Source organism: Pseudescherichia sp. (assembly GCF_031979925.1).
Lineage (GTDB): Bacteria > Pseudomonadota > Gammaproteobacteria > Enterobacterales > Enterobacteriaceae > Pseudescherichia.
This window is the reverse complement of record NZ_DALZFB010000004.1, coordinates 114,405-171,276: the sequence shown is the minus strand read 5'-3', so window position 1 is coordinate 171,276 and position 56,872 is coordinate 114,405. Positions and strand designations below refer to the sequence as shown.

At 54.3% G+C, this 56,872-nt stretch carries 54 protein-coding genes (2 of these 54 only partly in view); 27 read left to right on the top strand and 27 right to left on the bottom strand.

Translation table 11 applies throughout. The annotated features are described in order from the left end of the window. A protein-coding gene (gene aldB, locus RTM13_RS09155; protein WP_312211745.1) for an aldehyde dehydrogenase AldB crosses the window boundary here: on the bottom strand, positions 1-661 show its beginning. Its footprint begins 878 nt before the window's first position; the window shows 661 of its 1,539 coding nt (coding positions 1-661); it begins with the start codon at positions 659-661; its stop codon lies off the left edge, out of view. Positions 662-825: 164 nt separating this feature from the next. Between aldB and RTM13_RS09150 the strand changes: the two genes are divergently transcribed. After that, positions 826-1,710, top strand: a complete 885-nt coding sequence (locus RTM13_RS09150) for an ROK family protein (protein ID WP_312211744.1) — start codon at positions 826-828, stop codon at positions 1,708-1,710. Between the two features lie 12 nt (positions 1,711-1,722). Here the strand turns inward: RTM13_RS09150 and selB are convergent, their stop codons facing one another. The 5 genes from selB to RTM13_RS09125 form a co-directional block, all read right to left on the bottom strand. Next, positions 1,723-3,576 (bottom strand): selenocysteine-specific translation elongation factor, encoded by a 1,854-nt coding sequence (selB, locus tag RTM13_RS09145; RefSeq protein ID WP_312211743.1) that lies wholly within the window; start codon positions 3,574-3,576, stop codon positions 1,723-1,725. After that, entirely contained in the window at positions 3,573-4,961 is a 1,389-nt protein-coding gene (selA, locus tag RTM13_RS09140; protein WP_312211742.1) for an L-seryl-tRNA(Sec) selenium transferase, read from the bottom strand. Before selA ends, selB begins: the two co-directional genes overlap by 4 nt. 95 nt (positions 4,962-5,056) lie before the next feature. After that, a complete protein-coding gene (locus tag RTM13_RS09135) occupies positions 5,057-5,665 on the bottom strand; it encodes a glutathione S-transferase (RefSeq protein ID WP_312211741.1) in 609 nt (202 codons plus the stop codon). Between the two features lie 89 nt (positions 5,666-5,754). Next, on the bottom strand, positions 5,755-6,891 hold the full coding sequence (locus RTM13_RS09130; RefSeq protein WP_312211740.1) for an HlyD family secretion protein: 1,137 nt from the start codon (positions 6,889-6,891) through the stop codon (positions 5,755-5,757). Between the two features lie 3 nt (positions 6,892-6,894). Further along, positions 6,895-7,224, bottom strand: a complete 330-nt coding sequence (locus RTM13_RS09125; protein WP_312211739.1) for a DUF3302 domain-containing protein — start codon at positions 7,222-7,224, stop codon at positions 6,895-6,897. Between the two features lie 539 nt (positions 7,225-7,763). On the opposite strand from RTM13_RS09125, the gene RTM13_RS09120 reads away from it, so the two are divergent. From RTM13_RS09120 to trmL, 9 genes are all read left to right on the top strand, one after another. Then, positions 7,764-9,689, top strand: a complete 1,926-nt coding sequence (locus RTM13_RS09120) for a PTS mannitol transporter subunit IICBA (RefSeq protein WP_312211738.1) — start codon at positions 7,764-7,766, stop codon at positions 9,687-9,689. Positions 9,690-9,783: 94 nt separating this feature from the next. After that, the gene (gene mtlD / locus RTM13_RS09115) at positions 9,784-10,932 is read left to right on the top strand and encodes a mannitol-1-phosphate 5-dehydrogenase (protein WP_312211737.1); all 1,149 of its coding nucleotides are present in this window, start codon (positions 9,784-9,786) and stop codon (positions 10,930-10,932) included. After that, positions 10,932-11,522, top strand: a complete 591-nt coding sequence (mtlR, locus tag RTM13_RS09110; RefSeq protein ID WP_144818533.1) for a mannitol operon repressor MtlR — start codon at positions 10,932-10,934, stop codon at positions 11,520-11,522. The genes mtlD and mtlR overlap by 1 nt, the downstream gene beginning before the upstream one ends. Positions 11,523-11,580: 58 nt before the next feature. Then, positions 11,581-11,943, top strand: coding sequence for a YibL family ribosome-associated protein (locus RTM13_RS09105; protein WP_312211736.1), 363 nt, complete (start codon positions 11,581-11,583; stop codon positions 11,941-11,943). A 256-nt stretch (positions 11,944-12,199) separates the two neighbouring features. Next, entirely contained in the window at positions 12,200-17,767 is a 5,568-nt protein-coding gene (locus RTM13_RS09100) for a DUF3320 domain-containing protein (protein WP_312211735.1), read from the top strand. A 274-nt stretch (positions 17,768-18,041) separates the two neighbouring features. After that, on the top strand, positions 18,042-19,697 hold the full coding sequence (gene lldP / locus RTM13_RS09095; protein ID WP_312211734.1) for an L-lactate permease: 1,656 nt from the start codon (positions 18,042-18,044) through the stop codon (positions 19,695-19,697). Then, complete coding sequence (gene lldR / locus RTM13_RS09090; RefSeq protein ID WP_312211733.1) at positions 19,694-20,467, top strand: transcriptional regulator LldR; 774 nt, start codon at positions 19,694-19,696, stop codon at positions 20,465-20,467. Before lldP ends, lldR begins: the two co-directional genes overlap by 4 nt. Beyond that, positions 20,464-21,648 (top strand): FMN-dependent L-lactate dehydrogenase LldD, encoded by a 1,185-nt coding sequence (gene lldD / locus RTM13_RS09085; protein ID WP_103820484.1) that lies wholly within the window; start codon positions 20,464-20,466, stop codon positions 21,646-21,648. The genes lldR and lldD overlap by 4 nt, the downstream gene beginning before the upstream one ends. A 47-nt stretch (positions 21,649-21,695) precedes the next feature. Then, the gene (gene trmL / locus RTM13_RS09080; protein WP_312211732.1) at positions 21,696-22,169 is read left to right on the top strand and encodes a tRNA (uridine(34)/cytosine(34)/5-carboxymethylaminomethyluridine(34)-2'-O)-methyltransferase TrmL; all 474 of its coding nucleotides are present in this window, start codon (positions 21,696-21,698) and stop codon (positions 22,167-22,169) included. A 45-nt stretch (positions 22,170-22,214) separates the two neighbouring features. On the opposite strand, the gene cysE is transcribed toward trmL, so the two are convergent. The 5 genes from cysE to RTM13_RS09055 all read right to left on the bottom strand — a co-directional run bounded on the left by cysE (position 22,215) and on the right by RTM13_RS09055 (position 25,320). Next, positions 22,215-23,033, bottom strand: a complete 819-nt coding sequence (gene cysE, locus RTM13_RS09075) for a serine O-acetyltransferase (RefSeq protein WP_312211731.1) — start codon at positions 23,031-23,033, stop codon at positions 22,215-22,217. Between the two features lie 70 nt (positions 23,034-23,103). Then, positions 23,104-24,123 (bottom strand): NAD(P)H-dependent glycerol-3-phosphate dehydrogenase, encoded by a 1,020-nt coding sequence (gpsA, locus tag RTM13_RS09070; protein WP_312211730.1) that lies wholly within the window; start codon positions 24,121-24,123, stop codon positions 23,104-23,106. Further along, on the bottom strand, positions 24,123-24,590 hold the full coding sequence (gene secB, locus RTM13_RS09065; RefSeq protein WP_103820487.1) for a protein-export chaperone SecB: 468 nt from the start codon (positions 24,588-24,590) through the stop codon (positions 24,123-24,125). Before secB ends, gpsA begins: the two co-directional genes overlap by 1 nt. A gap of 32 nt (positions 24,591-24,622) precedes the next feature. Continuing rightward, a complete protein-coding gene (gene grxC, locus RTM13_RS09060) occupies positions 24,623-24,874 on the bottom strand; it encodes a glutaredoxin 3 (protein ID WP_312211729.1) in 252 nt (83 codons plus the stop codon). A 14-nt stretch (positions 24,875-24,888) separates the two neighbouring features. Further along, a complete protein-coding gene (locus RTM13_RS09055; protein ID WP_042393305.1) occupies positions 24,889-25,320 on the bottom strand; it encodes a rhodanese-like domain-containing protein in 432 nt (143 codons plus the stop codon). Between the two features lie 249 nt (positions 25,321-25,569). Between RTM13_RS09055 and gpmM the strand changes: the two genes are divergently transcribed. The 3 genes from gpmM to RTM13_RS09040 are packed head-to-tail and all read left to right on the top strand — an operon-like array spanning position 25,570 to position 29,343. Further along, positions 25,570-27,117 (top strand): 2,3-bisphosphoglycerate-independent phosphoglycerate mutase, encoded by a 1,548-nt coding sequence (gpmM, locus tag RTM13_RS09050; RefSeq protein ID WP_312211728.1) that lies wholly within the window; start codon positions 25,570-25,572, stop codon positions 27,115-27,117. Positions 27,118-27,126: 9 nt separating this feature from the next. Continuing rightward, the gene (gene envC / locus RTM13_RS09045) at positions 27,127-28,395 is read left to right on the top strand and encodes a murein hydrolase activator EnvC (protein WP_312211727.1); all 1,269 of its coding nucleotides are present in this window, start codon (positions 27,127-27,129) and stop codon (positions 28,393-28,395) included. Positions 28,396-28,431: 36 nt separating this feature from the next. Continuing rightward, on the top strand, positions 28,432-29,343 hold the full coding sequence (locus RTM13_RS09040) for a divergent polysaccharide deacetylase family protein (RefSeq protein WP_312211931.1): 912 nt from the start codon (positions 28,432-28,434) through the stop codon (positions 29,341-29,343). Here RTM13_RS09040 and RTM13_RS09035 read toward each other — a convergent pair. Further along, complete coding sequence (locus tag RTM13_RS09035) at positions 29,340-30,371, bottom strand: glycosyltransferase (RefSeq protein WP_312211726.1); 1,032 nt, start codon at positions 30,369-30,371, stop codon at positions 29,340-29,342. The genes RTM13_RS09040 and RTM13_RS09035 overlap by 4 nt on opposite strands. A 231-nt stretch (positions 30,372-30,602) precedes the next feature. Here RTM13_RS09035 and RTM13_RS09030 point away from each other — a divergent pair, with 231 nt between their 5' ends. Next, positions 30,603-31,304 (top strand): lipopolysaccharide core heptose(II) kinase RfaY, encoded by a 702-nt coding sequence (locus RTM13_RS09030; RefSeq protein WP_312211725.1) that lies wholly within the window; start codon positions 30,603-30,605, stop codon positions 31,302-31,304. Between the two features lie 100 nt (positions 31,305-31,404). Here RTM13_RS09030 and tdh read toward each other — a convergent pair whose 3' ends face one another. Beyond that, positions 31,405-32,430, bottom strand: coding sequence for an L-threonine 3-dehydrogenase (gene tdh, locus RTM13_RS09025; RefSeq protein ID WP_312211724.1), 1,026 nt, complete (start codon positions 32,428-32,430; stop codon positions 31,405-31,407). Between the two features lie 9 nt (positions 32,431-32,439). Further along, positions 32,440-33,636, bottom strand: a complete 1,197-nt coding sequence (kbl, locus tag RTM13_RS09020; protein WP_312211723.1) for a glycine C-acetyltransferase — start codon at positions 33,634-33,636, stop codon at positions 32,440-32,442. Between the two features lie 215 nt (positions 33,637-33,851). On the opposite strand from kbl, the gene rfaD reads away from it, so the two are divergent. The 4 genes from rfaD to rfaL are packed head-to-tail and all read left to right on the top strand — an operon-like array spanning position 33,852 to position 38,048. Next, on the top strand, positions 33,852-34,784 hold the full coding sequence (gene rfaD, locus RTM13_RS09015) for an ADP-glyceromanno-heptose 6-epimerase (protein ID WP_312211722.1): 933 nt from the start codon (positions 33,852-33,854) through the stop codon (positions 34,782-34,784). Positions 34,785-34,792: 8 nt separating this feature from the next. Beyond that, positions 34,793-35,839, top strand: coding sequence for an ADP-heptose--LPS heptosyltransferase RfaF (gene rfaF / locus RTM13_RS09010; RefSeq protein WP_312211721.1), 1,047 nt, complete (start codon positions 34,793-34,795; stop codon positions 35,837-35,839). A gap of 3 nt (positions 35,840-35,842) precedes the next feature. Next, positions 35,843-36,802, top strand: a complete 960-nt coding sequence (gene rfaC / locus RTM13_RS09005; RefSeq protein WP_312211720.1) for a lipopolysaccharide heptosyltransferase RfaC — start codon at positions 35,843-35,845, stop codon at positions 36,800-36,802. Positions 36,803-36,833: 31 nt separating this feature from the next. Further along, positions 36,834-38,048 carry an O-antigen ligase RfaL gene (rfaL, locus tag RTM13_RS09000; protein ID WP_312211719.1) on the top strand — a complete coding sequence of 405 codons (1,215 nt, stop codon included), beginning with the start codon at positions 36,834-36,836 and terminating at the stop codon, positions 38,046-38,048. Between the two features lie 27 nt (positions 38,049-38,075). Here rfaL and RTM13_RS08995 read toward each other — a convergent pair whose 3' ends face one another. The 6 genes from RTM13_RS08995 to rfaQ form a co-directional block, all read right to left on the bottom strand. Beyond that, entirely contained in the window at positions 38,076-39,218 is a 1,143-nt protein-coding gene (locus RTM13_RS08995; RefSeq protein WP_312211718.1) for a lipopolysaccharide N-acetylglucosaminyltransferase, read from the bottom strand. Positions 39,219-39,223: 5 nt separating this feature from the next. Further along, positions 39,224-40,243, bottom strand: coding sequence for a glycosyltransferase (locus tag RTM13_RS08990; protein ID WP_312211717.1), 1,020 nt, complete (start codon positions 40,241-40,243; stop codon positions 39,224-39,226). A gap of 5 nt (positions 40,244-40,248) precedes the next feature. Beyond that, the gene (waaO, locus tag RTM13_RS08985; RefSeq protein ID WP_312211716.1) at positions 40,249-41,262 is read right to left on the bottom strand and encodes a lipopolysaccharide 3-alpha-galactosyltransferase; all 1,014 of its coding nucleotides are present in this window, start codon (positions 41,260-41,262) and stop codon (positions 40,249-40,251) included. A 64-nt stretch (positions 41,263-41,326) separates the two neighbouring features. Then, complete coding sequence (gene rfaP, locus RTM13_RS08980; protein WP_312211715.1) at positions 41,327-42,124, bottom strand: lipopolysaccharide core heptose(I) kinase RfaP; 798 nt, start codon at positions 42,122-42,124, stop codon at positions 41,327-41,329. Further along, positions 42,117-43,241 carry a glycosyltransferase family 4 protein gene (locus RTM13_RS08975; RefSeq protein WP_312211714.1) on the bottom strand — a complete coding sequence of 375 codons (1,125 nt, stop codon included), beginning with the start codon at positions 43,239-43,241 and terminating at the stop codon, positions 42,117-42,119. Before RTM13_RS08975 ends, rfaP begins: the two co-directional genes overlap by 8 nt. Further along, entirely contained in the window at positions 43,238-44,308 is a 1,071-nt protein-coding gene (rfaQ, locus tag RTM13_RS08970) for a lipopolysaccharide core heptosyltransferase RfaQ (protein ID WP_312211713.1), read from the bottom strand. The genes RTM13_RS08975 and rfaQ overlap by 4 nt, the downstream gene beginning before the upstream one ends. A gap of 320 nt (positions 44,309-44,628) precedes the next feature. On the opposite strand from rfaQ, the gene waaA reads away from it, so the two are divergent. Both waaA and coaD read left to right on the top strand, forming a co-directional pair. Continuing rightward, on the top strand, positions 44,629-45,906 hold the full coding sequence (gene waaA / locus RTM13_RS08965; protein ID WP_312211712.1) for a lipid IV(A) 3-deoxy-D-manno-octulosonic acid transferase: 1,278 nt from the start codon (positions 44,629-44,631) through the stop codon (positions 45,904-45,906). Positions 45,907-45,915: 9 nt separating this feature from the next. Beyond that, complete coding sequence (gene coaD / locus RTM13_RS08960; protein ID WP_312211711.1) at positions 45,916-46,395, top strand: pantetheine-phosphate adenylyltransferase; 480 nt, start codon at positions 45,916-45,918, stop codon at positions 46,393-46,395. Positions 46,396-46,444: 49 nt separating this feature from the next. Here the strand turns inward: coaD and mutM are convergent, their stop codons facing one another. The 4 genes from mutM to radC all read right to left on the bottom strand — a co-directional run bounded on the left by mutM (position 46,445) and on the right by radC (position 48,667). Next, entirely contained in the window at positions 46,445-47,254 is an 810-nt protein-coding gene (gene mutM, locus RTM13_RS08955; RefSeq protein ID WP_312211710.1) for a bifunctional DNA-formamidopyrimidine glycosylase/DNA-(apurinic or apyrimidinic site) lyase, read from the bottom strand. Between the two features lie 74 nt (positions 47,255-47,328). Next, entirely contained in the window at positions 47,329-47,496 is a 168-nt protein-coding gene (gene rpmG, locus RTM13_RS08950; RefSeq protein ID WP_003024094.1) for a 50S ribosomal protein L33, read from the bottom strand. 22 nt (positions 47,497-47,518) lie between these two features. Then, complete coding sequence (gene rpmB / locus RTM13_RS08945) at positions 47,519-47,755, bottom strand: 50S ribosomal protein L28 (protein WP_002436699.1); 237 nt, start codon at positions 47,753-47,755, stop codon at positions 47,519-47,521. 216 nt (positions 47,756-47,971) lie between these two features. Next, positions 47,972-48,667: a RadC family protein gene (radC, locus tag RTM13_RS08940; protein WP_312211709.1), complete on the bottom strand. Its 696-nt coding sequence runs from the start codon at positions 48,665-48,667 to the stop codon at positions 47,972-47,974. A 172-nt stretch (positions 48,668-48,839) separates the two neighbouring features. On the opposite strand from radC, the gene coaBC reads away from it, so the two are divergent. Genes coaBC through slmA form a run of 3 tightly spaced genes read left to right on the top strand, consistent with a single transcriptional unit; the run spans position 48,840 to position 51,123 of the window. Further along, a complete protein-coding gene (coaBC, locus tag RTM13_RS08935; RefSeq protein WP_312211930.1) occupies positions 48,840-50,051 on the top strand; it encodes a bifunctional phosphopantothenoylcysteine decarboxylase/phosphopantothenate--cysteine ligase CoaBC in 1,212 nt (403 codons plus the stop codon). Next, positions 50,029-50,487 (top strand): dUTP diphosphatase, encoded by a 459-nt coding sequence (dut, locus tag RTM13_RS08930; RefSeq protein ID WP_312211708.1) that lies wholly within the window; start codon positions 50,029-50,031, stop codon positions 50,485-50,487. The genes coaBC and dut overlap by 23 nt, the downstream gene beginning before the upstream one ends. A gap of 39 nt (positions 50,488-50,526) precedes the next feature. Next, complete coding sequence (slmA, locus tag RTM13_RS08925) at positions 50,527-51,123, top strand: nucleoid occlusion factor SlmA (protein ID WP_042393345.1); 597 nt, start codon at positions 50,527-50,529, stop codon at positions 51,121-51,123. Positions 51,124-51,167: 44 nt separating this feature from the next. Here slmA and pyrE read toward each other — a convergent pair whose 3' ends face one another. Both pyrE and rph read right to left on the bottom strand, forming a co-directional pair. Continuing rightward, positions 51,168-51,809: an orotate phosphoribosyltransferase gene (gene pyrE, locus RTM13_RS08920; protein WP_312211707.1), complete on the bottom strand. Its 642-nt coding sequence runs from the start codon at positions 51,807-51,809 to the stop codon at positions 51,168-51,170. A gap of 195 nt (positions 51,810-52,004) precedes the next feature. Beyond that, positions 52,005-52,721, bottom strand: coding sequence for a ribonuclease PH (rph, locus tag RTM13_RS08915; protein ID WP_312211706.1), 717 nt, complete (start codon positions 52,719-52,721; stop codon positions 52,005-52,007). 124 nt (positions 52,722-52,845) lie between these two features. Here rph and RTM13_RS08910 point away from each other — a divergent pair, with 124 nt between their 5' ends. The 4 genes from RTM13_RS08910 to RTM13_RS08895 all read left to right on the top strand — a co-directional run bounded on the left by RTM13_RS08910 (position 52,846) and on the right by RTM13_RS08895 (position 56,500). Continuing rightward, the gene (locus tag RTM13_RS08910; RefSeq protein ID WP_312211705.1) at positions 52,846-53,709 is read left to right on the top strand and encodes a YicC/YloC family endoribonuclease; all 864 of its coding nucleotides are present in this window, start codon (positions 52,846-52,848) and stop codon (positions 53,707-53,709) included. Positions 53,710-53,892: 183 nt separating this feature from the next. Continuing rightward, positions 53,893-54,654, top strand: coding sequence for an isocitrate lyase/phosphoenolpyruvate mutase family protein (locus RTM13_RS08905; protein ID WP_312211704.1), 762 nt, complete (start codon positions 53,893-53,895; stop codon positions 54,652-54,654). Next, positions 54,641-55,699, top strand: coding sequence for a methylated-DNA--[protein]-cysteine S-methyltransferase (locus tag RTM13_RS08900; protein ID WP_312211703.1), 1,059 nt, complete (start codon positions 54,641-54,643; stop codon positions 55,697-55,699). Before RTM13_RS08905 ends, RTM13_RS08900 begins: the two co-directional genes overlap by 14 nt. 75 nt (positions 55,700-55,774) lie before the next feature. Next, positions 55,775-56,500, top strand: a complete 726-nt coding sequence (locus RTM13_RS08895) for a 4'-phosphopantetheinyl transferase superfamily protein (RefSeq protein WP_312211702.1) — start codon at positions 55,775-55,777, stop codon at positions 56,498-56,500. Positions 56,501-56,509: 9 nt separating this feature from the next. On the opposite strand, the gene ligB is transcribed toward RTM13_RS08895, so the two are convergent. Further along, positions 56,510-56,872, bottom strand: partial view of an NAD-dependent DNA ligase LigB gene (gene ligB, locus RTM13_RS08890; RefSeq protein ID WP_312211701.1) — the end only. It continues 1,317 nt past the right edge of the window; 363 of the gene's 1,680 nt are visible here — the last part of the coding sequence; its start codon lies off the right edge, out of view; it ends in the stop codon at positions 56,510-56,512.

Here is a 56,872-nt window from a genome sequence, read left to right as displayed (position 1 = left end):
CGTTCACTACCCCCGGCGGCAGCAGATCGCCCACAATCTCCATCAGCAGCAGCACGGAGAGCGGCGTCAGGCGCGCGGGTTTTAAGACAATGCAGTTCCCGGCGGCGAGCGCGGGTGCCATCTTCCAGCTCGCCATCAGCAGCGGGAAGTTCCACGGAATAATCTGCCCAACCACGCCCAGCGGCTCGCGGAAGTGGTAGGCTACCGTCTCGCTGTCTACCTCGCTAATGCCGCCCTCCTGGGCGCGGATACAGGAGGCAAAATAGCGGAAATGGTCAATCGCGAGCGGCACGTCGGCTCCGCTGGTTTCGCGGATCGGCTTGCCGTTATCCCAGGTCTCAGCGGTCGCCAGCAGCTCCAGGTTCTGCTCCATGCGGTCGGCGATCTTCAGCAAAATGGCCGCCCGGTCCTGCACGGAGGTGTGCGCCCACTTATCTTTCGCCTTATGGGCAGCATCCAGCGCCAGATCGATATCGCGCCTGCTGGAGCTGGCAATTTCGCACAGCGGCTGGCCGGTGACCGGGGTCAGGTTCTGGTAATACTCGCCGTCGGCGGGTGGAACCCAGTCGCCGCCGATAAAGTTTTCATAGCGCGCTTTTAAGGTAAGAGGATAACCGTACTCGCCAGGCTGGACGCGGGTGCCGGGGGGATTATTTGTCATGGCCGTCTCCTTGCAGGGGTGTCCTTCAAGGGTAGACGCGGTGGATAAAAAAGAAGCAAGTAGATTGCCGCTTTTCGACGCTGTTCACGTATTACCTTACTTTACATTTTCCCGTCTGGCCTGAGCCATAATTAAGCGTAAGGAACCGGAAAAGGGAAATACCTATGCACTACTTTATTGGTTTTGATGTTGGGGGAACCCACATCAAGCATGGCCTGATCGACGAGCATGGCAAAGAGCTCTCTTCGGAGGAGTTCGACACGCCCGAAGATGAAGAGTCGTTTAAAAAAGCGTGGAAAGAGGTCGTTGAGACCTATCAGAAAGATCATGAGATTGCCGGCATCGGCGTCAGCTTTCCTGGCCATATCAACGTGCATACCGGCAAAGCGGCCAAAGCGGGTGCGCTGGACTTTATGGACGGCACAAATCTGCACGATCTCTTCACAACCCTCACCGATCTGCCGGTAGTCGTGGAAAACGATGCCAACTGCGCGGCGCTGGGTGAGCGCTGGCGCGGTGCCGGACAGGAGTTTGAGAACTTCGTCTGCATCACCGTGGGCACCGGCATTGGTGGTGGGATTATTGTAAACGGCGAGCTGTTCCGCGGCGTACACTTCCACGCCGGTGAGTTTGGCGTGATCCCGGTCGGCAATAACGGCGAATGTATGCACGAAGTCGCCTCCGGCAGCGGTCTGATGAAGGCCTGTCGCCAGGCGCTGGCGGTCTCTGCCGACGAGATGCCGCATGGTAAAGAGCTATTCGAGCGGATGGACAGCGACGTCCATCTGCGTGAGGCCATTAACGAGTGGGCGCTGTTCCTGGCGCGCGGCGTCTATAGCGTCATCTCCATGTTCGACCCCGAGGCGGTGCTGATTGGCGGCGGGATAAGCGAGCAGGAGAAAGTTTACCAGCTGCTCGATCGCCACCTGGAGACCTTTGAGATGTGGGAGGCGCTGCGCGTGCCGATCCACCCCTGCAAGCTGGGTAACCAGGCGGGCAGATTAGGGGCAGTGTGGCTGGCGAAGCAGAAAATCGCGCCCGATGAATAGGGCGCGACAGGGTTAAACCTGCGGTTCGGCCGGGAATAGCAGGGCGTCGCGCAGCAGGTGATCGTTGCCGCGTCGGCGGGTAAAGCCGATGCGGTCAAAATATTCGAGGATCTGGATTGCCAGCTTGCGTCCGACGTTGAGCCGATCGCGGAAATCGGCGGCACAGGTCGATCCGCGCTCGCCGTCCAGCTCACGGATCAGATTCGCAAAGGCCACGATACGATCGTTGCGGTAGTAGCGATCCTTTACGATCGCCGTGATCAGCCCTTGCTGAGCCGCCTGGTGCAGAACGCTGCGCATAGCCTGCTCATCTGCCCCCACTTCGCGCGCCAGATCGCGCACCCACCACGGCTCGTCGCCAAACAGCGTGGCGGCTTGCTGCCAGATCGCCTCCTGCTCAGAGGTAAACCCCGCTTTGTGATCCGGCAGGTGCAGCCAGCCGTGATGGCTATGGATATCGCCGCTCTCTCGCATCCGCTCGATCAGCGTCAACACCAGCGCCTCGCTCTCCATCGGCAGGGCCATGCGTCGCAGACGCTCGCGCCCTGGCCCTGGCTCGTCCCGGTGCTGCGCATGGTAGGTAGTCAGCGTATCGAGGATCTTGCGCTGCCAACGGGCGGCCACTTCTGCGCTGATCAGGCTATCTCCGGCCTGGATCAGCAGTGGACTCTCGGTCAGTGCCGTCATCCCCTGGGCGTTAAGCTGCCTTGCCCATGCAAACGACGGCAGATCTACCGCCCCACGCGTCTGGTGCACCGCCAGCGCGCCAGCATCGTCATGCGTGTCCGCCAGCGCGGCAAGCCATGCCAAATATTCTGCCTTACGTTTGCCCCGACGCGGTGGATTGAGCGTAACCACGCGCGCTCCGGCCAGCGTGGCGCGGGCAGAGATATCGCGCAGCACCAGCCGATCGTTATCTGCCAGCCACAGCGGCGTATCCAGCACCAGCTCAGCGAGATTATTTTCCAGCAGCGAGACGCGGCCCGTGACGTGGCTGGCGGCATGGTGAACGTGCAGCGGCTGCCACTGAGTCAACGGCGCATGGGTATGCAGTGCCACGATGAGTCGCGTAACAGGTTCGGGCGGCGCATCGGCCAGCAGCCAGTCGCCGCGGCTGATGGTCTCTTTTTCCGCGTCGCCCACAATGTTCAGGGCGATACGCTGCCCGGCATGAGCCTGCTCTACCGGTTGGTTTTGCGCATGAAGACCGCGCACGCGCATTGGCCTGTTTACCCCGGTGAGCCACAGGGTATCGCCCACCTTGACGTTGCCGGAGAGCGCCGTGCCGGTCACCACCAGCCCTGCGCCTTTGACGCTAAATGCGCGATCGATAGCGAGGCGGAAGCGGTGCTCAGCCGTCTGCTCGCGCTCGGGCAGCGCCAGCAGATGCGCACGCAGTGCCTCAATCCCAAGGCCCTGCGTCGCGGCGGTAGTAAACAGTGTCGCCTGCGGGTAGCCATACTCTGCCAGCTCGCTGCGCACCTCGGCCTCCACCTCAGCTATCCGCGCCTCGTCCACGCGATCGGCTTTGGTCAGCGCCACGGTCAGCGCCGGGTTACCGGTAAGCTGTAAAATCGCCAGATGTTCACGGGTCTGGGCCATCACGCCGTCATCGCAGGCGACCACCAGCAGCGCACCGTCGATGCCGCCGACGCCCGCCAGCATATTGGCGAGAAACTTCTCATGGCCCGGCACGTCGATAAACCCCGGCACGCGTCCGTCTGGCTGCGGCCAGTAGGCGTAGCCGAGGTCAATGGTCATGCCACGCTTCTTCTCTTCCGGCAGCCGGTCAGCGTTGATGCCGGTGAGGGCCTCCAGCAGCGTGGTTTTGCCGTGGTCGACGTGCCCGGCGGTTGCAATAATCATTTCAATAACCTGTTCAAAAAGCGGGATTCATCGTCAAGGCAGCGCAGATCCAGCCACAGACGACCCTCAGAGATGCGGCCAATGACCGGCTGCGGCAGCGCGCGCCACTGGGCTGCCAGCGCCTCAAGACGGCTGCCGCGTCCGTCGCGCGGGGTAAAGGTCAGCGCCGCGCTGGGTAGCCTGTCGACCGGTAGCGAGCCGCTGCCGATTTGTGACTGGCAGGCTTCAACCTGAATTAAAAATTCTGTATAGCGGCTCTCCAGAGCGGGCTGAAGCCGCTCGGCCTGCTGGCGGATATCGTCCGCGCTGCGGGTCAGCAGGCGCAGGGTCGGCAGCCGTTCGGCCAGCTTCTCCGGGTGCAGATAGAGCCTGAGCGTCGCCTCCAGCGCGGCGAGGGTCATCTTATCCACCCGCAGAGCGCGCTTCAGGGGATGCTGTTGGAGCTTCGCAATCAGCTCGCGCTTGCCGATGATGATCCCCGCCTGCGGGCCGCCGGGCAGCTTGTCGCCAGAGAAGCTCGCCAGGCTGACGCCAGCGGCAATCATCTCCTGCGGCATCGGCTCTTTCGGCAGCCCGTACTGGCTAAGATCGATCAGCGAGCCGCTGCCCAGGTCGGCCACCACCGGTACGTCCAGCGGCAGGCCGATCTGCACCAGCTCCGCCTCCTCCACCGCTTTGGTGAAGCCGGTGACGGCATAGTTGCTGGTATGCACCTTCATCAGCAGCGCCGTATTTTCGCCTATTGCGTCGCGGTAATCTTTGGCATGGGTGCGGTTGGTGGTGCCTACCTCGTGCAGAATGCAGCCCGCCTGGCGCATCACGTCCGGAATACGGAACGCGCCGCCGATCTCTACCAGCTCGCCGCGCGATACCACTACCTCTTTACCGTTCGCCAGCGCGGCCAGCATCAGCAGCACCGCCGCCGCGTTGTTATTGACGATGCAGGCATCCTCCGCACCGGTCAGGCGGCAGAGCAGATCCGCCACGCCGCGATCTCGATGACCGCGTCCGGCCTCGTCAAGGGCGTACTCCAGCGTTACCGGGGTGCGCATCGCCTCGGCGACCGCGTCGATAGCGGCCTCCGCCTGGAGGGCGCGCCCAAGGTTGGTATGCAGCACCGTGCCGGTCAGGTTGAACACTGGCCGCAGGGCGCGGGTTTCATGCTGCGTCAGACGACTCTGCGTTGCCGCCGCCCAGTCCGCGCTCCACTCCGGCAGGGCCTGGGTTTCACGCACCGCAAGACGTGCCTCATCCTGAAGCTGGCGCAGGGTATCTACGACGCGGCGGTGACCGAAGGTATCGACTAAGACAGCAAAGGCGTCGGCGTGCAGCAGACGATCGGTTGCCGGGATCTGGCTGAAAAGTGAACGTTGTTCAAGGGTCATGACAAAGCCTGCAGTAGATTACCCCTCCCGCCGGAGAGGATTCGACGTGAAGGGGGATTGTACAGCGTACCGGCGCAGGCTGTCAGTATAGTGGACTATGACTTTGGCGGTTCGGTGCGGGCAAAGCTTTCCCGCTGGAACAGGGTCTCTACCAGCTTCACCAGCTGCGGCCTGTCCACGCACCAACCGGGCGAGACGCGGCGGAAGTTGATATAGCCGATAGCGCAGGCTACGGCGATGGTGGCAACGTTGAGGGCATCCGGCTGAATATCGCCCTCGCTGACGTGCTTTTCCAGCCTATCCAGCGCCCGGCTGATTTTCTCCCGCTGGCGAAGCAGCTCGGTCTCCGACTGCTGGGCTGCCGGACGGGCCTGCTCGCGCACCGAGACCAGCGCGGCGTCCATTACCCCATCGGCCAGAGCCTCTATCTGACGCAGCTTCAGGGCCGCCTTTGGCTCCTGCGGCAGCATCGCGGGCGCAACGTCCAGCAGCTCCAGATAAGCAGCGATAATTGGCGAGTCGTACCAGACCTCACCCTCGTCGGTGACCAGCGCCGGCACTTTTCCCAGCGGGTTGTAGTGCGCAACGCCGTTTTCGCCGTTGTAGGGGAACTCATTTACAAATTCAAAGGTAATCCCCTTCTCCAGCAGGATAACGGAGATTTTGCGTACATAGGGGCTGGTATAGCTGCCGATAAGTTTCATTGCATGACCCTGTCTGCCCAGAAAAAGTAATTATGGATCAGCGATGAAAAAAAGGCAGGTGATGCTGAACGCATTCCTGCCTTTTGAGATTAATGGTCAAGATAGAGGTAGTGCATCCAGCTGGTCATCCGCAGCAGCACTTTGCGCATTACCGAGACATGGTGGAAGTGATCGGAGTAGACCGCGACCTGGGCATAGATGCCGTCTGGCAGAGCATCCACCTCAGCGTTCGGCTCCAGCTCAATCGTACCCAGCACGCCATCGGTGCCGGGCACCACCGTCAGCGACTGTAAGGCGCCCTGCGCCTGATAGGAGCCGCCCGGTACGACGGGCAGGATAGTGGTCAGCTTGCCCTTAAACACCTGACCAGGCAGTGCGTTGAAAACAACTTCCGCTTCATCGCCAGGCTCAAGGCGCAGCAGGGAGTTCTGGCGGAACTGCGCCACGATCTGCCGCTTCTGCTGGGGAATAAAGACCATCACCGGACGCAGGGGCAGCGCGGCGGCGTAAGTCCCTGGGCGGATCAGCACCTGGGTAACGTAGCCATCGCTGGGAGCGCGGATCACCGTCTGCTCAAGGTTGTATTTCGCCTCCGTCAGCTGCGCCCGCAGGCTAACGATCTGCGACTGCTCGCCGTTGACCATGCTGTCCAGTTGGCTCTGGATCTCAACCTGGTCCGCCACAGAGGTTTTTACCATTGCATCCTGGGCCAGGTAGTTCTGCCGCGCGTTGTCGATATCGCTTTCAGAGAATGGGTTCACCCGCGCCCGGCTGCCGCGCAGGTAGCGTTGATAATCTTTATAGAGGCGATCGCGCTCGGCCGAGACGCGTACGGTATTGGCCTGGGCACCCGCCAGCTGTGCTTTGAGAACGTGAATATTGTGGGTGGCCGTGACCAGGTCAGCGCTCAGCCTGTCCACTCGCGCCTGATACCTTACCGGATCGAGTTTAAAGAGCACGTCGCCCTTTCTAATCAGCTGATTTGATTTGTCCGTCACCTCGCTGACGACGCCGGTGACCTGCGGCGTGATGGGAATAGAGATCACCGCCTTCTGTGCAGTAAAGGTATAGGGGTGGTTGTAATTCATCAGCAAAATCAGGGCGCTGACGAGAAATATGCCCCCCAGCGCCGCCGTGGAGAGCGTCCACTGGTTAACTGGAATGCGGAATATTTTAAAGATAGCCCAGGCCAGAGCGACATAGGTTAAGACGATCAGCAGATCCATACGCTATTCTCCCGCTCGCGATTGCATTCTCTTCAGCTCTCTCTCAAGCGCCTCGACACGCTGTTGCAGCTGTAGCTCGCTGCCACCGCTTGTATGAGCCTGCATTCCCCACCCGCGTTCGGGGCGGTAGAGCGTGGCCCAGATCCAGAGAAACGGCCACAGTACGTGCAGGGTAAAGAGGCTCACCCAGCCTGCAATATGAATCGCATCGGCATGGGGATGGTTACGGGCTTTGGCAATCCGGTAGGGAATATCGTGAATAATGATGATGCCGTAGAAGAGCACCAGGAAGACGAAAATCAAAATGCCGAGCGCAAAGTAATTCAGGAACATAGTGTGAACCTCGAATTTCTGCTTTCATCATTAAGATCCGCTCCGACAGCCTGACAGTAGCGGTTATTTTTTTCGAACATACCTGGCTATTGGCCGTAGGGCCATATCACGAAAGCATGATTGCATTTACCAGAGATGTTGCTGACTTACAGTATTGCTCAAAAGCGCAATAAGATGTTGCTGTCGCTCACGTTAAGAAAAGTCCTGGTAGAAATTTCTTGTGATGCAAGTCACAAATCAATAACAAAGTAACGATAGCCAAATGTGATTAACATCACATTAACAGCAGTGTTGCGTCTTTTTTTTATCCATTGTTCTTTTTTTACACCTATGATTTGTGATCATCATCACACCTAAATAGGGAGGAATCCCTATATTAGCGTGATCTAAATCACACTAAATCGTGCCGTCTGGACAGTTCGCCGATTCAGTGCCAGATTCGCCACACAGAACATGGGTTCGGCTACCTCTGCCGCCTCGTTAACAAAAAAAGTTGGGCTTCCGCCCTGCGCGACAGCAAACATAAGAAGGGGTGTTTTATGTCATCCGATATCAAGATCAGAGTGCAAAGCTTTGGTCGTTTTCTCAGCAACATGGTAATGCCTAACATCGGCGCATTTATCGCCTGGGGTATTATCACCGCGTTGTTTATTCCAACAGGGTGGTTGCCTAACGAAACGCTGGCAAAACTTGTCGGCCCAATGATTACCTATTTGCTGCCGCTGCTGATCGGTTATACCGGTGGTCGCCTGGTAGGCGGCGATCGCGGCGGCGTGGTCGGTGCCATCACCACCATGGGCGTGATCGTCGGTGCGGATATGCCAATGTTCCTTGGCGCAATGATTGCCGGTCCGCTGGGCGGCTGGGCGATCAAACGCTTTGACGTCTGGGTTGATGGCAAGATCAAATCCGGCTTCGAAATGCTGGTGAACAACTTCTCCGCGGGTATCATCGGTATGATCCTCGCGATTCTGGCGTTCCTCGGCATTGGCCCGGCGGTAGAGGTGCTCTCTAAAGCCCTGGCCGCTGGCGTTAACTTCATGGTTGTCCATGACATGCTGCCGCTGGCCTCTATCTTTGTTGAACCAGCGAAAATCCTGTTCCTCAACAACGCCATTAACCACGGTATCTTCTCGCCGCTGGGTATCCAGCAGTCCCATGATATCGGCAAGTCTATCTTCTTCCTGATTGAAGCCAACCCGGGTCCGGGTATGGGCGTTCTGCTGGCGTACATGTTCTTTGGTCGCGGCAGTGCAAAACAGTCTGCGGGCGGCGCGGCTATCATCCACTTCCTGGGCGGTATCCACGAAATCTACTTCCCGTACGTGCTGATGAACCCGCGTCTGCTGATCGCCGTTATCCTCGGCGGTATGACCGGCGTGTTCACCCTGAGCGTGCTGAACGGTGGCCTGGTCTCCCCGGCTTCCCCTGGCTCTATTCTGGCCGTGCTGGCGATGACCCCGAAAGGTGCCTACTTCGCTAACATTGCTGCTATCGTTGCTGCAATGGCTGTTTCTTTCGTGATCTCCGCTATCCTGCTGAAAACCAGCAAGGTGAAAGAAGAGGACGATATCGAAGCGGCAACCCGCCGTATGCAGGACATGAAAGCCGAATCCAAAGGCGCAACCACTGCCGCTGCGGGAACGCCGCTGGCAGCGGGCGCGGTCTCTAACGACCTGAGCCACGTGCGTAAAATCATCGTGGCCTGCGACGCCGGGATGGGTTCAAGCGCCATGGGTGCGGGCGTGCTGCGTAAGAAAGTGCAGGATGCTGGCCTGACCAACATCTCCGTTACCAACAGCGCGATCAACAGCCTGCCAGCAGACGTGGACGTGGTCATTACCCACCGCGACCTGACCGAGCGTGCGATGCGCCAGGTACCTCAGGCACAGCATATTTCGCTGACTAACTTCCTCGACAGCGGCCTCTATACCAGCCTGACCGAGCGTCTGGTTGCGGCCCAGCGTCATACGGACAACGAAACGAAAGTGCGCACCAGCCTGCAGGACAGCATTGACGAGAGCAACAGCCATCTGTTCAAGCTGGGCGCGGAGAACATCTTCCTGGGCCGCACCGCGAGCAACAAAGAAGAGGCAATTCGCTTTGCCGGTGAGCAGCTGGTGAAAGGCGGCTACGTGCAGCCGGAGTATATCGACGCCATGCTGGAGCGTGAAAAACTGACCCCGACCTATCTGGGTGAGTCCATCGCGGTTCCGCACGGTACGGTTGAAGCGAAAGACCGCGTGCTGAAAACCGGCGTCGTGTTCTGCCAGTATCCGCAGGGCGTGCGCTTCGGCGAAGAGGAAGATGACATTGCCCGTCTGGTCATCGGTATCGCCGCACGTAATAATGAGCACATTCAGGTGATTACCAGCCTGACCAACGCCCTGGACGACGAGTCCGTTATCGAGCGCCTGGCGCATACCGATAGCGTTGAAGAAGTGCTGGCGCTGCTGAACAAGTAAGCCCTCCTCCCTCTCCCTTTGCGGAGAGGGTTTGGGTGAGGTCAGAGCCTCACCCCAGCCCTCTCGGGTAAAAACATTAATGAAGGTTACTACTATGAAAGCATTACATTTTGGCGCAGGTAATATCGGACGTGGCTTCATCGGCAAACTGCTGGCTGACGCTGGGATTACGCTGACGTTCGCCGATGTGAATCAAACGGTGCTCGACGCCCTGAATGCCCGTCATAGCTATCAGGTTCATGTGGTGGGTGAAAACGAGCAGGTGGATACCGTCTCCGGCGTCAGTGCGGTGAGCAGCATTGGTGATGAGGTAGTCGATCTGATTGCCGAAGTCGATCTCGTGACCACGGCGGTCGGCCCGGTTGTGCTGGAGCGCATCGCACCCGCCATTGCCAAAGGCCTGACGAAGCGTAAAGCTCAGGGCGTAGAGACACCGCTGAATATCATCGCCTGTGAAAACATGGTGCGCGGTACGACACAGCTGAAAGGCCACGTTCTTAATGCGCTGGCCGATGAAGACAAAGCCTGGGTCGAAGCGCACGTTGGCTTCGTAGACTCAGCCGTAGACCGCATCGTTCCGCCGTCAGCCTCTGCCGCTAACGATCCGCTGGAGGTGACCGTTGAGACCTTTAGCGAGTGGATTGTTGATAAAACCCAGTTCAAGGGCGCGCTGCCGAACATTCCAGGTATGGAACCTACAGATAATTTAATGGCCTTTGTGGAGCGTAAGCTCTTCACCCTGAACACCGGCCATGCTATAACCGCGTACCTTGGCCGCCAGGCAGGCCATCAGACCATTCGCGACGCCATTCTTGATGAGAAGATCCGCGCGGTGGTGAAAGGGGCCATGGAGGAGAGCGGCGCGGTGCTGATCAAGCGCTACCAGTTTGATGAAGCGAAGCACGCTGCCTACATCGAGAAGATCCTTGGCCGCTTTGAGAACCCGTACCTGAAGGATGACGTTGAGCGCGTAGGCCGTCAGCCGCTGCGTAAGCTGAGCAGCGGTGACCGTCTGATCAAGCCGCTGCTCGGCACCCTGGAGTATCGCCTGCCGCACGAGAACCTGGTAAAAGGGATCGCCGCTGCCATGCACTACCGCAGCGAGCAGGATCCACAGGCGCTTGAGCTGGCCGCGCTGATTGACGAAAAAGGCCCGCAGGCTGCGTTGGCGCAAATCTCCGGTCTGGAAAGCACGAGTGACGTTGTCGCCGAAGCGGTTAACGTTTATAACGCTCAGGCATGATGCCCTACCCGGCGCGGAGTGAGACTCCGCGCCCAAATATAAGATTGTCGGATATGCAGGCAATAATGGAAGAAACCCAGGCCTTTGAAAACCGTGTGCTTGAGCGTCTGAATGCTGGCAAAACTGTCCGAAGTTTCCTCATCGCCGCCGTTGAGCTACTCACCGAAGCGGTGAATATTCTGGTACTTCAGGTGTTCCGCAAAGACGACTATGCGGTGAAATACGCCGTGGAGCCGCTGCTGGAGGGCGATGGCCCGCTGGGCGATCTCTCCGTGCGCTTAAAGCTGATCTACGGCCTCGGCGTGATTAGTCGTCACGAGTATGAGGACGCGGAGCTGCTGATGGCCCTGCGTGAAGAGCTGAATCACGACGGTAACGAGTATGGGTTTACCGATGACGAGATCCTCGGCCCCTTTGGCGAGCTGCACTGCGTCTCTGCCCTGCCCCCTGTGCCACAGTTTGATACCAGCGACGCCGACCTCTACGCCATGCAGAGACAGCGTTACCAGCAGGTGGTGCGCTCGACTATGGTTCTCTCCCTGACCGGGCTGATCTCTCGCATCAGCCTGAAAAAAGCCTTTCAGAAGTAACGTTGCGCACATTAGTGTATCCTTTGCAGTAATTCCCCTGTTTTTAGAGTTATCCGTTATGAAAGAAATCGAAAAGAACGAAATTAAACGCCTGAGCGATCGCCTTGATGCTATCCGCCACCAGCAGGCTGCCCTGTCGCTGGTTGAGTCTGCCGAGAAGTATGCCGAGCTGGAAAAAGAGAAAGAGACGCTGGAAGCGGAGATTACTCGCCTGCGCGAAGTGCACGGCCAGAAGCTGAGCAAAGAGGCGCAGAAGCTGATGGATCTGCCCTACCGCCGGGCGATCACCAAAAAAGAGCAGGCCGACATGGGCAAGCTGAAGAAGAGCGCGCGCGGGCTGGTGGTGGTGCACCCGATGACCGCCCTGGGCCGTGAGATGGGCCTGAAAGAGATGACCGGCTTCGCCAAGACCGAGTTCTGATTAATTTAACTTAAGTCTATATTTAATAGCCCAATACATTTTTTATATGGATGTGTTGGGCTTTTTTATTAGTTAAAGGACCTTGGTCCAATAAATGTTTTGTCCGACATGTCAATCATGAATATGTTCACAATTTCTTTTAATTAGAGTAGAGTAAATCAACTACTCGCAAATCTAAATAATACATACGGCACACCTATAAAATATAATATATTCATAGGTTTGATGGTTTGTCATTGAATTAGGTTATTCACTTATGAATTCTACTGAACGCTCAACCTTTCAAAATAACGGCCTTTCGTTAGAACAAAAACTCGAAAAAGCCCGAGCCGAACTACTAGATTTAGGGGCTCGGAACCGTCTACTCAACATTCCAAGGTCTAAAAACACGCGTTTTCTTGAGGTCATCGACGAGCGATCTGAGCTTATCTATAACTTTCTGGTCAACGAAAAAAAAACGTTCACATTCCTTCATGGCAAATCAGGAAAGGAAGAAGACATCGAGCTGGAAGATGAACCATCTGACGATAAAAAATTCATATATCAGTTTGATGAAACAAGCACCGAGACTAAATCGCAGCATCTTGATACGAAGCTCCAAACCCGACTAACCCCTAAAGGCCTTCAGACTCGGCTGCTTGATCTCTACCATGACTCAAAAACCCTTGAAGAAGAGCAAGGCGCTAACATTCTTTTTCTCGCTCTGGGAACTTTGAAGTGGATCGATCCTGCTAATAAAGAAAATGTCCGCTATGCGCCTTTGGTACTTGTTCCAGTAAGCCTTGAGCGTGGCAATGCTGGAGAGAGATTCAAGCTAAAAGCAAGACCTGAGGACATTATACCAAACCTATCATTGGAAGCCTTTCTCGAACGAGTCCATCATATCAAGATGCCTGAGATGTTACCTGATGATAATGATGAAATTAATATTAGTAGTTATCTCGAAGCCGTTAACAAAGCGATAGCATTGAAGGCCGATTGGGAAGTCAACGCTAACGACATTATCCTGGGCTTATTTTCATTTTCTAAGTTTTTGATGTATAGGGATTTAGATCCTGCGAACTGGCCTGATGAAGAAGCGATTACTTCTAAGTACCTTATACGTGCATTAATGGAAGAAGGCTTTGACGAAAGTGATGGACTTCTACCTGAAGAGAGTCCCATAGATCCCATTATTTTACCGAAAGACATGCTGCACATTATGGACAGCGATAGTTCGCAGACATTAGCTATCCATGAGGTTAGGAAAGGGAAAAACCTGGTAATACAAGGCCCGCCAGGGACAGGGAAATCACAAACTATAGCTAATATCATTGCCTCTGCTATCGCCGATGGAAAAACTGTGCTTTTTGTTGCAGAAAAAATGGCAGCCCTTGAAGTAGTGAAGAGGCGTTTAGACCAAACTGGTGTAGGTGATGCCTGCCTTGAGCTTCATAGCAACAAGGCCAACAAACGGATCCTGCTTGAAGAGTTAAAACGGGTTTGGGACTTAGGTTCTCCACGTGGGGAATATCCAGAGGAATTAATTGAGAATCTGACAGAAGCTCGTGATACGTTGAATGAGCACCCTGCTCGACTACATAAAATTTTTTACCCTTCGAGATTAAGCCCTTATCAGGTAATTGGGCAACTGGTTCGGTTACGCCAAAACGGGCAAGCGCCAACTGACTTTAATCTTCCTGGTTTTGAAGAGTGGAGTAACAGCGATCTGATAAAACGCTTGGATCTTGTGAAAGAAATTGTTGAGCGTATCGAGGATATCGGTCTTCCTCAGAACCATCCATGGAAAGGAGTAAGGCGAGAGTCTATTTTACCGGGGGAAATTGATCGATTAATTCTTAAAATTAATTCTTTGATAATTCAAGAAAAATCATTTCATGATTCAATTACATCTACGGCTAGCCTCATAGGGTTAACTCCCGAACCCACCCACTTTAATGATATAGCTAAAATCGTTGAGCGCGCTAACATCATAAGACGAGCTCCAGAATTTGAAGAAACTAATTTAGTTTCGCCGATTTGGTCAAATTCACGTAATGAAATAAAAACCTTAGTTAATGAAGGAAAAGCTTTTCAGAGCAATCTATTTGAGATTGAGAATTTCATTCATCAAGGTCAAGTTGACACCCCGATCCTGGAGCTTCGTGATTTATTAAAAAGTATACCTGGCGACCTTTCACCCACTGGTTTTGCCTCATCGAAAATACTATTGCCCCTATTACCACAGATCCAGAAGGCAGTAGCAAATCTGGCAAGAGAACTAGGAACCGAATCGGTTTATGCTTCGAGCCAGGACATCAAAAATCTTATTGCTCTCAGTCTGCGTGTTGCAGAGGCACCGGATGCAAGCCCACAAGCATTTATCGCTTCAGTGTGGGAGCATGGGGTCGAGCAAGCAATGGGGTTAGTTGATACTATTGCCAGCTTAAATTCGTTGCGACAGAAAGTTGAGCCACATGTATTCGAGACAGTCTGGGACACCGAGCTAACACAAATTCGGCACACTCTCGCTATTCACACCGGTATGTTTAAAGTCTTCAATGGTGAATGGCGGCGCTCTCGCTCGCTGTTGAAATCGCTAATTCGAGATATTAACCAGCCAGTTCAACAACAGATCGAAATGCTGGACAATATCATTAAAGCACAGGCCTTGCGAAAACATATTGCAAGTTGTAATGAGTTTGGCAATAGCGCATTTGGCCCACATTGGCGTGGAGAGCATAGTGACAGCAGCGCCCTAAAGGCTTTAGTGGAATGGATGGCTACTATTAAGGAAGTCGGTCCAGAAGCACGTTTACTAGCAAGCCAGCTCTCCGATCGCGAAATGGTAAAACATCTTAGCAATGAATTATTGCAGCTTCTGGATAAGGCTAGTATCGAATTAAATCAGCTCTGGAATGCTTTCGGAAAATCGCCAGAGTCCTGGTTTGATAATCATTACTCTATCAAACGAGTACCGTTAAATTTTATTGAAGCGCTCGTGCAAAAACTCGTTCGCATCGATTCAAATTCACATCAGATTATAAAAGAACCCGCTGAACATCTTGATGAACGTTTAACTCTGGTTGAGAAAATCGTTGATCTTCAGTACAAAAAGAAAGCTATCGAATCTCAATCAGAACTTGGAAAAGATGCGTTTGGTTCTGCATGGTTAAGTAGTCAATCAAATTGGGATCGTCTTATCCGCGATTATGAATGGATAGCAGAGTATGATAATTTACGATTCATCTGTGCGACTATCAAAAACCGGGAAGGATTAATCGATTCGGTTACTCAGCTAACTGTGACACATTCTTCTATACTCGACGAATTAAAAGACCTTGCCAAAGAACTGAGCTCTACGTTTGAAGACCTTTTCCATTCGGATACTGACGGCCTGTTAAGTATTAATAGCATAAGTAGCAAACTAGCTTCTTGGGTAGAACATGCTGAACAACTATCAAAATGGGTAGCCTGGCAACATCGCCGTAGCCAGGCTATCCAGCAGGGGCTATCGGAGGTTATTGATAGACTCGAAGATAGACGTTTGCCTCTTACCCAATGCTATACATCCGTTGAGTACTCTTATTACGAGTCACTATTTACATTAATGGCTAATGAACTACCTTCGCTTACTCGTTTTGATGGGGAACTGCATACTCGTAAAGTAAATTATTTCGCCGAGATGGATATACGACGTATAAAAACCTCAAGTCTGGAAGTCGCTCGAGCCCATCATCGTCGTATTCCTTCTAAAGTTGGTACGGCTGGGCCAGTGGGTGTGTTACGTGCTGAAATGGCGAGAAAAAGGGGACATATGCCTATTCGTCAACTGATGCTAAAAGCTGGCCCAGCGATTCAAGCATTGAAGCCAGTTATAATGATGAGCCCACTTTCAGTAGCGCAATTTTTGGTGCCGGGAAAACAAAAATTCGATTTATTAGTGATGGATGAAGCCAGCCAGATCCAGCCCGTTGACGCTATCGGTGCAATTGCGCGTTGCCAACAAGTTGTCGTCGTAGGAGATGAAAGACAGTTGCCTCCAACTAGCTTTTTCTCACGGATGACTGAAGCGAGTAACGATGACGAAGATGATACAACCCAAGTTGCGGATATTGAGAGCATCCTCGGTCTGTTTGTAGCCAGGGGATTACCACAGCGTATGCTGCGCTGGCATTATCGAAGCCGACATCAATCACTTATTGCTGTTTCAAATAGCCAGTTTTATGAGAATAAGCTGTTTATCGTACCAAGCCCCTATACAGAAGAGGCCGGGATGGGCTTAAGATTCCATTATGTGGAAAAAGGTATTTTTGAGTCAGGTGCCAGCAAAGCCAATCCAATAGAGGCAAAGAGAGTCGCAACTGCAATACTTGAGCACATTCAGTCAAATCCTGAACTTTCGTTAGGCGTCGCAACATTTTCTGTATCCCAGCGTAAAGCGATCCAGGATGAGTTAGAACTCCTTCGCCGCTTGAATCCACAATATGAAGATTTTTTCCATGCCCATCCAGGAGAGCCATTCTTCATTAAAAACCTTGAGAATATCCAGGGTGATGAGCGAGATGTCATTATGATTTCGGTGGGATATGCACGAAATGCACAAGGATATCTCGCTATGCGATTTGGCCCCCTGGGTTCGCAAGGGGGTGAGCGACGCTTAAACGTTTTAATCAGTCGAGCAAAACGCCGGTGTGAAGTTTTTGCTTCTATCACCGATGAAGATATTGATCTTGAACGCGCAAAAGGTGTCGGCGTATTAGCGTTCAAACTTTTCCTTCAATATGCCCGCACTGGACGTTTATCAATGTCTACGCCTTCAGGACGACCTATGGACAGCGTATTTGAAGAACAAGTCGCGGCAGCGTTGCAAGCTAAAGGCTATCAGGTGCATCCACAAGTTGGGATTGCAGGTTTCTTTATTGATCTGGCAATCGCAGATCCAGAACTCCCAGGACGTTATCTTCTGGGAATAGAATGTGATGGTAGTGCTTATCATTCATCTCGCTCAGCTCGGGAACGTGATCGCTTACGTCAGGCTGTACTGGAAGATCACGGGTGGATCATCCATCGTATTTGGAGTACTGATTGGTTCCAACGACCGGAAGAACAGCTGCAAAAAGTAATCAAAGCTATTGAAAATGCGAAGGATGAACTCAACAGCAGGCTTGAGCACAAATCATCAAATTCCCGTGCTGTTCCTATTGAAATCCTAACAGTTGAACGGGAGAACGTTATTGAGGTCGGTTTAGATAAAACAGCTCCTGCTAATGAGCAATCGATAAACTATGAAGAATCGCAACCTGAAGCGAATTTTGCTTACGCTTTACATGAAACTCCCACCGGCATTCTTGCAGACATGATCGAAAAAATTGTCTTTACGGAATCCCCTGTTCATTTAAACGAAATTATTACTCGTTTACGTACAGCGTGGGGACTGCAACGCGCCGGAGCACGCATAGAAAATGTTGTTAGTCAGGCTGCTCATATAGCATGCAAAAAGGGCAAAATTTCTCAGGAAAATGGCTTCTTCTTCCATACAGATGTGATAACTCGATTGCGAAACAGGCAAAACGTTTCATCAGCAGGTCTACGCAAGCCGGAAATGATTGCTTCAAAAGAAATTGCGACGGGCGCAATTGAAGTAGTTAAAACCAGTTTGGGTGCAACGGAGGACGAAATCATTTTAGCTGTATCACGAATGCTTGGTTTCAAAACAACCAGTAGCGTTTTAAAGCGAGTTATTTCGGATGTTATTGGGCAACAGATTAAAGACAATACCCTAAGACAAAGCGACGGACTCATCACTCATGTGGAGGCAGAAGAAATCAAAAAAGTGATCTGATCTCTCATATAATGCCATTTTCGTGAGGAGTCTATCTATTCACATCACCTTCTCGCGAAATTGGCCCTACCAATTCCTGAACCAACCGCCCTGCGCTTCACACTTCCACGATTTCCACCTACAAACCCATTGCTGAAACATAACATCTGATTAACCATTTGTTGTCATAAACCCTACACAACCCAATTGGCTGGACCACTTTTACACTGACTGTGACGCAGAGATGAGCGCAGACTCACCGCCGATCGGCCAGAAGGGTCCCAGGAGACACGCAATGAGCCTGTGGCAACAAAACTACGATCCGGCCGGTAACATCTGGCTGTCGAGCCTGATCGCATCCCTGCCGATCCTGTTCTTCTTCTTCGCGCTGATTAAGCTCAAGCTGAAGGGCTACCTTGCCGCGACATACACCGTCGCCATCGCCCTGCTGGTGGCGCTCTTTTTCTACAAAATGCCCGTCGATCGCGCCATGGCGTCGGTGGTGTATGGCTTCTTCTACGGCCTGTGGCCGATTGCGTGGATCATTATCGCTGCGGTGTTTGTCTACAAAATCTCGGTCAAGACCGGGCAGTTCGACATCATCCGCTCGTCCATCCTCTCTATTACGCCGGACCAGCGCCTGCAAATGCTGATCGTCGGCTTCTCATTCGGGGCATTCCTTGAAGGGGCGGCGGGCTTTGGCGCACCGGTGGCGATCACCGCTGCGCTGCTGGTCGGGCTGGGCTTTAATCCGCTCTATGCCGCCGGGCTGTGCCTGATCGTCAATACCGCCCCGGTCGCCTTCGGGGCGATGGGGATCCCGATTCTGGTGGCCGGGCAGGTAACAGGCCTGGATAGCTTCGAAATCGGCCAGATGGTGGGCCGTCAGCTGCCGTTTTTAACCATTATCGTGCTGTTCTGGATCATGGCGATTATGGACGGCTGGCGCGGCATTAAAGAGACCTGGCCAGCGGTAATGGTAGCGGGTGGCTCCTTTGCCATCGCCCAGTACCTTAGCTCTAACTTTATTGGTCCCGAGCTGCCGGACATTATCTCCTCGCTGGTGTCGCTGGTCTGCCTGACGCTGTTCCTGAAACGCTGGCAGCCGGTGCGCATCTTCCGCTTCGGCGATATGGGCGCCGCACAGGTCGATGAGACCCTGACGCGCACCCGCTACAGCGCGGGCCAGATTATCAAAGCGTGGTCGCCGTTCCTGTTCCTCACCGCCACGGTAACGCTGTGGAGCGTCCCGCCGTTCAAAGCGCTGTTTGCGCCGGGCGGGGCGCTGTACGACATGGTGATCAACATTTCGGTCCCGTATCTGGACAAGCTGGTGGCCCGTATGCCGCCGGTGGTCAACGCGGCAACGCCCTATGCGGCGGTCTATAAATTTGACTGGTTCTCGGCTACCGGGACGGCGATCCTGTTTGCTGCTCTGCTCTCCATCGTCTGGCTGCGTATGAAGCCCGCGGCGGCAGTGCAGACCTTCGCCAGCACGCTGAAAGAGCTGGCCCTGCCCATCTACTCCATCGGCATGGTGCTGGCGTTCGCCTTTATCTCGAACTACTCCGGTCTCTCCTCAACCCTGGCCCTGGCGCTGGCCCATACCGGTAACGCCTTTACCTTCTTCTCGCCGTTCCTCGGCTGGCTGGGGGTATTCCTTACCGGCTCCGATACCTCGTCGAACGCCCTGTTCGCCGCCCTGCAGGCGACAGCGGCGCAGCAGATTGGCGTTTCGGATGTGCTGCTGGTTGCGGCCAACACCACCGGCGGCGTGACGGGCAAGATGATCTCCCCGCAGTCTATCGCCATTGCCTGCGCGGCGGTGGGGCTGGTGGGTAAAGAGTCGGATCTGTTCCGCTTCACCGTGAAGCACAGCCTGATTTTCACCTGCATGGTGGGGGTTATTACCACCCTTCAGGCCTATGTCTTAACCTGGATGATCCCGTGATTGTCATGCCTAAACGCCTCTCCGATGAGATCGCCTCTCGCGTGCGGGCGCTGATAAAAGAGCAGCAGCTGGAGGCGGGCATGAAGCTGCCCGCCGAGCGCCAGCTGGCCACGCAGCTTGGCGTATCGCGTAATTCGCTGCGTGAAGCGCTGGCTACTTTGGTGAACGAAGGGGTGCTGCTGAGCCGTCGCGGCGGCGGCACCTTTGTACGCTGGCAGCACGACGAATGGTCTGAGCAAAATATTGTCCAGCCGCTGAAAACCCTGCTGGAGCACGACCCGGATTACAGCTTTGATATTCTCGAAGCCCGCCACGCCATCGAGGCCAGCACCGCCTGGCACGCGGCGATGCGCGCCACCGAAGCTGATAAAGAGAAGCTGCGGGCCTGCTATGAAGCGACCCAGAGTAAGGATCCGGACATCGCCTCGCAGGCGGACGTGCGTTTTCATCTGGCGATCGCCGAAGCGTCACACAACGTGGTGCTGTTGCAGACCATGCGCGGCTTCTTCGATCTGCTGCAGTCGTCGGTTAAGCAGAGCCGCCAGCGTATGTACCAGGTCCCACCGGTATTCGCCCAGCTCACCGAACAGCACCAGGCCGTGCTCGACGCCATTCTGACCGGCGACGCCGAGGCCGCGCGTAAGGCGATGATGGCGCATCTGGGTTTTGTCCACACCACCATTAAACAATTCGATGAAGATCAGGCCCGTCAGGCGCGCATCACCCGCTTGCCCGGCGATCCCGATCCTACCAGGGAGAAAAACGCATGATTATTTCTGCAGCCAGTGATTACCGCGCAGCGGCTCAGCGCATTCTGCCCCCTTTCCTGTTCCACTACATCGACGGTGGCGCGTACGCGGAATATACCCTGCGCCGCAACGTTGAGGATCTCGCCCAGGTTGCCCTGCGCCAGCGCGTGCTGAAGAACATGGCCGATCTGAGCCTGGAGACCACGCTGTTTAACGAAAAGCTCTCCATGCCGGTGGCCCTCGCGCCGGTAGGGCTGTGCGGCATGTACGCCCGCCGGGGCGAGGTGCAGGCCGCCGCCGCTGCCGATGCGAAGGGTATTCCCTTTACCCTCTCCACCGTCTCGGTCTGTCCGATCGAAGAGGTGGCCCCCACCCTGAAGCGTCCGATGTGGTTCCAGCTCTACGTTCTGCGCGATCGCGGCTTTATGCGCAACGCCCTGGAGCGGGCGAAAGCGGCGGGCTGCTCAACGCTGGTCTTTACCGTTGATATGCCAACGCCGGGGGCGCGCTATCGGGATGCGCACTCCGGCATGAGCGGTGCCAATGCGGCCATGCGCCGCTACTGGCAGTCGGTGACCCATCCCCGCTGGGCCTGGGACGTGGGCCTGCACGGTCGCCCCCATGATTTGGGCAATATATCAACCTATCTTGGCAAACCGACCGGGCTTGAGGATTACATTGGCTGGCTGGCCAACAACTTCGATCCCTCTATCTCGTGGAAGGACCTGGAGTGGATCCGCGAGTTCTGGGATGGCCCGATGGTGATCAAAGGGATCCTTGATGCGGAAGACGCTCGCGACGCGGTGCGCTTTGGCGCGGACGGCATCGTGGTATCGAACCACGGCGGCCGCCAGCTGGATGGGGTACTCTCCTCCGCCCGGGCGCTGCCGGCGATTGCCGATGCGGTGAAGGGCGACATTACGATTCTGGCCGACAGCGGGATCCGTAACGGCCTCGACGTAGTGCGGATGATTGCCCTCGGAGCGGACAGCGTGCTGCTGGGCCGGGCCTATCTCTACGCGCTGGCAACTCACGGCCAGGCGGGGGTTGCGAACCTGCTGAACCTGATCGAGAAAGAGATGCGCGTGGCGATGACCCTGACCGGGGCGAAATCGATTAAGGAGATCACCCGCGACCTGCTGGTGCAGAACGTCGAGCACGAGTCGGTATTCGAACCGGTGAAGACCGGCGACGCGGCGTAATTCACGCGTAATTCTGCTATGCTGCCCCGCGTTATTGAGGGGGCACCATGCTGAACATCGTCTTATTTGAACCGGAAATCCCGCCGAACACCGGGAATATCATTCGTCTTTGCGCCAATACCGGCTTCCGCCTGCATATTATCGAGCCGATGGGCTTTACCTGGGACGATAAGCGCCTGCGCCGGGCGGGGCTGGATTACCATGAGTTCACCGCCGTGCAGCGTCACGCTGATTACGCAGCGTTTATGGCGGCAGAAAACCCGCAGCGTCTGTTTGCGCTCACCACCAAGGGCACGCCTGCGCACAGCGCGGTGAGCTATCAGGAGGGTGACTACCTGATGTTTGGTCCCGAGACGCGCGGCCTGCCCGCGACGATTCTGGATGCGCTGCCGCCAGAGCAGAAGATCCGCATCCCGATGATGCCGGACAGCCGCAGCATGAACCTGTCTAACGCGGTATCGGTGGTGGTGTATGAGGCCTGGCGTCAGTTAGGATATTCGGGCGCGGTATTACGCAGTTAAGATATTTGCGTAGGCCCGGTAAGCGCGGCGCCACCGGGCGTTCTGTTAAATTCCGTCGCCGTACTCGAAGCCGTGGTGGGCAGCGAAGTGCTGGTCCATATCCATAGAGGGTTTATCCGTCTCTGGCTTACCGACAATCCGCGCTGGGACGCCTGCGGCAGTGGTATGGGGCGGAACAGGCTGCAATACCACCGAACCCGCGCCAATCTTCGCCCCGCGCCCGACTTCGATATTGCCGAGGATTTTGGCGCCTGCGCCAATCATCACTCCTTCACGAATTTTCGGGTGGCGATCGCCGCTGGTTTTACCGGTCCCGCCGAGGGTGACGGATTGCAGAATCGAGACGTCGTTTTCAATCACTGCCGTCTCACCGACGACAATACCGGTTGCGTGGTCGAGCATGATGCCACGACCAATCCGCGCCGCCGGGTGAATATCAACCTGGAACGAGACCGAGACCTGATTTTGCAGGAAGATAGCCAGCGCCCGGCGGCCCTCTGCCCACAGCCAATGGCCGATGCGGTAGGCCTGCAGGGCATGGAAACCTTTCAGGTAGAGCAGCGGGGTGGAGTATTTATCCACCGCCGGGTCACGGGTACGCACGGCCTGAATATCGCAGGCAGCGGAGGCGATCATCTCTGGATCGGCGGCATAGGCCTCCTCGACCACTTCCCGAATAGCGATAGCGGGCATGATGGGCGATGCCAGCTTATTCGCCAGCATATAGCTCAGGGCGCTGCCAAGATTTTCATGCTTGAGTAACGTCGCGTGATAGAAACTGGCCAGCATTGGCTCACAGTCCGCCAGCGCCCGGGCTTCGGCTTTAATATTATTCCAGACCAGATCCAGCTCTTCACACGGCATTGCATACTCCAGACGTAATAAAAGAGACCGGCCAATCTACGTTGGCCGTGTCCATTTAGAGGATTTAAAATTACTGACTGCTACGCTCGTCCTTGCGCGTGCGCCCTAACAGGGTCAATGCTGCCTCGCGCGCGTTTTTACCGCAATACAATACTTGAAATATCTCCTCGGTAATTGGCATTTCGACACCAAAGCGGTGTGCCAACTCGCGGACCTCTTTCGTATTGCGGTAGCCTTCCACCACCTGGCCGATCTGCGTCTGAGCCTGCTGCACGTCCATACCCTGGCCGAGCATCATGCCAAAGCGGCGGTTGCGAGATTGGTTATCGGTACAGGTCAGTACCAGATCGCCTAACCCTGCCATCCCCATAAAGGTTTCAGGTGCCGCACCCAGCGCAGCGCCGAGGCGTGACATCTCCGCCAGCCCACGAGTAATGAGCGCGGTACGGGCGTTGGCACCAAAGCCGATGCCGTCCGACATGCCTGCACCAATGGCGATAACGTTTTTCACCGCGCCGCCGAGCTGCACGCCGATAAAGTCCGGGTTGCTGTAGACGCGGAAGCTTTTACCGCAGTGCAGCAGCTGCTGGAGATCTTCAGCAAAGCCGCTGTCCGTCGAGGCCAGAGCGATGGCCGTTGGCAGGCCCGCCGCCAGCTCTTTCGCGAAGGTTGGCCCGGAGATCACCGCCAGCGGAATGGTATCGCCCAGCGCCTCACGCGCCACGTCCTGCAACAGGCGGCCCGTCTCGGCTTCAAGTCCTTTAGTCGCCCAGACGATACGCGCATCGTCGCGCATCAGCGGCTTGATCTGGCGCAGCACGTCGCCAAACACGTGGCTTGGCACCACCACCAGAATATTGCGGCTAGCCTGTACTGCGGTCGCTAAATCACTTTCAAGGTGCAACGTGTCGGGGAAAGGCACATCGGGAAGGAACGCGGCATTGCAGCGATCGTGCTGCAGGGTCGCGATATGTTTTGGATCGTGCCCCCAGAGAATAACCTGGTGGCCATTTCTTGCCAGAGTGATGGCAAGAGCGGTGCCGTAGGAGCCGGCACCGATCACAGTCATATGAGCATTAGGTGTACTCATCAGGCATCCTGATGTTCTTCAGTACCTTCACCAGCCTGCTGCTGCAAATAGTTCATGAACAGCGCATCAAAGTTGACCGGCGCAAGGTTCAGCTGCGGGAAGGTACCGCGAGAAACCAGGCTGGTGATGCATTCACGGGCGTACGGGAACAGAATGTTCGGGCAGTACGCGCCCAGGCAGTGCGCCATCTGGTTGCCTTCGATACCACCAACGGAGAAGATACCGGCCTGCTGCACTTCGCACAGGAACGCGGTCTCTTCGCCCAGGCTTGCGGTCACGGTCACGCGCAAGACCACTTCGTATACGTCATCAGCCAGCTGGCTGGACGCGGTATCCAGATCCAGTTTTACCTCTGGCTGCCAATCTTTCTGGAATACATGAGGCGCATTCGGCGCTTCAAAAGAGACATCCTTGGTGTAGATACGCTGGATCTGGAAAGTCATTTCGGTGTTATTTTGTTCTGACATGAGAAAAGCCCTTAGTAATATACTCAAACGCCTTAGCGCAACAGGGGATCGAGTCCACCACGCGCATCCAGCGCATACAAGTCGTCACAGCCGCCAATGTGCTGTGCATCAATAAAAATCTGCGGCACGGTCGTACGGCCACTACGTTGAATCATCTCTTCGCGCTTCACGGCATCGCCGTCAATCGGCAGCTCCGCGTAGGTTACGCCTTTGCTGTCCAGCAACCCCTTTGCACGGTGGCAGAATGGGCAGGTTGCTTTGGTATAGATTTCAATGTTGGCCATAACGCTTCTCCAGATTATTTACCGCGAACCAGCGGTAGGTTTTCGCCGCTCCAGCCTGCAACGCCGTCCTTCAGCACATAGACCTGTGTGAAGCCCGCGTTGACCAGCGCGCTGGCAGGCTCCTGCGCCTGCATGCCAGAACCATCTACAACAATAATGGGTTTGCTTTTATGTTTATCAAGCTCACCTACATTATTGGCTTTAATTTCGGCTGGCAGCAAATTCACCGCGCCGGCGATATGCCCTTTGCGGAAATCATCACGCTGACGCAGATCGACAACCACGGCCTCTTCTTTGTTAATCAGACGCGTCGCTTCACCACGGGTGATCACTTTCACTTTTGATGTAAGGCCTTTGAAGGTGGTGAACAGCACCGCCCCCAGTAACACAACCCACGCGATACAGAGGATGGGGTGACGGCTAACAAATTGCATAATTTCTTGCATGGGGGGTAACAGCTCCCGACTCAGTGAATAAAAAAACCAGGAAGGGAGTATACCTGTGCAGTGTGGCAAATACAGCCAGCGAGCAGCAAGGAATGCATTTTCTGCGCACCGTCACGGAAAAAAGCGCTAAAAGCGGCCCGAATCAGCGCGTTCCCGGCCCTTTTCTTTGATCTTCTGCGGCTATTTAATCGATTCAGTCGTAGTAAAATCAGGCAAATTTTTTGTCTTACGAGCTTGAGGGTTGTCGCAATGTCGGTTACTAAAAAACCTATGGTACTGGTGATTCTGGATGGCTACGGCTACCGCGAAGATCAGCAGGATAACGCTATTCTTAATGCCAAAACGCCGGTGATGGACGCTCTGTGGGCGAAACGTCCGCACACGCTGGTTGACGCATCCGGCCTCGAAGTCGGCCTGCCGGACCGTCAGATGGGTAACTCTGAAGTGGGCCACGTTAACCTGGGCGCAGGCCGCATTGTTTATCAGGATCTCACCCGTCTGGACGTTGAAATTAAAGAGCGCACCTTCTTTAGCAACCCAGCGCTGACAGGCGCGGTGGACAACGCCGTCGCGCAGAACAAGGCCGTGCACATTATGGGCCTGCTCTCGGCAGGCGGCGTGCACAGCCATGAGGATCATATCCTGGCGATGGTGGAGCTGGCTGCGGCACGCGGCGCAGAGAAGATCTACCTGCACGCGTTTCTCGACGGCCGTGACACCCCGCCGCGCAGCGCAGAGTCCTCTCTCAAACGCTTTGAAGAGAAGTTTGCCGAGCTGGGCAAAGGCCGCGTCGCCACTCTCATTGGCCGCTACTACGCCATGGACCGCGATAACCGCTGGGATCGCGTTGAGCAGGCCTATGACCTGATGACTCAGGCGCAGGGCGAATACCAGGCCGATACCGCCGTGGCGGGTTTACAGGCCGCCTACGCGCGCGACGAGAACGACGAATTCGTGAAGGCGACGGTGATCCGCGCCGCAGGCCAGGACGACTCCGCTATGCAAGATGGCGACGCGCTGATTTTCATGAACTTCCGCGCCGACCGCGCCCGTGAAATCACCCGCGCCTTCGTCAACGCCGATTTCGACGGCTTCGCCCGTAAAAAAGCGGTCAAGCTGGGCGATTTTGTGATGCTGACTCAATACGCTGCTGACATTAACGCGTCCTGCGCCTATCCGCCCGCCTCGCTGGCTAATACCTTCGGCGAGTGGATGGCGAAGAATGACAAAACCCAGCTGCGTATCTCCGAAACGGAAAAGTATGCGCACGTCACCTTCTTCTTCAACGGCGGCGTGGAAGAGCCGTTCAGCGGCGAAGATCGCATCCTGATCAACTCCCCGAAAGTAGCCACTTACGACCTGCAGCCGGAGATGAGCTCTGCAGAATTAACTGAAAAATTGGTCACCGCCATCAAGAGCGGCAAGTACGATACCATCATCTGCAACTACCCGAACGGCGATATGGTCGGTCATACCGGCGTGTTTGAGGCAGCCGTTGCCGCCGTCGAAACGCTGGACAAATGCATTGCTGAGGTAGCCGACGCGGTAGAGTCCACAGGCGGTCAGCTGTTGATTACCGCGGATCACGGCAATGCCGAGCAGATGCGCGACCCGGCCACCGGCCAGGCCCATACCGCCCACACCAACCTGCCGGTTCCGCTGATCTACGTCGGTGGTAAATCGGTTAAAGCAGTCAGCGGCGGTAAACTTTCGGACATCGCGCCGACCATGCTGAGCCTGATGGGCATGGAAATCCCGCAAGAGATGACTGGCAAGCCGCTGTTCATCGTGGAATAATCGCTCCCCATGAGGGGAAAGGCGATTTTTTCAATTACATGGGCCGGCACTGTCCGGCCATTGTTCTGTGCCAGCGCGCTCAGCGCTGGCGTTTTGCTGTGCGCTTTTCCCGCCCACGCGGACGATCGCGACCAGCTAAAATCGATTCAGGCCGACATCGCCAGCAAAGAGCGAGCGGTACGGCAGCAGCAGCAGCAGCGCGCTACGCTTCTGGCGCAGCTTAAAGAGCAGGAAGAGGCGATCTCTGCCGCCGCCCGCAAGCTGCGTGAAACCCAAAGCACCCTCAACGAACTCAACAAGCAGATTGACGCCATGAACGCGTCGATTGCCAGACTTGAACAGCAGAAAGCCAGCCAGGAGCGCAACCTGGCAGCCCAGCTCGACGCCGCATTTCGCCAGGGCGAGCACTCCGGTGTCCAGTATATTTTTAACAGTGAAGAGACCGCCCGCGGCGAGCGCATGCAGGCCTATTACGGCTACCTGAACCAGGCGCGTCAGGAGACCATCGCCCAGCTAAAGCAGACCCGTGAAGAGGTCGCTGCCCAGCGGGCCGAGCTGGAAGAGAAGCAGAGCCAGCAGCAGACGCTGCTCTATGAACAGCAGGCCCAGCAGGCGAAGCTGGAGCAGGCACGCAACGAGCGTAAAAAGACCCTCACCAGTCTGGAAAGCTCTATTCAGGCGGGCCAGCAGCAGCTGAGCGAGATGCGCGCTAACGAATCCCGTCTGCGCAACAGCCTTGCCCGGGCGGAAGCCGCCGCGAAAGCACGTGCAGAGCGCGAGGCGCGCGAGGCCGATGCGGTACGCGATCGCCAGAAGGAGGCCTCCCGTAAAGGCACCACCTATAAGCCTACCGAGAACGAGCGTTCGCTGATGTCGCGCACCGGAGGCTTAGGCTCCCCACGTGGTCAGGCCTACTGGCCGGTTCGCGGCTCGCTGCTGCATCGCTATGGCGAACAGTTGCAGGGTGAGCTACGGTGGAAAGGAATTGTGATTGGCGCGTCCGAAGGTAGCGAAGTAAAAGCGATTGCTGACGGGCGAGTGATCCTCGCCGACTGGCTGCAAGGCTACGGCCTGGTGGTGGTGGTTGAGCACGGGAAAGGCGATATGAGCCTTTACGGCTATAATCAGAGCGCACTGGTCAGCGTTGGAACCCAGGTTCGCGCCGGTCAGCCGATTGCCCTCGTGGGCAGCAGTGGCGGTCAGGGCCGTCCGTCACTCTATTTTGAAATTCGTCGTCAGGGTCAGGCGGTTAATCCACAACCGTGGTTGGGAAGATAAGTTTTGCTTCAGCTTCGTCGTCTGTTTTTCGTGATTATGACGCTTCTGCCGTTTATTGTTCCGGCGCACGCCGGCAAGCTCTCCATTGTCATTGATGATTTCGGCTATCGCCCGCATACGGAAAACCAGGTGCTGGCGATGCCCGCCGCGGTTTCCGTTGCCGTGCTGCCTAACGCCCCACATGCCCATGAGATGGCCACTAAAGCGCACAATAGCGGCCATGAGGTGCTGATCCACCTGCCGATGGCCCCCCTGAGCAAGCAGCCGCTGGAAAAAGATACCCTGCGCCCGGAGATGAGCAGCGACGAGATCGAGCGCATCATTCGCGACGCCTATGGCAAAGTACCCTATGCCGTTGGCCTGAATAACCACATGGGCAGCGCCATGACCTCCAGCCTGTTTGGCATGCAGAAAGTGATGCAGGCCCTGGAGCGCTACAACCTCTACTTCCTCGACAGCATGACCATCGGCAACAGCCAGGCAATGCGCGCCGCCGCCGGGACGGGCGTGAAGGTGATCAAGCGTCGGGTATTTCTTGACGATACGCAGAACGAAGGTGATATCCGCCGCCAGTTTAACCGGGCGGTGGATCTGGCCCGCCGCAACGGCTCGGCGATCGCCATTGGCCACCCGCACCCTACCACCGTGCGCGTATTGCAGCAGATGATCTACAGCCTGCCGGGGGATATCACTCTGGTGCGCCCGAGCAGTCTGCTTAACGAACCGCAGATCGACACCTCCAGACCAAATCTGACGCCGCCTGCTGGCAACGGGCAACAACCCGCCGCACCGCGCAATCCATTCCACGGCGTGAAGCTGTGTAAACCGAAACAGCCTCTACAGCCGGTCTATGCCAGCCGCTTCTTTACCGTACTGGGCGAAAGCATCAATCAAAGTTCGATCACGGCCTGGTTCCAGCAGCAGTGGCAGGGCTGGGGCCAGCGTTAACCGAGCTTTAACGCTCTACGGGCGATACGGTGGTGCGACAGCGATTTATCGCGCCACTTGTAGAGCCGCAGAGACCAGAGCAGCGCCTGGTAGGCCAACTTGACGCTGCGTACGTTGGTAAGCATCCGGCGGAACATCCCCGAAGTGAACACCTCGGCAATCATGCGTTGCTGGGTCAGGGTGTCCGGCTCTTTACGCAGCGAATGAAACACGCGCAGCGCCTCATAGGTTATCTGCTGGCGGAACTCCGGATAGATAGGGATACGATCCGCATAGTCGCGGTTTAGCTTATCCAGCAGGCGGGTGATTTTGATGTAGTGCCGCTGATAGGCGAGGTTTTTCTCTCCCTGCCGTTTGAGTCGGCTTACCGAGGCGTCATGCAGGAAGTATTTATAGAGGGACTCTTCGGTATAGCGCACCCGACGGGCATTAAACATGCACTCGGTAGACCACACGATATCCTGATGATGTAGGCCAGGCACAAAGGTCAGCCCGCACGCCTCAAGCATTTGCCGACGATACACGCCCATCCACACGACATGTGTCCAGCGGCGGGAGGCCAGCGCCATGCGCAGCCAATCCGGGCCGGTCAGCACTTCCGTAGAACGCAGGCGGTCAAGCGGGATCGATTGCCAGCTGTGTCCCGTCTCGCTGTCGCACCAGTCGGAGTTGCACTGGGCCACATCAAGGTCATCCTGGAGCGCCATAGTCATTAGCGTTTCATACATTCCGGGATAGGTGAGATCGTCTGCATCAACAAAAGCGACGTACTCTCCTGTCGCCTCCTTCATGCCACGATTTCGTGCGACCGAAGCACCCGCATTCGCCTGATTAATCAGTCGGATATGCGGATATTTTTCAGCATATCGCTGCGCTATCCCAACGGAGCAGTCTGTTGATCCATCATTAACGATAATAATCTCCAGCGCAGCCCAGCGTTGCGCCACCAGCGACTCCATACAGGCGGCAAATGCTTCGCCAGCATTATAGAGAGGGATAATGACGCTCAGTTTGCCTGAATGAATCATCTTAATAATCACCTGCTTAACAATGGATATGCGGTCACATTTTATGCGTCGTTTCTTAAGGCAACCTTAAGCTGCCGCACGGTTTGTTGTTCCGGTTGATTTTTAGGAGAGAAAATAAGAATGCATTAAGAATAAGCAGTTATTGTTAAGCTTTGACGACAACAGATTACGGCGGGTTAAGGTATGATACTGCGAGAAATTATTGTATGTAACCACCCGATCGGAAGTGATATGGCTATCGTTACCAGTAAAGAAAACGGCTTCACTATTTATGAAAAGGAAACGGAGGTCCGCTTTGGTGAGGTCTTAAAAGAGTATCTGGCGGGGAAGCTGCCATCCACGTCGTTAGGCAGCGGCAACGAAGATAGAACGGTCGCCGTAGTGGAGTATAAAGGTAAAAAGTACATCGTTAAAAACGATCGCGAAAAAGATAAACGGTTGGAGAAACGGCTGCAAAACTATCTTTCCGGCCCGTTCTTCTCGAAGCTGATTTACGCCACCGATCGCGCTATCGCCCAGGGCTATACCGGAACGGCCGATCTCTATTATGTCGCGGAAAAAATGGTCGGGCGCGAGTGTGTTGATGTCTATACCATTCATGAATATGTCGAAGGAACGCCCCTTAGGGCAATAGACGATTCTAATCGCGAAGAGATAAAAAACTGCATTTTGATGCTGCATCGCGCTGGGCTTGCATCTAATGATATTCACGCTGGGAATTTTATTCGCACGCCAGGGGGCAAACTGAAGATTATCGATCTCTCCTGCCGCGGCAGTATGCGCGTATGCCAGGCGAACGATATTCTCACGCTGCGCAAAAAATACCATATCGAGATAGAGGGCCAGGGTGCGGTGTACCGTCTGATCCAGCTAAAAGAAGATATTCGCAAGCTTTCACGCAAGCTGCGAGGCAAAGCCACCTCGCATTCCTGACCTGCGCGAGCTACTTGCGCCATGTCGTCACCTGCCGGTGATGACATGGCGCCCCGGTAAGCGTAGCGCTACCGGGGGAGTACTGGAAGACGGCCTGCCCTTAATCCCAGTTCAGGATCACCTTTCCGGACTGGCCGGAGCGCATGGCGTCAAAGCCCTGCTGGAACTCATCGATGCTGAAACGGTGGGTAATGAGCGGAGTGAGATCCAGCCCGGACTGGATCAGCGCCGCCATCTTGTACCAGGTTTCAAACATCTCACGGCCATAGATGCCCTTGATAAACAGCCCCTTGAAGATGACCTTGTTCCAGTCGATAGACATCTCCGACGGCGGAATCCCCAGCAGCGCAATGCGGCCGCCGTGGTTCATGGTATCGAGCATGGTACGAAACGCCGGCGGTGCGCCGGACATCTCAAGACCCACGTCAAACCCTTCGGTCATGCCCAGCTCGGCCATCACCTGATCCAGACTTTCGGTCGCCACGTTAACCGCCCGGGTGACGCCCATTTTGCGCGCCAGATCCAAACGGTACTCGTTGACGTCGGTGATCACCACATGGCGTGCGCCAACGTGCTTCGCTACCGCCGCCGCCATGATGCCGATAGGACCCGCACCGGATACCAGTACGTCTTCACCCACCAGATCGAAGGAGAGCGCGGTGTGCACAGCGTTACCAAACGGATCGAAGATTGCCGCCAGCTCGTCAGAGATGTTATCCGGAATTTTAAAGGCGTTAAACGCTGGAATAACCAGATATTCGGCAAAGGAGCCAGGGCGGTTAACGCCGACGCCAACGGTATTACGACAGAGATGAGTCCGGCCACCGCGGCAGTTACGGCAGTGCCCGCAGGTAATATGGCCTTCGCCGGAGACGCGATCGCCGATCTTAAAGCCTTTGACCTCCTGGCCAATGCCGACCACTTCCCCAACGTACTCATGACCAACCACCATCGGGACCGGAATGGTTTTTTGTGACCACTCGTCCCAGTTGTAGATGTGCACATCTGTGCCGCAGATCGCGCTTTTACGGATCTTGATCAGCAGATCGTTATGGCCCACCTCTGGCTCTGGCACGTCGGTCATCCAGATCCCTTCCTGTGGTTTCAGCTTGGATAACGCTTTCATCTTTAATCCTCAGGCAATCACGCCAAGTTGTTTACCGATGCGGGTGAAGGCCTCCACCGCACGTTCAATCTGTTCAGGGGAGTGGGCCGCCGACATCTGGGTACGAATGCGCGCCTGGCCTTTCGGCACCACCGGGAAGAAGAAACCGGTAACGTAGATCCCCTCTTTTTGCAGCTCACGGGCAAAGTTCTGCGCCACTACCGCATCGCCCAGCATCACTGGGATAATGGCGTGATCGGCTCCGGCCAGGGTAAAGCCCGCAGCGCTCATTTTTTCACGGAACAGGCTGGCGTTAGCCCACAGCTTTTCCCGTAGCTCCGCGCCGGATTCCAGCATCTCCAGCACCTTGATGGAGGCGCTGACGATTGCCGGGGCCAGCGAGTTGGAGAAGAGATAGGGACGCGAGCGCTGGCGCAGCCACTCCACCACCTCTTTACGTGCCGCCGTATAGCCGCCGGATGCGCCGCCGAGCGCCTTGCCCAGCGTGCCGGTGATGATATCCACCCGGCCCATCACCTCGCAGTATTCGTGGGTGCCGCGCCCATTGACGCCAACAAAGCCCACCGCGTGGGAGTCATCAACCATCACCAACGCGTCATACTTATCCGCCAGGTCACAGACGCCCTTCAGGTTGGCGATGACGCCATCCATAGAGAAGACGCCGTCGGTAGCGATCAGCACCTGTCGCGCGCCAGCGTCGCGCGCCTCTTGCAGACGCGCCTCCAGCTCCTGCATGTCGTTATTGGCGTAGCGGTAGCGTTTGGCTTTGCAGAGGCGGACCCCGTCGATGATAGAGGCGTGGTTCAGGGCATCGGAGATAATGGCATCTTCCGCGCCCAGCAGCGTCTCGAACAGGCCGCCGTTAGCGTCGAAGCAGGAGGAGTAGAGAATGGCGTCTTCCATGCCAAGGAACCCGGCCAGCTTCTTCTCAAGGGCTTTGTGGGTATCCTGCGTGCCGCAGATAAAACGCACCGAGGCCATGCCGAAGCCGTGGCTGTCCATCCCGGCCTTCGCTGCGCTGATGAGATCCGGATGGTTCGCCAGACCGAGATAGTTGTTGGCGCAGAAGTTGATCACCTGGCTGCCGTCGGCAACGGTGATATCAGCCTGCTGGGCCGAGGTGATAATCCGTTCTTCTTTAAACAACCCTTCCGCCCGGGCGGTTTCAAGGTCGCTGTTCAACCGTTGGTAAAAATCCCCACGCATTGCAATTCTCCAGACTGGGCAAATTTCAGCACATCTTACCGAAAGCATTACGCTGATACGAGATGATGCCGCACCGGTTGTCGTTTTTGCAGTACAAATCACGTACGGCCCGCCGGGATTGCGGTGAAGAGCTGAAGGGTCGGCAATGTAATGGTATGATAAAGGTATTCATGCCTGAGATTGTCTCAGTGCTTCCACCTTCAAAGGTTACAGTTATGATTATCGTTACCGGCGGCGCAGGCTTTATCGGCAGCAACATTGTCAAAGCGCTCAATGACAAAGGCATCACCGACATTCTGGTGGTCGATAACCTGAAAGATGGCACCAAGTTCGTTAATCTGGCCGATTTGAACATCGCCGACTATATGGATAAAGAAGATTTCCTTATCCAGATTATGGCGGGCGAAGAGTTCGGCGACATTGAAGCCATCTTCCACGAAGGCGCATGCTCCTCCACCACCGAGTGGGATGGCAAGTATATGATGGAAAACAACTATCAGTACTCCAAAGAGCTGCTTCATTACTGCCTGGAGCGCGATATACCGTTCCTGTACGCCTCCTCAGCTGCAACCTACGGCGGACGCACCAGCGACTTTATCGAATCCCGCGAGTACGAGCAGCCGCTGAACGTCTACGGCTACTCTAAGTTCCTGTTTGATGAGTATGTGCGCCAGATCCTGCCAGAAGCGAACTCGCCGATCGTCGGCTTCCGCTACTTTAACGTCTATGGTCCGCGTGAAGGCCACAAAGGCAGCATGGCCAGCGTCGCCTTCCACCTCAACACCCAGTTGAACAACGGCGAAACGCCGAAGCTCTTTGAAGGCAGCGACGGCTTCAAGCGCGACTTCGTCTACGTAGGCGACGTCGCGGCGGTAAACCTCTGGTTCTGGGAAAACCGCGTCTCTGGTATCTACAACCTGGGTACCGGCCGTGCTGAGTCTTTCCAGGCCGTGGCCGATGCCGCGCTGGCGTTCCACAAGAAGGGCGAGATTGAGTACATCCCGTTCCCGGAGAAGCTGAAAGGCCGCTATCAGGCGTTTACCCAGGCGGATCTCACCAATCTGCGTGCGGCAGGCTACGACAAGCCGTTTAAAACCGTTGCCGAAGGCGTAGCGGAATATATGGCCTGGCTGAATCGCGACGCGTAAGAACCTGCATGAAAATTTTGGTGATAGGCCCGTCATGGGTGGGCGACATGATGATGTCGCAAAGTCTCTATCGCACGCTTAAGGCGCGCTATCCCCAGGCGACAATCGACGTGATGGCACCCGCATGGTGTCGTCCGCTGCTGTCGCGGATGCCGGAAGTGAATGAAGCGATCCCTATGCCGCTTGGGCATGGGGCGCTGGAGCTTGGCGCGCGTCGTCGTCTTGGTGTGAGCCTGCGCGAGCGCCGCTACGATCGCGCTTACGTGCTGCCCAACTCTTATAAATCTGCCCTTGTGCCCTTCTTTGCCAATATCCCCGTACGCACCGGCTGGCGTGGCGAGATGCGCTACGGCGTGCTTAACGACGCCCGGGTGCTGGATAGGCAGGCCTGGCCGCTGATGGTTGAGCGTTATGTGGCGCTGGCCTACGATAAAGGCGTGATGGAATCGGCAAAAGATCTGCCCCAGCCGCTGCTCTGGCCCCAGCTGCAGGTGGATGAGAGCGAACAGCGCCGTACCTGTAACACCTTCGGCATCCTGACCGATCGCCCCATCATCGGCTTCTGCCCCGGCGCGGAGTTTGGCCCGGCAAAACGCTGGCCGCACTACCACTACGCCGAGCTGGCGAAACAGCTGATCGACGAAGGCTATCAGGTGGTGCTGTTTGGCTCTGCGAAAGATCACGGCGCGGGGAACGAAATTTTAGCCATGCTCAACCTTGAGCAACAGGCTTGGTGCCGCAATCTGGCCGGTGAGACGCAGCTTGAGCAGGCGGTCATTTTACTGGCGGCCTGCCGGGCAGTGGTCACCAACGACTCCGGTCTGATGCACGTTGCCGCCGCGCTTAACCGCCCGCTGGTGGCGTTGTACGGACCCAGTAGCCCGGACTTTACCCCACCGCTGTCGCATAAGGCTCGCGTGATCCGTCTGATCACCGGCTACCACAAAGTGCGTAAAGGCGATGCCGCAGAGGGCTACCACCAGAGCCTGATCGATATTCAGCCCGAGCAGGTGCTGGAGACGCTGAACGGCTTGCTGCTGGATGAAGAAGGCTAACGAATGCGGGTACTGATTGTAAAAACATCGTCGATGGGTGACGTATTGCATACCCTGCCCGCCCTGACGGATGCCATGCAGGCGATCGCCGGGATCCGCTTTGATTGGGTGGTAGAGGAAGGTTTCGCCCAGATCCCCTCCTGGCACGAGGCGGTGGATCGCGTAATTCCGGTGGCTCTGCGCCGCTGGCGTAAAGCCTGGTTCTCCGCACCGGTAAAAGCCGAACGCCGGGCGTTTCGTGAGACCCTGCGGGCGGTTCACTATGACGCAGTCATCGACGCGCAGGGGCTGGTCAAAAGCGCAGCGCTGGTCACCCGGCTGGCGCATGGCCTGAAGCACGGCATGGACTGGCAAACCGCTCGCGAGCCGCTAGCCAGCCTTTTCTACAACCGCCGTCATCATATTGCAAAGCAGCAGCACGCCGTGGAACGCACCCGGGAGCTGTTTGCGAAAAGCCTGGGCTACCGCAAGCCGCAGACCCAGGGCGACTATGCCATTGCCAAACATTTAGCGACTAATCTGAATGCTGATAGAGGCCAGTATGCAGTATTCTTGCACGCAACCACACGGGATGATAAACATTGGCCGGAAGCCAACTGGCGAGAGCTGATTAGCTTACTTGCGGAGTCTGGCGTACGTATTAAGTTGCCCTGGGGGGCGCCTCATGAGGAAGCACGGGCAAAAAGGCTGGCGCAAGGGTTTGATTACGTTGATGTCTTGCCACGAATGAGTCTTGAAGAAGTGGCTCGCGTGCTGGCAGGGGCAAAGTATGTGGTATCGGTTGATACAGGCTTAAGCCACCTGACTGCAGCGCTCGATCGCCCAAATATTACTTTATATGGTCCTACCGATCCTGGACTGATTGGGGGATATGGAAAGAATCAGACAGAATGCCGATCTGCCAATAAGAGTCTTGCTAGCTTACCCGCATCTACTGTACTTGATCAGCTACTGTCAAAATAATGTGCTTTCGTAACTATACGTTGGAGAAGAGATGGCCTTAACCTTGCTTTTTGGTAGTGAGAAAAAAGACTGGAATGTGTATTGGAACAGAGCACTTATATTCTTGTTTATCGCCACCTATTTTTTAAACGGTATTACACGATATAAACATCTTATTGTCATCCTGATGACCATTACCACAATTGTGTATTTATGCAAGCAGCCACGACATTATTTAACAATATTTAAAAGTTTTCTTTTTGCCAGCGTTATTTTTCTGACAGCGACAGCTTTTCTCTCACTGCTTCATACGCCAGAATTTAAAGCTAGCCTAAAGGCTATAAACAACTCGATTGTTGAAAATACACTGTTATGTACGCTTGTTATTCCTGTTTTGCTGCGGAATGAAACTAAATCAACGATTTCAAAACTTCTCTTTTTCTCATTTTTGACTTCACTAAGCTTACGCTCGCTAGCTGAGCTTGTTTCCTATTATCAGGATTATCAGCAAGGCATTATGCCCTTTTCAGACTACAGGCATCGTACGATCTCTGACTCACTGGTGTTTCTATTCCCCGCACTTTTAAACCTATGGCTTATCAAGTCAAAGGGATACCGAATTGCCTTTTTAGTATTAAGCGCAGCTTATCTTTTCCTGATGTTGGGTACGCTGTCACGCGGAGCCTGGCTGTCCGTATTGATTGTCGGGCTAATCTGGACTCTACTTTATAAACAGTGGAAATTGTTAGCGACAGGAGCAATAGTTGCCGCCGTTTTCCTGAGTGCAATTTTCATGAGCAAAGATACACCGTCGAAGCTAGTATTCAAGCTCCAGCAAACCGACAGTTCCTATCGTTACACTAACGGTACCCAAGGAAGCGCGTTTGATTTAATTATGGAAAACCCCGTTGTTGGATACGGCTTTGGCAATAAGGCTTATGATAATGTATACAACAAGCGTGTTGTAGACTATCCTGGCTGGATAATGAAAGAATCAATTGGCCCGCATAACCTGGCACTGTTTGTCTGGTTTGGTATGGGTCTGTTAGGGCTGGCCGCTCTTCTCTTGATATACGCAGGCATTATCAAAGAGTGTGTATCAAACGCCTTTAGGGGCGATCGCTACTCGCCCTATAATGCCTATATAATAATTTTGCTATCTTTTATTGGCTATTTTATTATCCGCGGTAATCTGGAACAGATAGAGTTGGATCTGTTAGGGATTTTTGCCGGATTCCTGCTAGCCATGAAAAATAAAACTGCATGACAGGAAAAAGCTACGTTAAGTAGCTTTTTAACCAAACCAGTCGTGCAACACTTTTTCAAAGCTCTCGGTAACGCTGTTCCAGCTATAGTGGTCATATACGTAATTTTGACCACGCTTAGCGATATCCGAGAGCTCACTGTTTTGCAATACAGCCATAATATCCTGAGCAATTGATTCTGCCGTCATTGGTTCTGACAAATGATAACCAGTATGACGATCCTTAACAAACTCAACCATTCCTCCGCGCGTACTAACCAGTACAGGCTTTCCTGCACCCATCGCTTCAATCGCTACCATACAAAATGGCTCTTTGAACTGAGAAGGAATGACGACTAAATCACCCAGAGAGTAGTAGTGATGCATTGCTTCGGGAGATATGCTTCCCAACATAACGCAACGATCGTTAAGCCGCTCCGCTATCTCTCTGACATCTCGTTGATAAGCGCCTTTATCACTTTTACTCGCTTCCATATGATCGCCAACAACAACGAGTTTTACATTTTTTTGTGCGGCAATAACTTTTTCAAATGCCTGTAAAAGCAACAGGACACCCTTATCAGGAACAATACGTCCCGCATAAAAGATGACTTTTTCATCTGCTTTAATATTGAGATCGGACGTTAGCTTGGGTTTATCAGCAGATTGATAACAGTCTAAATCAATACCGTTAGGTACAATAACAATGTCTGCCTGTGGCAAAAACGATTGATAATAATTTTTTAAGAATAAGCTTGGCACAATCATCTTAACATCAGGATCAAGCCCTTTTGGCTCAAACGCATTATGCATATGTATCACAACTTTCGCCTTGGGAGCACGCTGACGAATTTGCCGATATAACTTCATACTGTTATGCACAACTATAACGCTATTATCAGTTATCTGAAAATCTCGGGCAATATTCAGTATTCGCTGTGAATAGGGCAGCGGATCTAATCGCGTCCATTTCTGAAAAATACGTTTATAGATACGGCTAAATCCTATACGATGGATACTACAGTTGGTATTTACAACTGAATAATCAGAGTAACCTTCGTTTTTAATACATACAATACGGTTAGGGATAGTGGTTCGCTGCGCAACCTGATACATCCATGTCTCCACTGCGGCAGCGCCACGCGGAGGTATGGAGAAAATAGGCGTAACCGTAAATATGATTTTATCAATCATTAAGCTCAACCCTTCATTAAATTATATTTTATTGCTGCACAAAGGCCATCGAAGAACTTGTTTTGATAAAGCAAATGCTTATACCTTTCCCGATACTCATGCTTTTGCTCTGCTGCTTGATAGGGTCTTATCTTCCAGGGCGAAATTTCATAAACACTGCGGAAAAACTGCGCTGAAGGGTAGTCTGCCCAATCATGCCAGGGCTTTGTGACGCCGGTGTAGTGAATAAAAACTGTCTGATCATTAATAAACGAATTATAATAATTTCTATCTTTTTTCTCAAACTCTGATTTTAAGGTATAAATAGTATTGTATGATCTCGGCAATATTTTCACATGATGTAAAAACATAATGTTTAAAATATCCTGATCGGGGTATTTTATATTTTTTGTAATGTTATTATCGGAAAGAAGTTCAAAGAACTTCTCTGTTAAATGGGATGTAAGCCATTGGCGTAAATTTATATACATTACACCGGAGTTAAAGTAGTTTCCTTTAAACTCATCATTCTGCAAGCGTTCAGCGCTTTTCTTCTGCATCGAATCAACATCAACGACAACGGCACCATACTCGCTGCTAAACTCCATCGCCGCCAGCTCATGTAAAGAGCCTTTGCATGTAACATCAGCATCGAGATAAAGCAATTTATCAAGCCGCTCTGAAAAATAATCAAAAGAGAGTAGACGATAATAGATAGATACTGGCCAAATATTCGTTTTTGGCAATGAGGTTAATGGTTGAGAGTCAATATGGTATAGTTTTATTACCGTTTTATATTGATCCGCCAACTGCGTTAGCAATTCAACGTAGTCACCGTCTAAGAAATCGCTGATGATGTGAAAGGTAAATTGAATATTTTGTTGTTTATTATTTTCAAGAATTGATGCAATAGAGATTGCAGCTCCAACCTGATAGTTTTTATCAATACCCCATGAAATATTAAAAGTCTCTCGGTCATCACACGCTACCGTGCGCTTATCCAATACCACTATGTCTTTGAACCGGGTGAGTTTTTTAAAATCCACTTTTCTTATCCCTTTATAACTTTGGCTCTATAGTAGTTAAAATAGCTTCGCAATCCTTGTAAATACTTTTTTTGATTAAATTTATGTTTTGCACAGTATCTAAATTGATTGCTATTCATGGGGTTAAGTAACGCTACGCTATGCCATGGGGATTCTGCTTTTGCCGTCAGAAAGCTCTGTGAAACGGGATACTGCGCCCACTCATGCCAGGGCTTGGTAGGCCCCACATAGTGAATAAAAACAGTCTCATCGTTAACAGGGTTGATTACATTACGCTTCAATTCATAGTTAATGCTAAAGCGTGTATTATATTTGCCGCTGATAAATTTCACTTTTCCAACGAGGAGAACATTCAAAACGTCCTGATCGAGATGCGTGATTTTTTCGGCCCATTCCGGTATGCGAAGCATCTCTATCGCTTTAGAAGAGATATCGTGATTATGCCATTCATTGATGTTGATTAATAAAAAGCCAGCGTTAAAATAGCCAGACCTTAGCTCTGGGGTTGAAAGCCTTACTGCACGATTGCTCCACCACTCGTCACCTCTCTCTGTGACCGCAGCAGCAATTTCATTCTCTGAGAATGGGTAATCAACTAATTCCTGTAGACTTCCTTTGCATGCAATATCAGCATCCAAATAAAGCAGCTTATCTATCTTATGATAAAAGTAGTCTGCAATAACAAAACGAAAATAGGTCGCATAAGACCAATTCTTTGTCGAAGGCAAAGATTTTAGCTTTTCACAGTCAATTAAATAGATCTTTATCGATGTTTTATACTGTTCAGCTAACTGCGAAAATCGAACTTTATCCTCATCGCTTAAAGAGTCTGTAAATACATGAAATTTAAAGGATAAAGTTTTGTTGCTTAAGAGGATTGAGGCAATGGCCACTCCACATCCAAAAATGAAGTTCTTATCAATACCAAAAGCTATATTTAAACTATTTTCGGATGTCTTTGTTTGAGAATCGTATTCAAACATAGAAAGGATGACATTTTCATCGCTGAGCTGAGACATTTTTGACTCTTATCCAATAAAGTTGAAAAATTACTAAGACTTGCAGACCCTTTGCACTGAGAAATCATAATGATTTGCGAATTGTTCTTTCGCGAATTTTATTTGCTTTCTCTCTAGCCTGGCGAATTAACTCATCTTGCTGGCGAAAAATTTCCTTGAGTGGCACGCCAAAATAGATTTTCATAAATCGCCAGACATCCCGCTCTGTTAATCCAATGTTCATTGAGGAGAAATAGAGACCAATAAGATCCTTATCGCGCCAACGCTGTGGAACGCGGCGGCGGATCTGCGCCCGGTGAAGATCGATTATCGACAGCTTTAAATCACGCTCTTCCCCAGAAAAGGGCAGGTGCAGCAGGAAGTGGCACAGGTAACAGTCACGATGGTTAACGCCGGCCTGATGCATCTTGCGCACCATCATGGCCACACGGCGAATAAGCATCCGCTTAACGTGCAGATCGGGCGGATTCACGCCCCAGTCAGCGCAGTAGTCTTCAAGGCTAATCGTTGGAGTCAGATCCTCGGTAATAATAAACGAGGTTTTCGTTAGCGGATTGGCCCCTTTCTCACCAAAGCCAACGCCATGCATAGTATCGACGCCGCACTCGCGCAGGCGATGGATCGCATTCCACTCCCGGTCAGCTCCCAACACCGGCATGCGCAGAGAGAGTAAGTTTTTGGCTATTTCTTTTACCGAGGTACCCTGATGCCACTTCAGGAAGTAGCTCTTGCCAGCCAGCTCAAAGCGGATCGTTCTGCGCGTTTCAAGCTCGCGGAATACGTCGCCCTGCAATTTTTTCACTTCGGCAAAGGCATCTTTACCGCGCCATAAGGTGGCCAGCGGCTCTTTCAGTTCAACCATTCACTTCACCCGTTATCATATCAGCGACCTTTTCCGGCAGGCTGTAGAGATCCTGCGTATCCGCATAGTGACGAGCATTAGTCGCCCACTCGCTCAGGCGCAACGGCATACCCAGCGCATCGGCCAGCGTTTTGTTGAGTACTGCCTGCGAAAACGGCTCGTTAATCACCACACCACAGCGGGCATCCGCTATATAGGGCGCGTAGCCACAGACCTCGGTCACAATCACCGGTAGTCCTGCCGCCACCGCCTCCAGCAGGACAATGCCTGCCGCCTCCTGTTTCGCAGGATGCACAAGCAGGTCCGCTGCGGCCATCAGTTCGGCCACGTCGCTGCGTCCGGCAAAGAAGTGTACATTCTCTTTTATGCCCAACTTTGCGGCAAGCACAGCGAAGGGCCCAGGTTTATCCTGCCCGACAACAAACAGCAGCGTATTTTGCCGCAGCGCGTCAGGCAGCGCGGCGATGGCCTCGATGGTGCGCGCCACACCCTTACGGTTAAAATCTGACCCTACCTGTAGAACAAAGTTCTGAGCTTCACCGATACGATTTTTCTCCCGATAGACGCGACGGCTGTCGGGTATCTGCTGGGTATATTTACGATCGGGATAGATGCCGGGCGGGAGGATGTGAAAACGTTCAGGCTCGGTCTGATAGTGACGCTGGAAATCAGCAATCTGTTTATCAGTTAGCATCAACAGCTGCGTCTTATTACCCTGTTCAAAGGTTGCGCGCTCGAAGGCTGCATAGTGGCGGTAACGTGAAGTCAGGCGATAGAAAAAGCCCTTCTCCTGTGCCACCTTCTCGGCATAGCAGACGTCTGCCGCGTAGTAGATATCGAGGCCTGGCATCTTGTTAAAACCCACCACCCGCGCCACGGGGTGCTGTGCAAGGTGCGCTTTTACCCACTGATAATACTCTGCGTTGCGTCCGTGGTTAGTGCGCTTGCGGACCGGAACGATAATCAGCTCAAACTGTTCGGGGCATTCGCCCTGCCAGGACTGAGTGTAGACGCGCACCTGGTGGCCGCGCCCTGCTACCGTCTGGGCAATGCGCATAAAGTCACGCTGTAGCCCACCAAACGGGAAGTATTTGTAGAGGCAGAAGGCGACGATCATAAGGAGCCACCTGCCTGCCCGGCAGAATGGCGCGGTGAGAGCAGCGTTCGGGCAGCAGCAATGACCTCCTCTGCCGGGATCGCCGAGAGGTAGCGCCGGTTGCGATCGAGCTGGTCACGCGTCGGCATTGGCTGGTAATTCCCGGCCCAAAGCACGATGGCGTCATCTGACCAGGGACGCCAGGCAATATGATCGGTTGCGCCAAACAAGGCGATAATTTTCGTTTTTACCGCCGCAGCGATATGCATCGGTGCAGAATCGACGCCGATAAACAGCGCGGCATGATCGATAAGCGCAGCCAGCTCAGGAAAACGCGTTTTCCCTGCCAGCGCGGTCACCGGTCGCGTTTCACAGGCGCTGGCTATCTCTTCCACACAGTCCAGGTCATCCGCGCCCGGGCCGGAGGTAAGCACCACTTCATAGCCCTGATGATGCAGAGCATCAATGACCTGGGAAAACTTGCTGTTATCCCAGCACTTGAAGGCCTGACGCGCCGTGGGCTGGATCACCACATAATGTTCTCCTACCCCGGCAGCAGTGAGCTGCTCACGCATCGCCTGCCAGTTTTGCCCGGTATAGCTCATGGTTAGCTCGCGGCAATCCTCGGCGATCCCTAGTGGACGCAGTGCCGACAGGTTGCGCTCAACAATGTGATCGCCAATGACGGGAGCATGATGAGTAAAGCTTTTGCGCCAGAAAGCCGCCTGCCGATGGGGGAAATCCTGGGAAATCTTGACGCGGGCAGGCAGGCAGCGCACCAGCGGAGCGGCCATCCACTGGTCAGTCAGATTGACGATAAGATCGTAACGGTTAGCGCGCAGCTGTTTGAGCACATCCACAAAGTTAGTGATTTTCTCTCCGGCTGTGGCTTTTTTATTTTTGAGGCCGTAGAGCGCGTTGATCTCTGCGTTTTCTGACAGGATAGGAATAGTATCCTGATAGAGCAACACGTCGATTTTCGCGTCAGGGTAATGGCGTTTCAGGGTGCTTACGACGGGCGTCGTGAGAAGCATATCCCCATGAAAGCGCATTTTTATCAGCAGAATTCTTTGAAATGGCTTTTCCACAAGCGGCTCTTATCCGTTGATGATGACCAGTATAGACAACAATAAGCACGCTACCGCCCAGGCTTACCAGCTACCTGTGCACCGTAACGCGCCCATTTTTGCGCGCTAGTGTAGCATTTCTTACTGTCCAATCCGACACGAATGTTTTTTCAGCAAGCCGCTGATTTAAACTAACTTTATAAAATTACTACAAAAAAGCATGCGTTTTAGGATTCATCGCTTGCGAGAGAGGGGATTTGCAGCGAATTCGGCAAAAGTGATGGCATTGATGCGGCTAAATACATAGAATTCCCAGCACATCCATCAGCCAGTTGCGTACTATGCTTCAATTGCTTTACACCACTCTTTTCTACCTGATTCAGCCGTTTATCTGGCTGCGTCTCTGGGTGCGTGGTCGCAAAGCACCGGCCTACCGCAAACGCTGGGGCGAGCGTTACGGCTTCTATAAGAAACCGCTTAAGCCCGGCGGCATTCTGATGCACTCCGTTTCCGTAGGCGAAACCCTGGCGGCAATCCCGCTGGTTCGCGCCCTGCGCCATCGCTATCCCGATCTGCCGATTACCGTCACCACGATGACCCCAACCGGCTCAGAGCGCGTGCTCTCCGCTTTTGGCAATGACGTTCAGCACGTCTATCTGCCCTACGATCTGCCGGACGCGCTCAATCGTTTTTTAAACGCCGTGGATCCGAAGCTGGTATTGGTGATGGAGACCGAGCTGTGGCCGAACCTGATTGCCGCTCTGCACAAACGCCAGATCCCGCTGGTGATTGCCAACGCTCGTCTCTCTGCACGCTCGGCTAAAGGCTATGCAAAGCTGGGCGATTTTATTCGCACCCTGCTGCGCCGTATCACGCTGATCGCCGCCCAGAACGAAGAGGATGGCGAGCGCTTTATTGCCCTTGGGGCAAAGCGTAACCAGCTCACCGTCACCGGCAGCCTGAAATTCGATATCTCGGTGACGCCCCAGCTCGCCTCCCGGGCTGTGACGCTGCGTCGCCAGTGGGCCCCGCATCGTCCGGTCTGGATCGCCACCAGCACCCACGAAGGCGAAGAGAGTGCGGTTATCGAGGCACACCAGACGCTATTGAGAGAGTTTCCTAACCTGCTGCTGATTCTGGTTCCGCGCCATCCGGAACGCTTCCCGGACGCCATCAACCTGGTGCGGCAGGCGGGCCTGAGCTATATCACCCGCTCGTCGGGAGAGGTCCCCTCCAGCAGCACCCAGGTAGTGGTAGGCGATACCATGGGCGAGCTAATGCTGCTCTACGGCATTGCCGATCTCGCTTTTGTTGGCGGTTCGCTGGTAGAGCGCGGCGGGCATAACCCGCTTGAGGCCGCCGCGCACGCTATCCCGGTGCTGATGGGTCCGCACACCTTCAACTTTAAAGATATCTGTGCCCGTCTGACCCAGGCCGACGGTTTGATCACCGTTGCGGACGTCGCCTCGCTGAGCAAAGAGGTCGCCTCCCTGTTGACTGATGAGGACTACCGTAACTTCTACGGCCGTCATGCGGTAGAGGTCCTCTATCAAAACCAGGGCGCGCTGCAGCGTCTGTTACAATTGCTGGAACCCTATCTGCCACCAAAAGCCCATTAAGGTTTTTATATGCAAAAGCGCGCAATTTACCCTGGCACTTTCGATCCGGTCACTAACGGCCATATCAATATCATTACCCGGGCCGCGGGCATGTTCGATCGGGTTATCATGGCGATTGCCGCCAGCCCAAGCAAAAAGCCGCTCTTCTCCCTGGAGGAGCGCGTTGCTCTGGCACAGGAAGCTACCGCCCATATTGAAAACGTTGAGGTAATTGGCTTTAGCGATCTGATGGCGAGCTTTGCCCGCGACCAGCAAGCAACGATCCTGATCCGTGGTCTACGGGCCGTGGCCGATTTTGAGTATGAGACCCAGCTGGCGCATATGAACCGCCACCTGATGCCAGAGCTGGAGAGCGTCTTTCTGATGCCTGCCAAAGAGTGGTCGTTTATCTCGTCGTCGCTGGTAAAAGAGGTGGCACGTCATCAGGGCGACGTGGCTGACTTCCTGCCGACAAACGTGCATCAGGCACTTTTGCAGAAGCTTCGGTAGGATTCGCTATGCCGGGCGGCACTGCGCTTGCCCGGCCTACATAATGCGACTACTTCTGGCAGTTACGGCAGTAGAAGGTGGCGCGTTGGGCGTGCTTGGTCGCCACGATGGGCGTCGCACAGACGCGGCAGGGCTCGCCTTTGCGCCCGTAAACCTGTAGCTGCTGGGCAAAATAGCCCGGCTTCCCGTCGCTTTGCAGAAAGTCTTTTAACGTTGTCCCGCCCTGCTCTATCGAGCGCAGCAGCACCGCCTTAATCACCTGCACCAGGAGGGCATACTCTTCATGAGAGAGTGACGAGGCGAGCCGGTCCGGGTGGATCCCGGCGGCAAACAGCGATTCGCTGGCGTAGATGTTGCCTACCCCCACTACCAGCTTGTTATCCATCAGCCAGGGTTTAATGGCAGTTTTCTTTTTCGCACACTTCTGCTGTAGATACTCTGCATTGAACGCATCGCTCAGCGGCTCCGGCCCCAGGTGCGCCAGCACGTTATGCCCTTCCAGCTCTTTAGTCCACAGCCAGGCACCAAAGCGGCGCGGATCGGTGTAGCGCAGCACTTTGCCGTTGCTCATCACCAGATCGACATGATCGTGCTTCTCGGCAGGCAGATCGTGGGGGAGGATGCGCAGGCTGCCGGACATGCCGAGGTGAATGATGATCCAGCCGTCGGGCAGCTCCAGCAGCAGATATTTTGCCCGCCGCTGTACGCTAAGCACTGGCTTATCGCTCAGGCGGTGGATCTCGTCGGAAACGGGCCAGCGCAGGCGGCCATTGCGTACCACTGCGTGCAGGATAGTTTGACCCACCAGGTGCGGCTCTATACCGCGGCGGCTGGTTTCTACCTCAGGTAATTCAGGCATGTTTCCTCCGTTAAGGATACACAGAATGCAAAAAACCCGGCCGAAGCCGGGTTTCTGTACAAGAAAACTAAAATTTATTTAATTTTAGCTTCTTTGTAGAGAACGTGCTGACGGACAACTGGATCGAACTTTTTCAGTTCCAGTTTTTCCGGCTTAGTACGTTTGTTCTTCGTAGTGGTATAGAAGTGACCAGTACCAGCAGAAGAAACCAGCTTGATTTTCTCACGAATACCTTTAGCCATGATTTATTTCCTCTTTAAGTACTTAGTACTTTTCGCCACGGGCACGCAGTTCAGACAGAACTGTATCGATGCCTTTCTTATCAATTACACGCATACCTTTAGCAGATACGCGCAGGGTGACAAAACGCTTCTCGCTCTCAACCCAGAAACGGTGAGAGTGCAGGTTCGGCAGGAAACGGCGTTTAGTCGCGTTCAGTGCGTGGGAACGGTTATTACCGGTCACCGGACGCTTGCCAGTAACTTGGCAGACTCGGGACATGTCTATTCTCCAAAAATCAAATTAGCTCGAGCTTCGTATAGGGTTTTGACGCCTCGTCAGGCTGTAAGGCCCGGTCACGGCGGTTCAGTGTGAACTCGCGATTGCCAGGCCCAAATGCCAAACCCGAGATTCTCAAAGGTGGCGTAGTATACGCTGTGTCGGCTGTGTGCTCAAGTCCCGAACAGACAAAGATCCCGCTGGATCGCGCGGGGTGGTTTAAATCCAACCACGTTCAGCAAATGAAACCCACTCTCCCCGGCCTACAACGAGGTGGTCTAATACACGGATATCCATGAATTCACAACATTTTACCACACGTTCAGTGATTTGTTTATCAGCAAAACTGGGTTCTGCATAACCCGAAGGATGATTATGGGCAAGGATCACGGCGGCAGCGTTGATCGCGATGGCTTCCCGGACAATTTCCCGCGGATGAACCTCAACGTGGCTTAACGTGCCGGAAAAGAGGCGGCTGTGCCTGAGCACCCGGTTCTGGTTATTGAGATAGATGACCAGAAAGATCTCGCGCGGCTCCTCGGCAAGCTGGCTTTGTAGAAACGCTCTGGTGGCCTGCGGGCTGTCCAGCGTCAGCGCCTCTTGAATACTAGAAGCATGATAGCGGCGCGCCAGCTCGGCAATGCCTTTGAGCTGGGCAAACTTTGCCACGCCGATTCCCGATACCTCGGCAAACTGTTGCGCATCCGCAGAGAGCAGATCGTAAAGCGAACCGAAATGCGCGACAAGATATTCGGCAAACGCCATCACGCTGCGCTCCGGCGTACCGGTACGCAGAAACAGCGCCAGCAGTTCGATGTCGGTGAGGGATGCTATTCCCAGGCGCAGCATCTTCTCGCGGGGCATCTTTTCACGCGGCACGTTCTCATATGCCGTCAGCGATCTCGCCGTTTCCATAGCGCTCCTCCCTGTGAAAACCCTATTTTGCCACGGCGCGATCGGTGGTTCGACCTGCGGTTTTCGCTTTTGCGTGGCAGCTCGTAAAGGGCGTGATGCGCAAAAGCACCTCACTTTACAGAGTGTGATAAAATGCTCACCTTCTGGTGAAACCCAACAGGAATGAATCATGATGAGCCTGGCCGGTAAAAAAATTGTTCTCGGCGTGAGCGGCGGCATTGCTGCCTATAAAACGCCGGAGCTGGTACGTCGTCTGCGCGATCGCGGCGCAGAGGTGCGCGTGGCAATGACAGAGGGTGCCAAAGCCTTTATCACCCCCCTGAGCTTGCAGGCGGTATCGGGCTATCCGGTTTCCGATAGCCTGCTGGATCCGGCTGCCGAAGCGGCAATGGGGCATATCGAGCTGGGCAAGTGGGCTGACCTGGTGATCCTCGCCCCGGCAACTGCCGACCTGATTGCCCGCGTGGCCGCCGGTATGGCTAACGACCTGGTCACGACGATCTGCCTGGCCACGCCGTCACCCGTCGCGGTCGTACCGGCGATGAACCAGCAGATGTACCGCAACGCCGCCACGCAGCATAATCTGAGCGTGCTGGCCGCCCGAGGCCTGCTGCAGTGGGGGCCGGACAGCGGCAGCCAGGCCTGCGGTGACGTTGGACCAGGCCGCATGCTCGACCCGCTCACTATTGTCGATCTGGCCGCAGCGCATTTTTCGCCTGTCAAAACGCTGCAACATCTGAATATCATGATTACCGCTGGCCCGACGCAGGAACCGCTGGATCCGGTGCGCTATATCACCAACAAAAGCTCCGGCAAGATGGGCTTTGCCATTGCCACCGCCGCTGCCCGTCTTGGCGCGAACGTGACGCTGGTGAGCGGCCCGGTTTCGCTGCCGACGCCGACAGGAGTGACGCGCATTGATGTCATGACCGCACTGGAGATGGACGCCGCCGTACAGGCTCAGGTTCAGTCGCAGCAGATTTTTATCGGCTGTGCTGCCGTCGCTGACTACCGCGCTGCCGCCGTTGCCGATGAGAAGATCAAAAAGCAAGGCGATGAAATTACAATAAAAATGGTTAAAAACCCGGATATCGTTGCCGGTGTTGCCGCGCTGAGTACGAACCGCCCCTATGTGGTAGGGTTTGCCGCCGAAACAAATAATGTGGAAGAATACGCCCGGCAAAAACGTATCCGCAAAAACCTTGATCTGATCTGCGCCAACGACGTATCTGGTGAAAATCAAGGCTTTAACAGCGACAGCAACGCATTACACCTTTTCTGGCAGGACGGCGACAAAGTCTTGCCGCTTGAGCGCAAAGCACTTCTGGGACAACTACTACTGGACGAGATCGTTACCCGTTATGATGAAAAAAATCGACGTTAAAATTATGGACCCGCGCGTTGGCAAAGCGTTTCCGCTGCCAACCTACGCCACCTCCGGCTCTGCCGGTCTTGACCTGCGAGCCTGTCTTGATGACGCCGTAGAGCTGGCTCCGGGCGCAACAGTGCTGCTGCCAACCGGCCTGGCTATTCACATTGCCGATCCGTCACTGGCCGCCGTGATTTTACCACGCTCGGGCCTTGGCCATAAGCATGGCGTGGTGCTGGGCAACCTGGTTGGCCTGATTGATTCAGATTACCAGGGGCAACTGATGGTCTCCGTCTGGAACCGCGGCAAAGAGAGTTTCACCATTGAGCCGGGCGAACGTATTGCACAGATGGTATTTGTGCCGGTGGTGCAGGCAGAGTTCAACCTGGTAGAGGAGTTTGACAGCTCTGAACGTGGTGAAGGCGGCTTCGGCCATTCCGGGCGTCAGTAGGTCGCCTCATCCTTATATCATCCAGGATGCGTCTAAAAGATGGCAGAAAAACAAACCGCGAAAAGGAATCGTCGCGAAGAGATACTTCAGTCTCTGGCACTCATGCTTGAATCCAGCGATGGCAGCCAACGCATTACCACAGCCAAGCTGGCGGCGTCGGTTGGCGTCTCCGAAGCAGCTCTTTATCGTCATTTTCCAAGCAAAACGCGCATGTTTGACAGCTTGATCGAGTTTATCGAAGATAGCCTGACGACGCGTATCAACTTAATCCTAAAAGATGAGAAAGATACGCTGGCACGCCTGCGACTTATTATTCAGCTGATTTTAGGTTTCGGCGAGCGTAATCCGGGGCTGACGCGGATCCTCACCGGTCATGCACTGATGTTTGAGCAGGATCGCCTCCAGAGCCGTATTAACCAGCTGTTTGAGCGAATTGAGTCGCAGCTGAGGCAGGTTCTGCGCGAACGGAAAATGCGCGAGGGCGAAGGCTTTACCGTGGATGAAACGTTGCTGGCGAGCCAGCTACTGGCCCAGTGTGAAGGTATGCTGTCGCGCTTTGTACGCAGCGAGTTCAAATACCGGCCTACGGACGATTTTGACGTCCGCTGGCCGCTGATGGTCGCTCAGCTACATTAATCCATAAGCCCGGTAAGCATTCGTGCCACCGGGCAGTTTAACGCTTAAACCCCAAACTCTTCCCGATACGCCTGCACCGACGCCAGATGGTTCGCCATCTCTGGGCGCTCTTCCAGATAGGCAATCAGATCCTTCAGGGTAATGATAGAAATTACCTGGCAGCCGTAGTCGCGCTCGACCTCCTGAATCGCGGAGATATCCCCGCGCCCGCGCTCCTGGCGGTCAAGGGAGATCAACACGCCAGCCAGCGTCGCGCCATTAGCCTGGATAATCTCCATTGACTCACGGATAGCGGTTCCGGCGGTGATCACGTCATCCACCAGCATCACGCGGCCCTGCAGCGCGCTGCCGACCAGATTGCCGCCCTCGCCATGGTCTTTGGCCTCTTTGCGGTTGAAGCAGTAGGGCACGTCACGTTCGTGGTGCTCCGCCAGCGCCACCGCCGTCGTAGTGGCAATGGGAATACCTTTATAGGCTGGGCCAAACAGCAGATCAAAGTCGATACCGGAATCTACCAGCGCTTCGGCATAGAAACGGCCTAACAGTGCCAGATCGCGCCCGGTATTAAACAGCCCGGCGTTGAAGAAATAGGGGCTTTTACGCCCGGATTTCAGCGTAAACTCGCCGAACTTAAGTACCTGCTTGTTAAGCGCAAACTCAATAAACTGGCGCTGATACGGTTTCATGGTTCTGCTCCTCATTTCACATTCATTCTTACATTATGATTACGCTAAATAATTCGCGCAGCATCGCGAAGGCAACGTAAGTTATCCCCAAGAGCATAGATAACTATGTGACTGGGGTGACTAACGGCAGACGACAAAGAGGCTGCGTGAAGTATGACGCGTAAAAAAAAGGGCGACTCAACGGTCGCCCTTAAATCAATTCTCTAACGCCGCCTTCTGCGTCGCTACGATGGATTCAATCCCCTCTCTGGCCAGCGCCAGCAGCGAGAGCAGCTCCTCATGGGTGAACGGCTCGCCCTCGGCGGTGCCCTGCACCTCGATCATCCGGCCATCTTCGGTCATTACTACGTTCATATCGGTTTCAGCGGCGGAGTCTTCAACATACTCCAGATCGCACACCGCTTCGCCGTTGACGATGCCCACGGAGACCGCTGCAACCATCCCTTTCATCGGGTTGGTCTTCAGCTTGCCTGCGGCAACCAGCTTGTTCAGCGCATCTGCCAACGCCACGCACGCCCCGGTAATAGAGGCGGTACGCGTACCGCCATCGGCCTGGATCACATCGCAGTCGAGGGTAATGGTGAATTCACCCAGCGCTTTTAAGTCTACGGCAGCGCGCAGAGAGCGGGCGATCAGGCGCTGAATCTCCAGCGTACGGCCGCCCTGCTTGCCTTTCGCGGCTTCACGCGGGTTACGGGTATGGGTAGCGCGCGGCAGCATGCCATACTCAGCGGTGATCCACCCCTGGCCCTGGCCTTTCAGAAAACGCGGCACGCCTTCATCAATAGAGGCGGTACACAGAACTTTAGTGTCACCGAATTCAACCAGCACGGCACCTTCAGCGTGTTTTGTATAGTTTCGGGTCAGGGTGACGGGACGCACCTGATTAGCGCTACGGCCTGCTGGACGCATGATGATTTCTCCGGCTTCTACGAATGTGGCTGCGCATTATACGGACTAAATACGCTTATTCCTATCTTGAGAAGGCCCCGAAAGCTATAATCCCCCCATCTCCTCTTTAAAAACAGGAACGTCTATGATCCGCAGTATGACAGCCTACGCCCGGCGTGAAATCAAGGGTGAATGGGGCAGCGCAGTCTGGGAACTGCGCTCGGTTAACCAGCGCTATCTGGAGACCTGGTTCCGCCTGCCGGAGCAGTTCCGCAGCCTTGAGCCGGTGGTACGCGAGCGTATCCGCACCCGTCTGACCCGCGGCAAAATCGAATGTAACCTGCGTTTTGAGCCGGATGCCGGCGCCCAGAGCGAGCTAATCCTGAACGAAAAACTGGCTAAGCAGCTGGTATCTGCGGCGAACTGGGTCAAAATGCAGAGCGACGAGGGTGAAATCAACCCAGTTGATATTCTGCGCTGGCCAGGCGTGATGGCCGCCCAGGAGCAGGATCTGGATGCGATTGCCGCTGAGATCCTCGCCGCGCTGGACGGCGCGCTGGATGACTTTATCGTCGCTCGTGAGACCGAAGGCCAGGCGCTTAAGAGCCTGATCGAGCAGCGTCTGGAAGGCGTTAGCGAAGAGGTGACGAAAGTACGCGCCCAGATGCCGGAAGTGCTGAAATGGCAGCGCGAGCGTCTGGTAGCCAAGCTGGAAGATGCCCAGGTGCAGCTGGAGAACAACCGCCTTGAGCAGGAGCTGGTGCTGATGGCCCAGCGCATCGACGTGGCCGAAGAGCTGGACCGCCTCGACGCGCACGTTAAAGAGACCTACAACATTCTGAAGAAGAAAGAGGCCGTTGGCCGCCGCCTGGACTTTATGATGCAGGAGTTCAACCGCGAGTCGAACACCCTGGCGTCTAAGTCTATTAATGCGGATATCACGACCTCTGCTATCGAGCTGAAGGTACTGATTGAGCAGATGCGCGAGCAGATTCAGAATATTGAGTGATGCTTAAAGCTATCTCTTTTTATGCCATCTAAATGAAAAGGTCATTGTAAAAAATGGCCTTTTTCTTTTTATGATATTGCTTACCGCATTACTACTGTACTTAAAAATAGTCGTCCATTTTTCGGTTGTGAGAAGGATGTGCGAAACCCCACACTCATCGGAAAATCACATCCGGAGAGAATCATGGATTTCAATGCGCTTCATCACCAAAACCAACCCCTACTTATCGCTAACGTCTGGGATGCCAGCAGCGCTCTGGCAGCACAACAGGCTGGGTATTATGCGCTGGGCACATCCAGTGCCGCTATTGCCACTCTGCTAGGGTATGAAGATGGCGAAGATATGAGTTTTGACGAGCTGCTATTTATCGTTACCCGCATTAAAGCAGTCACATCACTGCCCTTAACCGTTGACCTGGAATCGGGTTATGGCGATATAACAAGCCGCATCATTGAAAATATCCATCGTCTGGCCCGGGCTGGCGTTGTAGGCATAAACATAGAAGATAGTCACGTTGTGAATGGCGTACGCAGCCTCGATGATGCGCATACCTTTGCCAGAAAAATTCAAGAACTCACCGCCGCTTGCCCCAGTATATTTTTTAATATTCGTACCGATACGTTTTTACTCAACATAGAGGATGCGCTTGAAGAGACACTGTCTCGTGGTCAGCTATACGCCGCCCATGGTGCCAATGGATTATTTGTCCCTGGCGTGACGCAACCTGATAGTATTGCTGCTCTGACGCGTCACGTTACCCTGCCTTTGAATGTTATGTGTATGCCGACGCTTCCAGATTTCGGCACGCTGGCTTCGCTGGGTGTTCGACGTATTTCTATGGGCAATTTTATCCATGCCGCAATGCAAGACAGGTTAAAAGAGTCGCTCTGTAAGATTCAGGCAAACCAATCCTTTTCGGACGTTTTTAACTATGAAAATAACTGATAATGTCCAATGCGATGTGTGGTATCAGGCTTTGCTTGCACGTTCCACAGAGTTTACCGGTGTCTTTTTCGTCGGCGTCAAAACGACAGGCGTGTTCTGTATCTCAGTATGCCGGGCACGGAAACCCAGGCGAGAAAATGTCGATTTTTATGAGGATCTTAAGTCCGTGCTTGCTGCCGGATTTCGCCCGTGCAAAATTTGCCGTCCAATGGAAAATGCCTGTACTTCACCCGATTTCATCGAACAGGCGTTACAGTTGGTTCGAGACACGCCAAAAGAGCGCATTAGCGATGCGAAACTGCGCCAGCATAATATTAGCCCGGAGCGAGTACGGCGCTGGTTTCTGCAGAACCATGGGCTCACCTTTCAGGCGTTTCAACGTATGCAGCGCGTTAACGTGGCGCTACAGGAACTTAAAGCAGGCCGCTCAGCAACGGATGTCGCATTCGACAATGGCTATGATTCTCTGAGCGGCTTTGGCTACACCTGTAAAAAATTGACCGGATCCGCGCCAAGTTCACGGCGTCAGGTTATTTTAATCCACCGGTTTACGACTCCGCTGGGGCCGATGTTTGTATGCGCCACCGATCGCGGTATCTGCTTACTGGAATTTGTTGACCGACGAGCGTTAGAGACCGAGTTCAGCGATCTACAGCGTCTGTTAAACGCAAGTATCATAGCGGGAGAAAACAGTCATACCCGCCAGGCAGAGAAAGAAATTGGTGAATATTTCATGGGCCAGCGGCGGCATTTTAGCGTGTCGTTAGATACGCCCGGCAGTGAATTCCAGAGTGTTGTGTGGCAAGGTTTGCAGAAAGTTTCTTATGGCGAGACAACAACTTACCGAGCGGTTGCGGTAGATATTGGTAAACCCATGGCCACGCGTGCGATAGCGTCGGCCTGTGGCGCGAATAGAGTGGCTATTATCATCCCCTGTCATCGGGTTGTCGGAAAGGATGGTTCAATGACGGGTTACGGTGGCGGCATTGCACGCAAGGCATGGTTGATTAATCATGAAAAAACACTCCCGACACATGACATTTGATGTTGGAGATGCGTTCAAAAATCGGAGGGGTATTGTGGTTCTGGAGCAGAGAATTTGCGATAGTGAAATAGTGAAGTGACGAACACCCTACTCTGCCCCACTCGCACCTTCGACGCCCTGCCCTTTATCCGGCGTGCGGAGTCCGGCTACATCCGCCACCTGCCTACGCTGACCTACTGCCTCGTTGAGTATGACCGGGCACACTACAGCGACGCGCTGTTCCAGCGTTTCTCGCAGCCGTTCCCGACGGCGCTGGCTAATGCGGTGGCAAAGCGCAGAGCCGAATACCTGGCGAGCCGCTACTGCGGGCAGGTACTGCTCGAGCAGGCGCAGGCAGCCTCAACGGTGATAGGCACCCACGATCGCGTTCCCCAGTGGCCGTCTGGCTGGCGAGGCAGTATCTCCCACAGCGACAGATACGCACTGGTGGCGATTGCGCCTGAGTCTACGGGATTAATGCCCGGTATCGATATCGAGCAGTGGCAGCCCGAGATCATGCTGGAGACGGCGGATATGTTCGCCTCGCCAGACGAGCAGAAGCTGCTATCCGCTTTGACGCTGCCCTACCCGCAGGCGCTGTTAACACTCTTTTCCGCTAAGGAGAGCCTGTATAAATCCCAGTGGCCTGAAGTGAGGCGCTACTTTGATTTCCAGGCAGCAAAGGTCACTTACGTCGATGAAGTAGAGCAGCGCTTTACCCTGACCCTCACCGAGACCTTAACGCCAAAGCTAAAATGTGGAACCGACTTTAACGGCAGCTATACGTTGCTCAACGACGCGGTCATTACCTGCATCGGTTAGCTTCGGAATCTAAAACCCCCTTATTCCCTGCGTCGCCAGCCAAGCGGTGAGACTCTGCACCAGCGGATGGTGCACGAAGGCAACCAACTGCCGCGCCTTCTCTGCACCCACGCCCGGCAGCTGCTGCCAGCTAAGCTCATTGTGCTCGGTAAACTGTGACCAGCTGCTGTCGCTTGTGAGCCGCAGCGCGGCCTGGGTGAGCGGCAGGCCCAGCGCCATCACCCAGCGGATAAACGGCCGCTCGCGGGCCAGATTAAACTGGTGCCAGATCTGCTCTCCTCTGGCTGCGCTCAGCCCCGGCGTGTTCTCTAGCTGCTGTCGGGTGAGGGCCAGCCAGGAGAAGATGTGCTCAAAGCGGTGCGTCTGATGCAG

What these genes read in the sequence shown, in the direction of transcription:
- RTM13_RS09030 (WP_312211725.1), top strand. Translation starts at nt 30,603, where the DNA reads ATGGCTATCGTTACCAGTAAAGAAAACGGCTTCACTATTTATGAAAAG.
- cysE (WP_312211731.1), bottom strand. Translation starts at nt 23,033, where the DNA reads ATGCCGTGTGAAGAGCTGGATCTGGTCTGGAATAATATTAAAGCCGAA.
- RTM13_RS08910 (WP_312211705.1), top strand. Translation starts at nt 52,846, where the DNA reads ATGATCCGCAGTATGACAGCCTACGCCCGGCGTGAAATCAAGGGTGAA.
- rfaP (WP_312211715.1), bottom strand. Translation starts at nt 42,124, where the DNA reads ATGGTTGAACTGAAAGAGCCGCTGGCCACCTTATGGCGCGGTAAAGAT.
- coaD (WP_312211711.1), top strand. Translation starts at nt 45,916, where the DNA reads ATGCAAAAGCGCGCAATTTACCCTGGCACTTTCGATCCGGTCACTAAC.
- rph (WP_312211706.1), bottom strand. Translation starts at nt 52,721, where the DNA reads ATGCGTCCAGCAGGCCGTAGCGCTAATCAGGTGCGTCCCGTCACCCTG.
- RTM13_RS09040 (WP_312211931.1), top strand. Translation starts at nt 28,432, where the DNA reads ATGACGCTTCTGCCGTTTATTGTTCCGGCGCACGCCGGCAAGCTCTCC.
- envC (WP_312211727.1), top strand. Translation starts at nt 27,127, where the DNA reads ATGAGGGGAAAGGCGATTTTTTCAATTACATGGGCCGGCACTGTCCGG.
- tdh (WP_312211724.1), bottom strand. Translation starts at nt 32,430, where the DNA reads ATGAAAGCGTTATCCAAGCTGAAACCACAGGAAGGGATCTGGATGACC.
- RTM13_RS08900 (WP_312211703.1), top strand. Translation starts at nt 54,641, where the DNA reads ATGAAAATAACTGATAATGTCCAATGCGATGTGTGGTATCAGGCTTTG.
- RTM13_RS09135 (WP_312211741.1), bottom strand. Translation starts at nt 5,665, where the DNA reads ATGAAACTTATCGGCAGCTATACCAGCCCCTATGTACGCAAAATCTCC.
- slmA (WP_042393345.1), top strand. Translation starts at nt 50,527, where the DNA reads ATGGCAGAAAAACAAACCGCGAAAAGGAATCGTCGCGAAGAGATACTT.
- RTM13_RS09100 (WP_312211735.1), top strand. Translation starts at nt 12,200, where the DNA reads ATGAATTCTACTGAACGCTCAACCTTTCAAAATAACGGCCTTTCGTTA.
- lldP (WP_312211734.1), top strand. Translation starts at nt 18,042, where the DNA reads ATGAGCCTGTGGCAACAAAACTACGATCCGGCCGGTAACATCTGGCTG.
- RTM13_RS09130 (WP_312211740.1), bottom strand. Translation starts at nt 6,891, where the DNA reads ATGGATCTGCTGATCGTCTTAACCTATGTCGCTCTGGCCTGGGCTATC.
- selB (WP_312211743.1), bottom strand. Translation starts at nt 3,576, where the DNA reads ATGATTATTGCAACCGCCGGGCACGTCGACCACGGCAAAACCACGCTG.
- RTM13_RS08995 (WP_312211718.1), bottom strand. Translation starts at nt 39,218, where the DNA reads ATGATTGATAAAATCATATTTACGGTTACGCCTATTTTCTCCATACCT.
- RTM13_RS09125 (WP_312211739.1), bottom strand. Translation starts at nt 7,224, where the DNA reads ATGTTCCTGAATTACTTTGCGCTCGGCATTTTGATTTTCGTCTTCCTG.
- rfaF (WP_312211721.1), top strand. Translation starts at nt 34,793, where the DNA reads ATGAAAATTTTGGTGATAGGCCCGTCATGGGTGGGCGACATGATGATG.
- secB (WP_103820487.1), bottom strand. Translation starts at nt 24,590, where the DNA reads ATGTCAGAACAAAATAACACCGAAATGACTTTCCAGATCCAGCGTATC.
- gpsA (WP_312211730.1), bottom strand. Translation starts at nt 24,123, where the DNA reads ATGAGTACACCTAATGCTCATATGACTGTGATCGGTGCCGGCTCCTAC.
- pyrE (WP_312211707.1), bottom strand. Translation starts at nt 51,809, where the DNA reads ATGAAACCGTATCAGCGCCAGTTTATTGAGTTTGCGCTTAACAAGCAG.
- mtlD (WP_312211737.1), top strand. Translation starts at nt 9,784, where the DNA reads ATGAAAGCATTACATTTTGGCGCAGGTAATATCGGACGTGGCTTCATC.
- mutM (WP_312211710.1), bottom strand. Translation starts at nt 47,254, where the DNA reads ATGCCTGAATTACCTGAGGTAGAAACCAGCCGCCGCGGTATAGAGCCG.
- selA (WP_312211742.1), bottom strand. Translation starts at nt 4,961, where the DNA reads ATGACCCTTGAACAACGTTCACTTTTCAGCCAGATCCCGGCAACCGAT.
- lldD (WP_103820484.1), top strand. Translation starts at nt 20,464, where the DNA reads ATGATTATTTCTGCAGCCAGTGATTACCGCGCAGCGGCTCAGCGCATT.
- radC (WP_312211709.1), bottom strand. Translation starts at nt 48,667, where the DNA reads ATGGAAACGGCGAGATCGCTGACGGCATATGAGAACGTGCCGCGTGAA.
- waaO (WP_312211716.1), bottom strand. Translation starts at nt 41,262, where the DNA reads ATGTCTCAGCTCAGCGATGAAAATGTCATCCTTTCTATGTTTGAATAC.
- coaBC (WP_312211930.1), top strand. Translation starts at nt 48,840, where the DNA reads ATGAGCCTGGCCGGTAAAAAAATTGTTCTCGGCGTGAGCGGCGGCATT.
- RTM13_RS09105 (WP_312211736.1), top strand. Translation starts at nt 11,581, where the DNA reads ATGAAAGAAATCGAAAAGAACGAAATTAAACGCCTGAGCGATCGCCTT.
- rfaD (WP_312211722.1), top strand. Translation starts at nt 33,852, where the DNA reads ATGATTATCGTTACCGGCGGCGCAGGCTTTATCGGCAGCAACATTGTC.
- rpmG (WP_003024094.1), bottom strand. Translation starts at nt 47,496, where the DNA reads ATGGCTAAAGGTATTCGTGAGAAAATCAAGCTGGTTTCTTCTGCTGGT.
- RTM13_RS09120 (WP_312211738.1), top strand. Translation starts at nt 7,764, where the DNA reads ATGTCATCCGATATCAAGATCAGAGTGCAAAGCTTTGGTCGTTTTCTC.
- rfaC (WP_312211720.1), top strand. Translation starts at nt 35,843, where the DNA reads ATGCGGGTACTGATTGTAAAAACATCGTCGATGGGTGACGTATTGCAT.
- gpmM (WP_312211728.1), top strand. Translation starts at nt 25,570, where the DNA reads ATGTCGGTTACTAAAAAACCTATGGTACTGGTGATTCTGGATGGCTAC.
- dut (WP_312211708.1), top strand. Translation starts at nt 50,029, where the DNA reads ATGATGAAAAAAATCGACGTTAAAATTATGGACCCGCGCGTTGGCAAA.
- mtlR (WP_144818533.1), top strand. Translation starts at nt 10,932, where the DNA reads ATGCCCTACCCGGCGCGGAGTGAGACTCCGCGCCCAAATATAAGATTG.
- rpmB (WP_002436699.1), bottom strand. Translation starts at nt 47,755, where the DNA reads ATGTCCCGAGTCTGCCAAGTTACTGGCAAGCGTCCGGTGACCGGTAAT.
- RTM13_RS09150 (WP_312211744.1), top strand. Translation starts at nt 826, where the DNA reads ATGCACTACTTTATTGGTTTTGATGTTGGGGGAACCCACATCAAGCAT.
- grxC (WP_312211729.1), bottom strand. Translation starts at nt 24,874, where the DNA reads ATGGCCAACATTGAAATCTATACCAAAGCAACCTGCCCATTCTGCCAC.
- trmL (WP_312211732.1), top strand. Translation starts at nt 21,696, where the DNA reads ATGCTGAACATCGTCTTATTTGAACCGGAAATCCCGCCGAACACCGGG.
- rfaL (WP_312211719.1), top strand. Translation starts at nt 36,834, where the DNA reads ATGGCCTTAACCTTGCTTTTTGGTAGTGAGAAAAAAGACTGGAATGTG.
- kbl (WP_312211723.1), bottom strand. Translation starts at nt 33,636, where the DNA reads ATGCGTGGGGATTTTTACCAACGGTTGAACAGCGACCTTGAAACCGCC.
- RTM13_RS08975 (WP_312211714.1), bottom strand. Translation starts at nt 43,241, where the DNA reads ATGATCGTCGCCTTCTGCCTCTACAAATACTTCCCGTTTGGTGGGCTA.
- RTM13_RS09035 (WP_312211726.1), bottom strand. Translation starts at nt 30,371, where the DNA reads ATGATTCATTCAGGCAAACTGAGCGTCATTATCCCTCTCTATAATGCT.
- RTM13_RS08905 (WP_312211704.1), top strand. Translation starts at nt 53,893, where the DNA reads ATGGATTTCAATGCGCTTCATCACCAAAACCAACCCCTACTTATCGCT.
- RTM13_RS09055 (WP_042393305.1), bottom strand. Translation starts at nt 25,320, where the DNA reads ATGCAAGAAATTATGCAATTTGTTAGCCGTCACCCCATCCTCTGTATC.
- waaA (WP_312211712.1), top strand. Translation starts at nt 44,629, where the DNA reads ATGCTTCAATTGCTTTACACCACTCTTTTCTACCTGATTCAGCCGTTT.